62 protein-coding genes, 1 tRNA gene and 1 pseudogene (2 of these 64 only partly in view) are annotated in these 54678 nt (G+C 65.4%); 24 read left to right on the top strand and 40 right to left on the bottom strand.

The window, feature by feature from the left end:
* Together LC452_RS16890 and LC452_RS16885 are read left to right on the top strand one after the other, a co-directional pair.
* Positions 1-853, top strand: the 3' portion of a protein-coding gene (locus tag LC452_RS16890; RefSeq protein ID WP_223627345.1) for a 5-dehydro-4-deoxyglucarate dehydratase. Its footprint begins 65 nt before the window's first position; 853 of the gene's 918 nt are visible here — the last part of the coding sequence; the start codon falls outside the window, past its left edge; it ends in the stop codon at positions 851-853.
* Positions 850-1920 carry a mandelate racemase/muconate lactonizing enzyme family protein gene (locus LC452_RS16885; RefSeq protein WP_223627343.1) on the top strand — a complete coding sequence of 357 codons (1071 nt, stop codon included), beginning with the start codon at positions 850-852 and terminating at the stop codon, positions 1918-1920. Before LC452_RS16890 ends, LC452_RS16885 begins: the two co-directional genes overlap by 4 nt.
* A 167-nt stretch (positions 1921-2087) precedes the next feature.
* Here the strand turns inward: LC452_RS16885 and LC452_RS16880 are convergent, their stop codons facing one another.
* Genes LC452_RS16880 through LC452_RS16860 form a run of 5 tightly spaced genes read right to left on the bottom strand, consistent with a single transcriptional unit; the run spans position 2088 to position 6717 of the window.
* Positions 2088-2942, bottom strand: a complete 855-nt coding sequence (locus LC452_RS16880; RefSeq protein ID WP_223627341.1) for a phosphogluconate dehydrogenase C-terminal domain-containing protein — start codon at positions 2940-2942, stop codon at positions 2088-2090.
* Positions 2939-3736, bottom strand: coding sequence for a sugar phosphate isomerase/epimerase (locus LC452_RS16875; protein WP_223627339.1), 798 nt, complete (start codon positions 3734-3736; stop codon positions 2939-2941). Before LC452_RS16875 ends, LC452_RS16880 begins: the two co-directional genes overlap by 4 nt.
* Complete coding sequence (locus LC452_RS16870; RefSeq protein ID WP_223627337.1) at positions 3733-4515, bottom strand: triose-phosphate isomerase family protein; 783 nt, start codon at positions 4513-4515, stop codon at positions 3733-3735. Before LC452_RS16870 ends, LC452_RS16875 begins: the two co-directional genes overlap by 4 nt.
* The gene (locus tag LC452_RS16865; RefSeq protein ID WP_223627336.1) at positions 4515-4985 is read right to left on the bottom strand and encodes a ribose-5-phosphate isomerase; all 471 of its coding nucleotides are present in this window, start codon (positions 4983-4985) and stop codon (positions 4515-4517) included. Before LC452_RS16865 ends, LC452_RS16870 begins: the two co-directional genes overlap by 1 nt.
* Positions 4978-6717, bottom strand: a complete 1740-nt coding sequence (locus LC452_RS16860; protein ID WP_223627334.1) for a dihydroxyacetone kinase family protein — start codon at positions 6715-6717, stop codon at positions 4978-4980. Before LC452_RS16860 ends, LC452_RS16865 begins: the two co-directional genes overlap by 8 nt.
* 175 nt (positions 6718-6892) lie before the next feature.
* On the opposite strand from LC452_RS16860, the gene LC452_RS16855 reads away from it, so the two are divergent.
* Together LC452_RS16855 and LC452_RS16850 are read left to right on the top strand one after the other, a co-directional pair.
* Positions 6893-7621 (top strand): FadR/GntR family transcriptional regulator, encoded by a 729-nt coding sequence (locus LC452_RS16855; protein WP_223627332.1) that lies wholly within the window; start codon positions 6893-6895, stop codon positions 7619-7621.
* 85 nt (positions 7622-7706) lie between these two features.
* Positions 7707-7795 (top strand) — tRNA-Ser (locus LC452_RS16850).
* A 267-nt stretch (positions 7796-8062) separates the two neighbouring features.
* Here LC452_RS16850 and LC452_RS22140 read toward each other — a convergent pair.
* On the bottom strand, positions 8063-9187 hold the full coding sequence (locus LC452_RS22140; protein ID WP_223627330.1) for a tyrosine-type recombinase/integrase: 1125 nt from the start codon (positions 9185-9187) through the stop codon (positions 8063-8065).
* Complete coding sequence (locus LC452_RS16840) at positions 9184-9384, bottom strand: helix-turn-helix domain-containing protein (RefSeq protein ID WP_223627329.1); 201 nt, start codon at positions 9382-9384, stop codon at positions 9184-9186. The genes LC452_RS22140 and LC452_RS16840 overlap by 4 nt, the downstream gene beginning before the upstream one ends.
* 214 nt (positions 9385-9598) lie before the next feature.
* Between LC452_RS16840 and LC452_RS16835 the strand changes: the two genes are divergently transcribed.
* Together LC452_RS16835 and mobF are read left to right on the top strand one after the other, a co-directional pair.
* Complete coding sequence (locus LC452_RS16835) at positions 9599-9775, top strand: hypothetical protein (protein ID WP_223627327.1); 177 nt, start codon at positions 9599-9601, stop codon at positions 9773-9775.
* A gap of 334 nt (positions 9776-10109) precedes the next feature.
* Entirely contained in the window at positions 10110-13655 is a 3546-nt protein-coding gene (gene mobF, locus LC452_RS16830) for a MobF family relaxase (protein ID WP_223627709.1), read from the top strand.
* A gap of 407 nt (positions 13656-14062) precedes the next feature.
* Here mobF and LC452_RS16825 read toward each other — a convergent pair whose 3' ends face one another.
* From LC452_RS16825 to LC452_RS16800, 6 genes are all read right to left on the bottom strand, one after another.
* Positions 14063-14503, bottom strand: coding sequence for an HIT family protein (locus tag LC452_RS16825; RefSeq protein ID WP_223627325.1), 441 nt, complete (start codon positions 14501-14503; stop codon positions 14063-14065).
* A gap of 326 nt (positions 14504-14829) precedes the next feature.
* Positions 14830-16257 carry a PepSY domain-containing protein gene (locus LC452_RS16820; protein ID WP_223627323.1) on the bottom strand — a complete coding sequence of 476 codons (1428 nt, stop codon included), beginning with the start codon at positions 16255-16257 and terminating at the stop codon, positions 14830-14832.
* A 10-nt stretch (positions 16258-16267) separates the two neighbouring features.
* Positions 16268-17497 (bottom strand): Dyp-type peroxidase, encoded by a 1230-nt coding sequence (locus tag LC452_RS16815; RefSeq protein WP_223627321.1) that lies wholly within the window; start codon positions 17495-17497, stop codon positions 16268-16270.
* On the bottom strand, positions 17497-18027 hold the full coding sequence (locus LC452_RS16810) for a copper chaperone PCu(A)C (protein WP_223627319.1): 531 nt from the start codon (positions 18025-18027) through the stop codon (positions 17497-17499). Before LC452_RS16810 ends, LC452_RS16815 begins: the two co-directional genes overlap by 1 nt.
* Positions 18028-18040: 13 nt before the next feature.
* Complete coding sequence (locus LC452_RS16805; RefSeq protein WP_223627317.1) at positions 18041-18658, bottom strand: copper resistance CopC family protein; 618 nt, start codon at positions 18656-18658, stop codon at positions 18041-18043.
* A 113-nt stretch (positions 18659-18771) separates the two neighbouring features.
* Complete coding sequence (locus LC452_RS16800; protein WP_223627315.1) at positions 18772-19377, bottom strand: hypothetical protein; 606 nt, start codon at positions 19375-19377, stop codon at positions 18772-18774.
* 501 nt (positions 19378-19878) lie between these two features.
* Between LC452_RS16800 and LC452_RS16795 the strand changes: the two genes are divergently transcribed.
* Positions 19879-20088 (top strand): hypothetical protein, encoded by a 210-nt coding sequence (locus LC452_RS16795; RefSeq protein WP_223627314.1) that lies wholly within the window; start codon positions 19879-19881, stop codon positions 20086-20088.
* Between the two features lie 216 nt (positions 20089-20304).
* Here the strand turns inward: LC452_RS16795 and LC452_RS16790 are convergent, their stop codons facing one another.
* From LC452_RS16790 to LC452_RS16780, 3 genes are read right to left on the bottom strand one after another with little or no spacing between them, the layout of a single operon-like run.
* Complete coding sequence (locus LC452_RS16790; RefSeq protein ID WP_223627312.1) at positions 20305-20724, bottom strand: DUF2269 family protein; 420 nt, start codon at positions 20722-20724, stop codon at positions 20305-20307.
* Between the two features lie 29 nt (positions 20725-20753).
* Positions 20754-21446: an ABC transporter ATP-binding protein gene (locus LC452_RS16785; RefSeq protein ID WP_223627310.1), complete on the bottom strand. Its 693-nt coding sequence runs from the start codon at positions 21444-21446 to the stop codon at positions 20754-20756.
* Entirely contained in the window at positions 21443-22513 is a 1071-nt protein-coding gene (locus LC452_RS16780) for an FtsX-like permease family protein (RefSeq protein WP_223627308.1), read from the bottom strand. Before LC452_RS16780 ends, LC452_RS16785 begins: the two co-directional genes overlap by 4 nt.
* Positions 22514-22675: 162 nt before the next feature.
* Between LC452_RS16780 and LC452_RS16775 the strand changes: the two genes are divergently transcribed.
* Both LC452_RS16775 and LC452_RS16770 read left to right on the top strand, forming a co-directional pair.
* Complete coding sequence (locus tag LC452_RS16775; protein WP_223627306.1) at positions 22676-23860, top strand: sensor histidine kinase; 1185 nt, start codon at positions 22676-22678, stop codon at positions 23858-23860.
* Entirely contained in the window at positions 23857-24483 is a 627-nt protein-coding gene (locus LC452_RS16770; protein ID WP_167255854.1) for a response regulator transcription factor, read from the top strand. The genes LC452_RS16775 and LC452_RS16770 overlap by 4 nt, the downstream gene beginning before the upstream one ends.
* A gap of 58 nt (positions 24484-24541) precedes the next feature.
* Here the strand turns inward: LC452_RS16770 and LC452_RS16765 are convergent, their stop codons facing one another.
* The 3 genes from LC452_RS16765 to LC452_RS16755 form a co-directional block, all read right to left on the bottom strand.
* Positions 24542-25615 carry a cation diffusion facilitator family transporter gene (locus LC452_RS16765; protein ID WP_223627304.1) on the bottom strand — a complete coding sequence of 358 codons (1074 nt, stop codon included), beginning with the start codon at positions 25613-25615 and terminating at the stop codon, positions 24542-24544.
* Positions 25612-26151 (bottom strand): transporter substrate-binding domain-containing protein, encoded by a 540-nt coding sequence (locus LC452_RS16760; protein WP_223627302.1) that lies wholly within the window; start codon positions 26149-26151, stop codon positions 25612-25614. Before LC452_RS16760 ends, LC452_RS16765 begins: the two co-directional genes overlap by 4 nt.
* A gap of 201 nt (positions 26152-26352) precedes the next feature.
* Positions 26353-26670 carry a TraR/DksA family transcriptional regulator gene (locus tag LC452_RS16755; protein ID WP_223627300.1) on the bottom strand — a complete coding sequence of 106 codons (318 nt, stop codon included), beginning with the start codon at positions 26668-26670 and terminating at the stop codon, positions 26353-26355.
* Positions 26671-27203: 533 nt separating this feature from the next.
* Here LC452_RS16755 and LC452_RS16750 point away from each other — a divergent pair.
* The 4 genes from LC452_RS16750 (at position 27204) to LC452_RS16735 (ending at position 29158) form a co-directional block, all read left to right on the top strand.
* Positions 27204-27416, top strand: a complete 213-nt coding sequence (locus LC452_RS16750) for a hypothetical protein (protein ID WP_223627299.1) — start codon at positions 27204-27206, stop codon at positions 27414-27416.
* On the top strand, positions 27413-27910 hold the full coding sequence (locus LC452_RS16745) for a hypothetical protein (RefSeq protein WP_223627297.1): 498 nt from the start codon (positions 27413-27415) through the stop codon (positions 27908-27910). Before LC452_RS16750 ends, LC452_RS16745 begins: the two co-directional genes overlap by 4 nt.
* A gap of 326 nt (positions 27911-28236) precedes the next feature.
* Positions 28237-28788 (top strand): DUF488 family protein, encoded by a 552-nt coding sequence (locus LC452_RS16740; protein WP_263294058.1) that lies wholly within the window; start codon positions 28237-28239, stop codon positions 28786-28788.
* A gap of 55 nt (positions 28789-28843) precedes the next feature.
* A complete protein-coding gene (locus tag LC452_RS16735) occupies positions 28844-29158 on the top strand; it encodes a hypothetical protein (RefSeq protein ID WP_223627707.1) in 315 nt (104 codons plus the stop codon).
* 330 nt (positions 29159-29488) lie between these two features.
* Here LC452_RS16735 and LC452_RS16730 read toward each other — a convergent pair whose 3' ends face one another.
* The 8 genes from LC452_RS16730 to LC452_RS16695 form a co-directional block, all read right to left on the bottom strand.
* Positions 29489-30100 (bottom strand): uracil-DNA glycosylase family protein, encoded by a 612-nt coding sequence (locus LC452_RS16730; protein ID WP_223627295.1) that lies wholly within the window; start codon positions 30098-30100, stop codon positions 29489-29491.
* Between the two features lie 19 nt (positions 30101-30119).
* A complete protein-coding gene (locus LC452_RS16725) occupies positions 30120-30452 on the bottom strand; it encodes a cupin domain-containing protein (protein ID WP_223627293.1) in 333 nt (110 codons plus the stop codon).
* Positions 30453-30739: 287 nt separating this feature from the next.
* Entirely contained in the window at positions 30740-30973 is a 234-nt protein-coding gene (locus LC452_RS16720; RefSeq protein WP_223627291.1) for a hypothetical protein, read from the bottom strand.
* Positions 30970-31941 (bottom strand): NAD(P)/FAD-dependent oxidoreductase, encoded by a 972-nt coding sequence (locus tag LC452_RS16715; RefSeq protein WP_223627290.1) that lies wholly within the window; start codon positions 31939-31941, stop codon positions 30970-30972. Before LC452_RS16715 ends, LC452_RS16720 begins: the two co-directional genes overlap by 4 nt.
* Before the next feature lie 172 nt (positions 31942-32113).
* Entirely contained in the window at positions 32114-33406 is a 1293-nt protein-coding gene (locus LC452_RS16710) for an FAD-dependent oxidoreductase (protein ID WP_223627288.1), read from the bottom strand.
* Between the two features lie 128 nt (positions 33407-33534).
* Positions 33535-34725: an alpha/beta hydrolase gene (locus LC452_RS16705; protein WP_223627286.1), complete on the bottom strand. Its 1191-nt coding sequence runs from the start codon at positions 34723-34725 to the stop codon at positions 33535-33537.
* A 227-nt stretch (positions 34726-34952) separates the two neighbouring features.
* On the bottom strand, positions 34953-35246 hold the full coding sequence (locus LC452_RS16700) for a DUF1330 domain-containing protein (protein ID WP_223627284.1): 294 nt from the start codon (positions 35244-35246) through the stop codon (positions 34953-34955).
* Between the two features lie 18 nt (positions 35247-35264).
* Positions 35265-36674, bottom strand: coding sequence for an MFS transporter (locus LC452_RS16695; protein WP_223627282.1), 1410 nt, complete (start codon positions 36672-36674; stop codon positions 35265-35267).
* 204 nt (positions 36675-36878) lie between these two features.
* Here LC452_RS16695 and LC452_RS16690 point away from each other — a divergent pair, with 204 nt between their 5' ends.
* From LC452_RS16690 to LC452_RS16680, 3 genes are all read left to right on the top strand, one after another.
* Positions 36879-37802, top strand: coding sequence for a LysR family transcriptional regulator (locus tag LC452_RS16690; protein WP_223627281.1), 924 nt, complete (start codon positions 36879-36881; stop codon positions 37800-37802).
* A 209-nt stretch (positions 37803-38011) separates the two neighbouring features.
* A complete protein-coding gene (locus tag LC452_RS16685; RefSeq protein ID WP_223627279.1) occupies positions 38012-38854 on the top strand; it encodes an HAD hydrolase family protein in 843 nt (280 codons plus the stop codon).
* Between the two features lie 279 nt (positions 38855-39133).
* Positions 39134-39703 carry a recombinase family protein gene (locus LC452_RS16680; RefSeq protein ID WP_223627277.1) on the top strand — a complete coding sequence of 190 codons (570 nt, stop codon included), beginning with the start codon at positions 39134-39136 and terminating at the stop codon, positions 39701-39703.
* Between the two features lie 97 nt (positions 39704-39800).
* On the opposite strand, the gene LC452_RS16675 is transcribed toward LC452_RS16680, so the two are convergent.
* The gene (locus LC452_RS16675) at positions 39801-40292 is read right to left on the bottom strand and encodes a toll/interleukin-1 receptor domain-containing protein (RefSeq protein ID WP_223627276.1); all 492 of its coding nucleotides are present in this window, start codon (positions 40290-40292) and stop codon (positions 39801-39803) included.
* A gap of 567 nt (positions 40293-40859) precedes the next feature.
* On the opposite strand from LC452_RS16675, the gene LC452_RS16670 reads away from it, so the two are divergent.
* Positions 40860-41108 (top strand): DUF3892 domain-containing protein, encoded by a 249-nt coding sequence (locus tag LC452_RS16670; protein WP_223627274.1) that lies wholly within the window; start codon positions 40860-40862, stop codon positions 41106-41108.
* Between the two features lie 329 nt (positions 41109-41437).
* On the opposite strand, the gene LC452_RS16665 is transcribed toward LC452_RS16670, so the two are convergent.
* On the bottom strand, positions 41438-41959 hold the full coding sequence (locus LC452_RS16665) for a hypothetical protein (protein WP_223627272.1): 522 nt from the start codon (positions 41957-41959) through the stop codon (positions 41438-41440).
* A gap of 760 nt (positions 41960-42719) precedes the next feature.
* Here LC452_RS16665 and LC452_RS16660 point away from each other — a divergent pair.
* Positions 42720-43391, top strand: a complete 672-nt coding sequence (locus tag LC452_RS16660) for a YjfA family protein (RefSeq protein ID WP_223627270.1) — start codon at positions 42720-42722, stop codon at positions 43389-43391.
* A 281-nt stretch (positions 43392-43672) separates the two neighbouring features.
* Positions 43673-43807: a hypothetical protein gene (locus tag LC452_RS21955; RefSeq protein ID WP_263294056.1), complete on the top strand. Its 135-nt coding sequence runs from the start codon at positions 43673-43675 to the stop codon at positions 43805-43807.
* An 88-nt stretch (positions 43808-43895) separates the two neighbouring features.
* Here LC452_RS21955 and LC452_RS16655 read toward each other — a convergent pair whose 3' ends face one another.
* From LC452_RS16655 to LC452_RS16645, 3 genes are all read right to left on the bottom strand, one after another.
* The gene (locus LC452_RS16655) at positions 43896-44120 is read right to left on the bottom strand and encodes a DUF2795 domain-containing protein (RefSeq protein WP_223627268.1); all 225 of its coding nucleotides are present in this window, start codon (positions 44118-44120) and stop codon (positions 43896-43898) included.
* A 105-nt stretch (positions 44121-44225) separates the two neighbouring features.
* Positions 44226-44654 (bottom strand): Hsp20/alpha crystallin family protein, encoded by a 429-nt coding sequence (locus tag LC452_RS16650; protein WP_223627266.1) that lies wholly within the window; start codon positions 44652-44654, stop codon positions 44226-44228.
* Positions 44655-44709: 55 nt separating this feature from the next.
* A complete protein-coding gene (locus LC452_RS16645; protein WP_223627264.1) occupies positions 44710-44991 on the bottom strand; it encodes a hypothetical protein in 282 nt (93 codons plus the stop codon).
* A 147-nt stretch (positions 44992-45138) separates the two neighbouring features.
* On the opposite strand from LC452_RS16645, the gene LC452_RS16640 reads away from it, so the two are divergent.
* Positions 45139-45426 carry a MerR family transcriptional regulator gene (locus LC452_RS16640; RefSeq protein WP_223627262.1) on the top strand — a complete coding sequence of 96 codons (288 nt, stop codon included), beginning with the start codon at positions 45139-45141 and terminating at the stop codon, positions 45424-45426.
* Positions 45427-45442: 16 nt separating this feature from the next.
* On the opposite strand, the gene LC452_RS16635 is transcribed toward LC452_RS16640, so the two are convergent.
* From LC452_RS16635 to LC452_RS16625, 3 genes are all read right to left on the bottom strand, one after another.
* The gene (locus LC452_RS16635) at positions 45443-46303 is read right to left on the bottom strand and encodes an ADP/ATP-dependent (S)-NAD(P)H-hydrate dehydratase (RefSeq protein WP_223627261.1); all 861 of its coding nucleotides are present in this window, start codon (positions 46301-46303) and stop codon (positions 45443-45445) included.
* Positions 46296-47015: a histidine phosphatase family protein gene (locus tag LC452_RS16630; protein ID WP_223627259.1), complete on the bottom strand. Its 720-nt coding sequence runs from the start codon at positions 47013-47015 to the stop codon at positions 46296-46298. The genes LC452_RS16635 and LC452_RS16630 overlap by 8 nt, the downstream gene beginning before the upstream one ends.
* A 95-nt stretch (positions 47016-47110) precedes the next feature.
* A complete protein-coding gene (locus LC452_RS16625; RefSeq protein WP_223627257.1) occupies positions 47111-48013 on the bottom strand; it encodes an NAD(P)-dependent oxidoreductase in 903 nt (300 codons plus the stop codon).
* Positions 48014-48208: 195 nt separating this feature from the next.
* Between LC452_RS16625 and LC452_RS16620 the strand changes: the two genes are divergently transcribed.
* Entirely contained in the window at positions 48209-49159 is a 951-nt protein-coding gene (locus LC452_RS16620) for a manganese catalase family protein (protein WP_223627255.1), read from the top strand.
* Positions 49160-49312: 153 nt separating this feature from the next.
* On the top strand, positions 49313-49828 hold the full coding sequence (locus LC452_RS16615; RefSeq protein WP_223627253.1) for a DUF6328 family protein: 516 nt from the start codon (positions 49313-49315) through the stop codon (positions 49826-49828).
* Here LC452_RS16615 and LC452_RS16610 read toward each other — a convergent pair.
* The 4 genes and pseudogenes from LC452_RS16610 to LC452_RS16600 form a co-directional block, all read right to left on the bottom strand.
* A complete protein-coding gene (locus LC452_RS16610; RefSeq protein ID WP_223627252.1) occupies positions 49825-51156 on the bottom strand; it encodes a cytochrome P450 in 1332 nt (443 codons plus the stop codon). The genes LC452_RS16615 and LC452_RS16610 overlap by 4 nt on opposite strands.
* 129 nt (positions 51157-51285) lie before the next feature.
* Positions 51286-51570 carry a hypothetical protein gene (locus LC452_RS16605; protein WP_223627250.1) on the bottom strand — a complete coding sequence of 95 codons (285 nt, stop codon included), beginning with the start codon at positions 51568-51570 and terminating at the stop codon, positions 51286-51288.
* Positions 51571-51664: 94 nt separating this feature from the next.
* Positions 51665-51811 (bottom strand): annotated as a pseudogene (locus tag LC452_RS22135) (DUF6766 family protein); the annotation flags it as partial.
* Between the two features lie 146 nt (positions 51812-51957).
* Positions 51958-52269, bottom strand: coding sequence for a hypothetical protein (locus LC452_RS16600; protein WP_223627248.1), 312 nt, complete (start codon positions 52267-52269; stop codon positions 51958-51960).
* 136 nt (positions 52270-52405) lie between these two features.
* On the opposite strand from LC452_RS16600, the gene LC452_RS16595 reads away from it, so the two are divergent.
* On the top strand, positions 52406-52723 hold the full coding sequence (locus LC452_RS16595) for an ATP-dependent DNA ligase (RefSeq protein WP_223627246.1): 318 nt from the start codon (positions 52406-52408) through the stop codon (positions 52721-52723).
* A 100-nt stretch (positions 52724-52823) separates the two neighbouring features.
* Here the strand turns inward: LC452_RS16595 and LC452_RS16590 are convergent, their stop codons facing one another.
* Entirely contained in the window at positions 52824-53159 is a 336-nt protein-coding gene (locus LC452_RS16590) for a hypothetical protein (RefSeq protein ID WP_223627244.1), read from the bottom strand.
* Positions 53160-53820: 661 nt separating this feature from the next.
* Here LC452_RS16590 and LC452_RS16580 point away from each other — a divergent pair.
* On the top strand, positions 53821-54678 hold the 5' portion of the coding sequence (locus LC452_RS16580; RefSeq protein WP_223627242.1) for a TIGR03885 family FMN-dependent LLM class oxidoreductase. 108 nt of this gene lie beyond the right edge of the window; only the first 858 of its 966 coding nucleotides appear in the window; its start codon is at positions 53821-53823; the stop codon falls past the right edge of the window.

The raw sequence follows: 54678 nt of genomic DNA, 5'->3' as shown, positions 1-54678 counted from the left end.
GGTCGACCTCGCCACCACGGCGCAGGTGCTCGCCGAAGGGCTCGCGCACGATCCGGGTGGCGTGTTCCCGGCGTGCGGCACCGGAGAGTTCCACGCGCTGTCATCTGCGGAGTCGCTCGCGGTCGCGCGAGTGGCGATCGACACGGTCGCCGGCCGCGTCCCGGTCGTCGCCGGCGTCGGCGGACCCGTCGGCCAGGCGGTGGCCTCCGTGCGGGAGCTGGCGGCGATGGGTGCCGACGGCGTGCTGCTACTGCCGCCGTACCTCGTCGGCAGCACGCAGGAAGGACTGGCGCGGTATGTGAGCGCCGTCGCGGAGGCCTCGACCCTTCCGGTCATCGTCTATCACCGCGGCAGTGCCCGATTCTCCGCGGAGACGTTCGCGCGGCTGCTGGCCGAACAGCCGACGATCATGGGGTTCAAGGACGGCATCGGCGATGTGGCGCTGGCCCAGGAGATCGTCCTGGCCGCGCGCCGGGTGCGCGACGACGTGCAGTTCTTCAACGGGCTGCTCACCGCCGAGGCCAGCCAGGCGGCGTACCGCGCGATCGGGATACCCCTCTACTCCTCCGCGGTGTTCGCCATGGCGCCGCGGATCGCGAACGCCTTCTATCGGGCGTACACCGCCGGCGACGCGGATGCCTGCGACCGTCTGCTCGAAGGCTTCTACCACCCGCTGGTCGCCCTGCGGGACACGACCCCCGGCTACGCGGTCTCGCTGATCAAGGCCGGACTGCGTCTGAGTGGCGCCGCGGTCGGCGGGGTGCGGCCTCCGCTGACCGATCCGGGAGACGCGCACACCGAGAGGCTGCGCCGGATCCTCGACGCCGGAGAACGGATGCTCGCCGGCTCATGAGCGCCATCGCCCGCATCGACGTCCATCGTCTGTCCGCCCGGATGCCGCGGCCCTGGGTGCCGGAGGCACCCGACCTGCATCTGGTGCGCGTCGACGTGGAGGACGGTGACGGCCGCCGGGGGAGCGGGTTCTCGTGGACTCCGACGATCGGAGCGAGCGCGGTGACGGCGCTCCTCGGCGACGACATCCGCCGCTTCGCCCTCGGGCGCGATAGCGATCCGACGGCGCTGTGGCCGCTGCTGTGGGCGCACCTTCACGAAGCGGGCGGAGGGGGCATCACCACGATCGCGATGGCGGGTCTCGACCTGGCCCTGTGGGACCTGCATGCCAGGGCGCGCGGTCTCGGCGTGGCCGACCTGCTCGGCCGCACCCAGGAACGACTCCCCGTCTACGGCTCGGGCGTCAACCTGCATTACTCGGATGCCGAGCTCGCCGCACAGGTCGAGCGCTGGGTCGAGCGCGGTCTCGGCGCCGTGAAGATCAAGGTGGGCCGGTCGGGCCTCGCGGAGGACGTCGCGAGGGTCGCGCTCGTGCGCGGCATCCTCGGGCCGGATCGGCAGCTGATGATCGACGCGAATCAGCGTTGGGATCTCGACGGCGCGACCCGCGCGCTCAGCGAGCTCGCCGCGTTCGACCTCGCCTGGATCGAGGAGCCGCTGCGCTCCGACGACACCGCCGGGTACCGCGAGCTCGCCCGCCGCATCACGACTCCGATCGCACTCGGCGAGAACCTGCACACCGTGCACCGCTTCCGCGAGGCGATCGATGCGGGCTTCGCCGGCGTCCTCCAGCCCAACGTCGTGCGTGTCGGCGGGATCACGCCGTTCCTCGAGATCGCCGCGCTCGCCGCCGAGCGAGGTGTCGCACTCGCGCCGCACCTGCTGCCCGACCTCTCGGCTCAGTTGGCGGTGACGCTCCCGACGGCGACGTGGGTGGAAGACGTCGAGGATGCCGGCTTCGACGCACTCGGCATCCTCGCCGCACCGTCGCCCGTGCGCATCGAGGGCGCCTGGGCGACGGTGAGCTCGGCTCCGGGCCTCGGTCTCGACCTCGTCGCGCCGGCCTGAGCGTCGCCGAGGCGTGTCGCGGTCCTCGGCGCGACGAAGCCGCCCGGGGATCCGGGCGCTTGCCGAGGAGTTGTGCGCTTCCGACGGACGTTTCTGCGGAAATCGTCCGCGGGAAGCGCACAACTCCTTTCGAGGTGCCTGGAGAGGGCGCTCCCGGGCGCGGCAGGTCAGCGCTGGATGGCGTCCAGGTGCAGCATGCGGGCGAGGTTCTTGTCGAGCTCGTCGTCGCGGAAGATCTTCTTCCAGTCGTCCTTGATGATGCTCTCCCGGCCGTAGTCCATCGCGATGAGGCACGCGTCGGAGAACGGATTGTCGCCGCGGAGTCCGTTCGCGAGCGCCACCTGCGTGTGGCCGTAGAGGATGCTGCGCGCCGCAGCCTCGGGGACGCCCATGGTATTGACGGTCTCCTGCAGGGCCTCGTTGAGGAGATCGCCGATCATGCAGGCGACGGTCTCGACGAGGGTGGGCTCGAGCTGGGCGAGCTGCTTGATCGTGACCCAGTGTACATCGATGACGGGGGCGTAGATCGCCCGGACGGTGGCCTCGACGATGGCCTTCTTCGCGTCGTCGTCGCTCTCGATCGCGGCGATCGCGTCTTGCGGGGCGGCGATGCCGCCGAACGTGTCGGCCCACTGCTCGGGCGTCTCGCGCTGCAGGAAGATCGACGGGTGGCACGGGTGCGCCACGGCCTGGATCACGTCGTCGCGGGTCGTGAGAAGACCGGCGTAGGCGGCGGCCGGGTCGAGCGTCAGCACGATCGCTCCGGAGCGCAGCTGCGGCACGAGGTCGGCGGTGACCGGACCGAGGGCGAGGTCGGGCACCGCGAGCACGACGATGTCGGCATCCGCCACCGCGACGGCGGCGTCCGTCAGTTCCCGTCCGGCGTCGATCGTGCGCTGCTGACCGGCGGGCGAGTTCTCGACGTACCAGACGGTGTGGTCGGTCTTCACGAGGTTGTTCGCGACGCGCATGCCCATCTTGCCGCCGGCGCCGATCACGGCGATCTTGTAGCTGGTGCTCATGGTGTGGTGCTCCTCAGATATTCGAGTGCGGTGCGGGTCCATTCCCGCTCCGTGCGGATGGTGGTCTCTGCGTCGTCCTGCCAGGGCAGCCAGTGCTCGACGATCTCGTTGATGCCGCGCTCGCGCGGTCGCACGGTGGCGAGCAGGTGCGCGTAGTCGTGCAGGCCCGAGCCCAGGGCGGCGCCGGAATACGTGAAGCCGACCCAGCCGGGCTGGCGGGCGAACGCGAAATCCTTGACATGGATGTTCTTCGTCAGCGCCGCAGTCTGCTCGACACAGGTCTTCGGGTTCTCCAGCTGCGCGACGACGTTCGCGGGATCGAGGCAGATGCCGAGGTTCGGGCTGCCGACGCGTTCGATCACGGCGATGAGGTCAGCGGTGGGCACCTGCTCGTACGTCTCGAGCGCGAGCGTCACACCCGCCGATTCGTAGGAGCGGATGCTGTCGCGCAGCCAGCGCTCCGCCTCGTCGAGCGGGGGCCGCGAGTCGGGGCCGTAGAGCATGCTGCGCACGACTCGGGCGTCGAAGAACGCGGCGAGCTCGAGGAAACGGGCGAGGTGGGCCGGCTCGATGCCCTTGGTGCCGAGCTCGATCGTGAGGCCGAGGTCGCGGGCAGCCGCGGCGGCGTCGCGCAGCTCGTCGTCGCTCATCTGCTCGAGCGGGGGGTAGTCGCAGATCTGGAACAGTTCGACGCCCTGCGCGCGGGTGTCCTCGAACGCTCCGATGAGGCTGAGAGGCGCGGGTGCGCGGTCGGAGTGCTGCCAGAAGTAGGCGTACGTGCCGAGGCCGATCACGCGGCACCTCCGGTGGAGGCTCGTCGCCGGGCGAGTTCCGCCGCCTCGTCGAGCACCGCGACGAGGGCGTCGGGGTCGTGCGCGAACCGGCCCAGGAAGACACCGTCGACGTCGTCGCCGAGCGCTGTTAGCAATCCCGGCCCGGCCGCCCCGCCGTAGATGACGACCGATCCGGCACGCTCGGCGTCGGCATCGAGCGCGGCGCGCAGTGCCGCGGCGACGACCCGGATGTGGTCGTGCGGCGCCGGCTCCGGCGCGCCGATCGCCCAGACGGGCTCATACGCGACGATCACGGCGCCAGCGGGGGCGCCGGCCAGGGCGGCCTGCAGCTGCGCGACTGCAACGGTGGCGGCATCCGCCGGGTCCTGATGCGTGGTCTCCCCGATGCACAGCAGCGGGGTGAGGCCGGCGCGCAGGGCGGCGGCGGTCTTCGCGGCGACGACTTCGTCGGTCTCGGCGAAGAGACGGCGACGCTCGGCATGGCCGATCTCGGCGATCGAGGCACCCACCTCGGCGAGCTCGGCCGCCGACACCTCGCCGGTGAAGGCGCCGAAGTCGGCGGGGGCGACGTCCTGACCACCGACGCGCACCGGCGTGCCCGCGAAGGCCTGGATCGCCGGGAGCACCTGCAGGAACGAGGGTGTGATGAAGAGGTCCACCGCGCCGGACCGCACGGCGTCATGCGCGCGGATCCGGGTGGCGACCTCGTCGAACCAGGTCGCCGCCTGCCGATGACCGAAGTACATCTTCAGGCTCACGCCGACCGTGACCTTCGCCATCAGCACGACCCGGTGGACTCGTATTCGCCGATGACCGCCACCTTCTCGGCCGAGGCGCTCGCCGGGTCGAAGCGGTACGTCAGCCACTCGCGCACCAGGCGTCGTGCGAGCTCGATGCCGACGACGCGCTGGCCCATGGTGAGAATCTGCGCGTCGTTGGACAGCACGCCCCGCTCGACCGAGAAGGAGTCGTGCGCGGTGACCGCGCGGATGCCGGGCACCTTGTTCGCGGCGATCGCGACGCCGAGACCGGTGCCGCAGATGAGCAGGGCGCGGTCGGCCTCGCCCGCAGCGACCAGTTCCGCGGCGGCGATCGCGACGCGCGGGTAGGCGGTGTGACCGTCGGCATCCACTCCGACATCGACGACCGAGGCGACGCCGGTGCTGCCCTCGAGGTCCTTCTTCAGGATCTCCTTGTAGTCGAAGCCGGCGTCGTCGCTGCCGATCACGAGGCGGAGGGTGTCAGTCATTGCGATTCCTTTCGAGGTCGGCGAAGAGGTCGCCGACGGTGGTCACGATGAGCGCGAGCGAGTGCGCGCCGGGGTCGGGGGTGCCGACGCTGTGCTGCCCGTGGGCGCGGGCACGGCCCATGCGGGGGAGCAGGTCGGCGGTAGCGGCTGCAGCGCCGGTGGCGGCATCTGCCGCGGTCTGCCAGGCGTCGACGAAGGAGGAGCCTCCGTCGATCGCCGAGGTGAGCGTGCTGCTGAAGGGGACGAGCGCGTCGACGAGGGTCTTGTCGCCGACCTCGGCCTTGCCGTAGGTCATGACGCCCTGCAGACCGTCTGCGACGCCGGATGCCACGGCGGCGGCATCCGGTCGTCCCGCGTCGCCCAGGTGTGCGGCGATCGCGTTCAGGATGACGCCCCACAGCGCGCCGGAGGTGCCGCCGGCGCGGTCGGCCCAGGCATCGGCCGCACGGGAGAGGGTCGTGGCGGCACCCGCGCCCGCGTCGGCGGCGGTGACCGCTGCGGCGAGGGCGGCGTGCGAGCCGCGCTGCATGCCGATGCCGTGGTCTCCGTCTCCGGCGATGGCATCCATGTGCCCGAGCTCGTCGACGTGCTCGTCCACCGTGTCGACGATGCGCTGCACGGCGGCGCGCACCACGGCGGCCGCGGCGACCGACGCGTCGTCGCCCTGCTCCACGGCGGCCTCGGCGACGACATCCGCGTTGGCTACCTCGGCGCGCTCGGCCGCGACGACGGAACCGCGCCGGTAGGCGGGGGTGTCGACCGGGGTCTCCCAGAGCTGCTCGAGCTCGTCGTCCAGCCAGAAGAGGGTGAGCGAGGTGCCGGCCATGTCGAAGCTCGTGCAGTATTCGCCCACGTGCGGGTCGACGAGCACGAGGCCGGAATCCGCGAGCAGCTGCGCGATGCGCCGGTAGACGACGAACATCTCCTCGTACTTCAGCGAGCCGAGGCCGTTGAGGATCGGCACGACGCGCGCGCCGGAGATTTCGACGCCCTCAGGCACCTCGTCGAGCAGACGGCTCACGAGGAGCTCGGCCAGGCCGTCGGCCGTCGGGACGTCGGTCTCCTCGATGCCCGGTTCGCCGTGGATGCCGAGGCCGATCGCCATGCGGCCGGCAGGCACCGTGAACAGCGGCTCCGGGGCGCCGGGGAGGGTGCAGCCCGAGAAGGCGACGCCGAACGAGCGCGTGCGCTCATTCGCGAGTGTCGCGATCCGGGTGACTCCGGCGAGGTCGTAGCCCGCCTCGGCGGCGGCCGCAGCGGTGCGGAACACCGTGAGGTCACCCGCGATGCCGCGGCGCTTGTGCTTCTCGTCGGCGGAGGCGCTGAAGATGTCGTCGGTCACGGTGACCGTCTCGCACGCGATGCCCTCGGCGCGCAGCCGCTCCTGCGCGGCGTCGAAGTTCAGCACGTCGCCCGCGTAGTTGCCGTAGCTGAGGAAGACGCCGGCGCCGCGGTCTGCGGCCTTGGCCACGGTGTGCACCTGCTGGGCGGATGGCGAGGCGAAGAGGTTGCCCATGACCGCGCCGTGCGCGAGGCCCTGGCCGACGAGTCCGCCGAACGCGGGGTAGTGGCCGGAGCCGCCGCCGATCACGACGGCGACCTGGCCGTCGGGCACGACGGTGCTGCGCACGACGCCCCCGGGAACGCCGCGCACCGAGCGCTCGTTCGCGGCGAGGAAGCCCGCGATCATCTCGTCCGCGAAGTCGGCGGGGTCGTTCCAGAGGCGGGTCATCGGGATGCCTTCGCGGGCGGGATGAGACCGGATGCTGCAGAAGAGGGGATGCCCACAGTGACTCCTGTGTCGACGGTGATCGCGCCGGATTGGCCCGGCTGCTGCTCCCATACTGTCCAACCGGTTGACCAATTGCAAGCGCGCCGCAACCGGCGGTGCCGGTAAGTTGGCAGCCATGCCCGCTTTTCCCGGAGATGCCGTCGACGACATCTCAGCCGCGCTCGGGGCTTTGCCTTCCGGTACGCCCGTGTCTGAGGTGGCGCGTCGTCTGCTCGATCTCTTCACGGGGGGATCCATCGCGGCAGGCACGCGACTGCCCCCCGAACGACAGCTCGCCGCAACGCTCGGCGTCGGTCGCTCTGCCGTGCGGGAGGCGCTCGCCGCGCTGGAGATCCTGGGGATCGTCGACGTGCGACCCGGGTCGGGCACGTACCTCCGCGGAGCGGCCAGCGAACTGCTGCCGCAGACGCTGCGGTGGGGACTGCTGATCGGCGAGCGCAACACCGCTCAGCTGCTGGAGCTGCGCGAGGGACTCGAGATCTTCGTCGCCCGGCTGGCTGCCGCCCGCGCGGATGCCGCGATCATCGCGCGACTCGAGAAGAGCGTGGAGAAGATGCGCGCCAGCATCGACGACCTCGCCGCGTTCGCCCGCGCCGACCTCGACTTCCACCACGCGCTCGCCGAGGCGGCGGGCAACGAGACCCTGACCGATCACGTGCACGTCGTCCGGTCGTTGCTGCAGGTGTACGCCGACCGTGCCGTGCACGATCGGGTGCACGCCGAACAGGCGGTCGCCGAGCACGGCGCGGTGCTCGATGCCGTGCGCGCCGGCGATCCGGATGCCGCGGCATCCGCCATGGCGATCCACATGGCGACCGCCACCACACGCCTGCTCGACGCCTGACGGGCCGCGAGATCGCTCGGTTCGTACCTGCTCATCCGACCCGTTATGATGGCTAGGTGCATCCGTGCTTTCGGGTCGGATGCCTGGAGACGTCGCATAGTCCGGCCGAGTGCACCACCCTGCTAAGGTGGAGTCCCCTCACGGGGACCAGGGGTTCAAATCCCCTCGTCTCCGCAGTGAAAATCCCCGCTCAGGCGGGGATTTCTTCGTTCCCGGAACACTGCGTCAGTCCAGCGTGATTGCCGCGTTTCGACCGCCAGGTGTCCCCCAGGTGTCCCCCGATCGGGTGACGGGTTCCACGGACTGCCCGACCGCCGCCGTTCGCCGCCCCTCCCTATTTCGCGCACGCCCCTCGTGCGAATAGCCGTTGAGGCCGTCCCGTTCACAGTTAGCGGCGGACCGATGCAATAACTCCGCGTGCGGTTGCCGCGCGGAGGACTGTCAGCTGCCGAGCCCGGGAAGGCGATCGCCAGGTGAGGGTCGAGCGCGGCGCTGTTCGAAGGGATGCTCCTCGGCAGCCGCGAGGCGTCGCAGGTGCGCGCGCCGCTGGTCGTCTCCCAGTACGTGCGCGTATACCGCAAGCACTGTGCGCGGATCGTCGCCGAGGTACTCGGCGACCTCGTTCACAGGTGTTCCCAGCCGTAACCAGGTGGATGCGGCGTAGTGGCGCAGCGCGTGGCGGCGGAAGCCGAGAGGGAACTTGCGGACAACGCCTACGCTCAGCTGCTCGCCGCGGCGGTTGGTGAACAAGTAGGCCTCGGGCGACTTCCCACGGGCTTGGTCGCGGAAGATGGCCACTGCTCGAGGGGAAAGCGGGATCAGACGCGCACCGCGCCATGACTTCGGCTCCTTCTCCTCGTATCGATCGGAGTGTGAGCGCTCGACGATCAACTGCGGGAGTGGAACGTCCGACAGGGAATTCGTGCGGAGAGCGCGAAGCTCACCCCAGCGCAGTCCCGTGAGCGAGAGGAACTCGAAGACGTCAGCGATATCCGAGCGGCGCCCTCGGAGTTCGGTGAGAGCCGATGCAACGACCCGCGACGTAGGGATGGAATGGGGGCTGACGGGACGGAGCGCGGGTGCTGCAAGCTCGGGGATCCGCGCCATCGAGCGCACGGGATGCGGCTGATGCAGAAGGCCTTCGGCAGCGGCGAAGGTGAAGAGGGCGCTCAGCGTGGTCTTTGCCCGGGCGACGGTGGAAGGCTTCTTTCCGACCCGCAGTTGGTCGAGCAGATGGGCGCGGATGTCGCTCGCGTTGATGGATGCGAGTGGGCGTTCGAGCAGGTGCGCTGGTAGCGCATTCAGGTTGTTCACGTCAGTGTCAACACTGTGCGAGTTACCGCCCGCGCGCGCCGTCTTGAACTGGGTCACGAGTTTCCCGAGGGTGAAGGTCCGGGGAGGAGGTAACGGGCGGCCTGTCTCGACGAGATGCTTCTGCGTCCGCTCCCATACTTCGGCGTCTCGCTTGATGTCGAACGCCTTGGATGCCACCAGCCGGCGACCAGACTTGACGCGAACGAAATAGTAAGGCCTTCCGGCTGTAGTCCGGCGCATCTCAATGCTCACTCCGCTACCCCGCCCAACCGTTCGAGATCGCGGAGACGGTAGATTCGCTTGTGCGCCGTGAGACTAACTGGCTCGATGGGGGAGCGGCCAGCTAGGGCCAGCGCACGCAGCGTGGTCCGGTGGATGCCGAGCTGCGCCGCCGCCTCTTCCTCGGAGAGGAATAACCGAGGCTGATCCGCGCTGTGATCCGCGCTCATCGCGTTCTCCTATCTCGTGCGACGCCGTTCGTCGTCGACGTTGCGACTCCCACGGCGGCGAGGCGTGACTATGGCTCCGCGACGGATAGGTGCACGCATAGCTCCCGCGTGTCTAACAGTTGAATCTGACGAGACCGCGTGCCTGATGATGCCGCTATTGACTCCCGGGCGCGGCGGCGTACCTTAGGGGGAAGAGGCCGCTAGCTTTCACGCAATGATCGCGGTGCCGCAAATCTTGCGGCACCGTCGTCGCACGTACACGATCGTTCGCATCGACCGCAAGCTGCCACTGGTATACGTCGGCCTCTTCGAGCGCACCGTCGACGCTCGCGACCTCAGCCACCCCTGCGGTGAGGTTCTAGACGATCACGCGAGCTTCGTCCTCCAGTGACGGCAGTGAAAGCGCGCCGAAAGGGTCTGTTGGAGACGGGCCACCTGGTCCCGGACGATCAGCTCGTCATGTGAAGCACTTCCACGCCCTGATTCGTCGTCGAGCACGGTTGCCGAGGAAATGCTCGTACGCGTGCTCGAGCTCAGTTGGCACCCACCCCGCACGTTCCTCAGAAAGCAGCCCATCTCGGTCAGCGGATGTTGCTGAATCCGCGACCCCCACAGTCGAGCGCACAGCTGCCACGCCTCTTGCAGATCGAGGGTGAGCCCGCTTTCAGCGGGCTTCTGCTCACCTCGTGAGCAGAAGCAGAAGGGTGGCCGGGGTGACGGTGTCGATGCGGGTGATGAGCGCGGGCGACGGGTATAAGTACCTGCTACGCACCGTTGCGGCTGGCGACGGCGACAGGTCGCTCTTTACCCCGTTGATGCGCTATTACAACGCTGAGGGCACTCCGCCGGGTCGCTGGCTAGGGGGCGGGGTGACAGTGCTCGGGGGCGGGAGGATCCGGGTGGGCGATCAGGTCTCCGAGGTTCAGCTTCAGCTCCTGGTCGGTATGGGCCGGGACCCGATCACTGGCGAACCGCTCGGCCGTGCGTATCCCGATTATCGGAGCGTTGCCGAGCGCGTCGAGGCGCGCGCCGCGGCGCTTGGTCCAGCTCGCGGGCCGGCATCACGTGCCGAGGCCGTCGCTGCCATCGAGGCGGAGGAGTCCGAGCGGGGGACGCGGCGGGCGGTGGCGGGGTTCGATTGCACGTTCTCGATCCCGAAGTCGGCGAGCGTGTTGTGGGCGGTTTCGGATGCGAGGACGCAGTCGTTGATTTTGGACGCGCATCATGCGGCGGTTGCGGAGGTGGTTGCTTTCATGGAGCGGGAGGTTGCAGCCACCCGTGCGGGTGCAACCGGTCGCGACGGTGCGGTTGCGCAGGTGGACGTCCGAGGTCTCATTGCCACGGCGTTCGATCACTACGACTCGAGGGCGGGGGATCCGCACCTGCACACGCACGTCGTCATCAGCAACAAGGTGCAGACCGTCCTCGACAGCAAGTGGCGGTCGTTGGACGGGCGGCCTGTGCATGCCGCCGTGGTCGCCCTCTCCGAACTGCACGAGGCGGTCTTCGCTGACCACCTGACCCGGATGCTCGGTGTCTCGTGGGAGGCGCGCGACAGGGGCCGCGATCGAAACCCGGCGTGGGCGATCACCGTGGTGCCGGAGGCGCTCGTCAAAGAGTTCTCCACCCGTGCCGGGCACATCGACGCCGAGACCGATCGCCTCATCGGTCAGTACGTGGAGACGCGCGGGCGGCGGCCGTCACCGGCGACGATTATGAAGCTCCGCGCCCAGGCTACGCTTTCCACCCGGCCCGAGAAGGAGGTGCGGTCGCTGGCCGACCTCACCGCATCCTGGCGGGAACGCGCCAGACAAGTGCTCGGGGCGGATGCAACCGCGTGGGCGCGCACCGTCACGGTGAACGATGAGCCGTTGCTGCTGCACGCCGACGACGTGCCCCTCGATGTGATCGCCTTGCTCGGGCAGGATGTGGTGACCGCGGTCGGTGAGAAGCGCTCCACCTGGCACCGCTGGAACCTCGCCGCCGAGTCGGCGCGACAGACGATGAGCTACCGGTTCGCCACGACCGAAGATCGAGAAGCCGTCATCGGACTGGTCGTCGACGCCGCCGAAGCCGCGTCGCTGCACCTGACCCCGCCCGAGCTCGCGTCCAGCCCGGCAGCGTTCCGTGGGCCGGACGGCACGAGCGTGTTCCGGCCGAAGCACTCGGCCCTGTTCACGTCCGAGGTGCTCCTGGCCGCCGAGGATCGCCTTCTCGAGCGCGCCCGCACCACCACCGCACCGACCGTGCCGCTGACGACCGTCGAACGGACTACCAAGCGCCCCGACAGCAAGGGTCACGTGCTCGGTGACGACCAGGCGGTCGCGTTGGCAAAGATCGCGGTCTCCGGGCGGGTGGTCGACGTGCTGGTCGGCCCGGCCGGTGCGGGGAAGACGACGGCGATGTCGGCGTTGCGGTGGGCGTGGGAGCAGGAACATGGGCGCGGCAGCGTCGTGGGACTCGCGCCGTCGGCGGTCGCCGCCGAGGTCCTGGCCGATGACCTCGGCATCCAGACCGAGAACACGGCCAAGTGGCTCGACACCCACGACCGCACCGGCGAGACCTTTCGCAAGGGCCAGCTCGTCATCGTCGATGAGGCATCGCTGGCAGGCACGCTCTCCCTCGACCGCGTCACCACTCTGGCTTCGGAGGCAGGGGCGAAGGTGCTGTTGGTCGGGGACCACGCCCAACTCCAGTCCGTCACCGCCGGCGGCGCGTTCTTTCTCCTCGTCCACGACCGCGACGACGCGCCGGAACTGATCGACGTGCACCGTTTCGTCACCCCGTGGGAGAAGACCGCATCCCTCGGCCTGCGACACGGCCGCACCGACGCCATCGACACCTACGCTGAGCACCGCCGCGTCATCGGCGGTGAGACCGAGGACATGATCGACGCTGCTTACACCGCCTGGCGAGCCGACACCCGCGCTGGGCGGGCCAGCGTCCTCGTGACCGACTCCAACGAATCCGTCCAAGCCCTCAACAACAGGGCACGGGCCGATCTGATCCTCGACGGCACGGTGAACGCCCGCCGCGAGGTCGAACTTCACGACGGCACCCGCGCCGCAGGCGGCGATACCGTCATCACCCGCCGCAATGACCGCCGCCTACGCGCCGGCCGGTCCTGGGTCCGCAACGGCGACAGATGGACAGTCACCGAGGTGCTTGACGATGGCGCCCTCGCCCTGCGCCGCGCCGGGCGCAGGTGGGGTGGGTCGGTGGTGGTCCCAGCCGGCTACGCTAGCGAACACCTCGACCTCGGGTACGCCGTGTCGTCCTTCCGGGCGCAGGGCATCACCGTGGACTCCTCGCACGTCCTGACGGATGCGTCGATGACCAGGGAGACGTTCTACGTCGCCATGACCCGCGGCCGCGAAGAGAACATCGCCTACGTCGCCGTCGACAAGCCCGACCCCGCCCACGACGGCCCGCACCCCGGCGACGATAACGAGGCAACCGCCCGAAGCGTGTTGTTCGGGGTGCTGCAGCACGTCGGCGCCGAGCTCTCCGCCCACGACTCCCTCGCGGCAGAGCAGGACAACTGGGCCTCGATCGGCCAGCTCGCCGCCGAATACGAGACACTGGCCGCCGCCGCACAACACGACCGCTGGGCCGCACTCATCAGATCCTCAGGTATCAGCGACAACGATGCCGAGGCCGCGATCGCCTCACCCGCATTCGGGGCTCTGACCGCCGAGCTTCGGCGGGCCGAAGCGAACCAGCACGACATCGAGACCCTGCTGCCACGCCTAGTCAGAGCGCGTGGGCTCGGAGACGCCGAAGACATCGCCACCGTCCTGCACGACCGGGTCGCCAAAGCGACATCCCGCCCACCGGGCGCCGGCCGTGCTCGCACGGCGCCGCGCCTGATCGCCGGCCTCATCCCGGAAGCCACAGGCATCATGCCATCCGAGATGCGGCGGGCTCTGACCGACCGGCGCGACCTCATCGAGAACCGCGCCAATGCCCTCCTCAACACCGCACTCACAAACAAACACGAGTGGATCACGAAGCTCGGAACGCAACCGAAGCAGCCACGAGCAGCCCAGGCATGGCGCTACGGTGCCCGCACCATCGCCGCCTACCGAGACCGATACGGAATCACCGGATCGTCACCGCTCGGGGCGCCCGCCGAGACGGAGGCGCAGAAGACCGACGCCACCCGCGCTCGTGCCGCCCTCCACCGGGCACAGAACCTCGCCCAAGCCCACCAGCCCGAGCAGCAACGAACCCGCCGCACCGAAGTACAGCGGGTCGGGCCTTCGCTGTAACTGCTTTCTTAGGACTGGTCGGCTCAATCCGGAGGCTGGATCGTCTGCATATTCGAGACGTCACCCTGATTCACGCAGTCGTAGGCGAGGTCGGGAACATGCCCGCAACAGCTAAGACCGGCCACCTTCGCGCCGGTGCTCTCGATATAGCGGTCGGGACATAGCGCGCGAAAATGTCTGTGGTGGTGTCGCTCGCGACCGCGCCGAAAACGGTGATACCGATGGTCCGGCATGGTTTGGTTCCGGCAGGGGGTTTCGGCGGATCAGCCTTCGGCGTGTTGCACACCTGGTGGCGGTCGGCGATCGATTCACCGTAGACGATGGGTTACGCGACACCTGCCGCTCCGCCGCGCTGTGGAGCGGTGGGTTTCGCGCAACCCATCGTTCACGGCGCCCCAGCCGGCCATCTATAGAACAGCGGAGAGGAGTCGCGCGTACTGTGCTCGCGCATCTGCGTCCGACGGCAAACCCGGCTCGAAGGGCAACTCCATTCGATCCTTGCTCCTGTCTCGGTAGCGCGGGATGACGTGGAGGTGAAAGTGAAAGACAGTCTGCCAACCGGCCGTGCCGCAGCAATTGAGGAGATTGACACCCTCAGCTCCTAGTTGCGCGTACATAGCCTGCGCGATCCGCTGGGCAACCAGTGTGGTTGCCGTCAGATCTTCCGGTGAGACGCTGAGAAGGTCGGCGCTGTGTTGCTTCGGAATAACGAGAAGGTGGCCGTCTGCTCCGGGATCGATGTCCATGAAGGCCAACGTCGTCGCATCCTCGGCGACCTTGTCGCACGGTATCCGCCCGGCGACAATCTCGCAGAACACGCACGTTTCGTTGGCCCCGGTGTCGATCATGACTTCATGATGCCTCACCAGAGGAGCCTGCCGGCTTACCCAAGTTCCATCGACCACCCGGCACTTGTCGTAACGCCCGGCTCTGCCTCTCGCCCGATTCAAGTAACGGGCGTTTCCGGCAGGCTCAGCCCACTACCGGCTCCGGTCTGCCGTAAACGATCGTTTCCGGCGCGCTGCGGTCAAGCTCGTTTCGAGGCCTGCCTAAAACCCATGCCACTCGTTGGTCGGGTTCACGGCGCGAGGAATCGGCAGGGGGTTTCGGCGGGCGCCTACTTTCTCCATCTCCCTGCACCTTGCGAACGTTAGGGGCAGGGAGATGGAGGGTGTCAGCGAGTGCTCGATCGTCGCCGGGCCGTGGTGCTGACTATGGTGTCGAAGACGAGGAAAGCGAGGAGTGTCCATCCGACGAGGGGGAGCCAGAACCCGACCAGCAGTGCGACCGCTCCTACGGTCGCGATGCCCCACCAGGGTGCGTCGCGAAGAGCGCGCCGCGGCGGGCTTCCCACGAGTTTGCTGGTGTCGCGCGCCGGGCGGCGTTTCCACCACATCAGGTAGCCGAGCACGACCATCGCCGCGAGTGCGATGGCGACGAGGAACAGGACGATCTGGTTCGCGAGTCCGAACATGACGCCCATGTGGATGTTGATGCCCCAGCTGGCGAGTTTCGCGGGTAGTGAGAGGTCTGCGAAGTCGATCCGGTCGACGACTTGCATCGTGGTGCCGTCGATCGCGAGTGAGTCGCCTTCGGTGGGGAAGCTGCTCTTGATCTCGCGGATCTTCCAGGCGGTTCCCGGTTCGGCGGGTGGTGAGATCTCGACTTGTCCGGTGTTGACGTTCTCGCGTTGAGCGATGGCGAGGACGGCATCGAAGGTGGCGGGGTTGGCTGCCCCGGTCGGGGCGGTCTCCGCACCGTGGTGGTGTGCGTGATCATCCGCTGCTGCGGTCTCTCCACCGAGGGCGGTGTTGAGGGAGGGAGTGCCCCAATCAAGGGCGGCGCGCAGGTTGCTGACGTTCGTGCCGGCGTGCTGGGACCAGGTGATGCCGGTGGCGGAGAGGAACAGGGCGCCGAGGATCACCCAGATCCCGATGCTGGTGTGCCAGCCGAAGAGTCTTCGGTATCCCTTGTGGGTAGGGTTCGGGCGAACGAAGTCTTTCTTCGCTCGGGCTTTGCGGATTCGGGTGATCCAGAGCGCGAGGCCGGCGATGGCGACGATTCCGAGCCAGGAGGCGGCGAGTTCGCTGTAGAGCCGTCCGGGCTCTCCGAGGTGGAGGTTGCGGTGCAGGTTGCTGATCCAGGTGCGCAGCGGCGTGGAGCCGCTGGTGCCGTACACGACGAGGTCGCCGCGGATCTCGCCGGTGCCGGGGTCGACGGACACGGCCCGGGATTCGCTGGGTCCGAGGCCGTCCTCGGCATACATGATGCGGGTCGTGTCGCCGGGCTCGGGGGCGGGCCGCACTGCAAACAGCCCGGAGGAATCGCCTCGGTAGTTATCGGCAGCCTCGATCTGAGCGGCGAGAGTGAGCGTCGTGTCGGTCTTGGGTGCGTGGAGCTGCTCGGCGTAGACGGCTTGCTCGAGCTGTGGGGTGAGCGCGTAGAGTGCGCCGCTGATGGCGGCGATGAGGATGAACGGGCCGACGAGGATGCCGGCATAGAAGTGCAGTCGGAGAAGGAGCGGCCCCAACCACCCTCGACGACGAGTCGGGGTGAAGGTGGGTGGTGCGTGCGGGGCGGGTTCGGTGGTGGTTGCAGTCATGGTGGTGCTTTCAGGAGAGGAGGGAGTCGCCGATGAAGCCGTCTTCGGCGCATCCGGGCGGGATCGCGAAGACGGCGGAGCCGATGGGCACGGTCCATTCGTTGAGCAGGTCGAGCTCGTCGAGCCGTCGTTGCATCGGGATGAACTGGCGTTCGATGTCGGCCTGGTAGGAGACGAAGATGAGCCCCGACTCGGAGACTTCCGCGCCCAAGGGTCGTTCGTCGTAGTTGTACGCGCGGCGGAAGATGCGTTCGCTGTCATCGCCGCGCGCGCGACGGATGTGGGCGAACTGCGGGATCACCGGGAAACCGATGGCGGTCTTCGCCTCGAAGTCCGGCTCGTCGAACTCCTTGGTTCCCGTCAGCGGCGCCCCGTTGGCGATCCTTCGTCCGACGGACGCGTCGCGTCCGCTCCGGTCGAGGCGGTCCCACTTGTCCAGGTCCATCCGGATGCGGCGGATCACGGCCCCGGTGCCGCCGGCGAGCCAGCCGTCCTCCGCCCAGACAACCTGGTCGAAGTCCTTCGTCCCCGGTTCCGGGTTGGTGGTGCCGTCGACCTGCCCGAAGAGGTTCCGCATCGTCGTGCCGGGCCGCTCGGTGCCATAGGCGCGCCGGAATCCCTGCTGGGTCCAGCGGATCGTCGCGAAGCCGCGTGCATCCTTCAGGAGCATGCGGGCCGCGTGCGCCACCGTGAGCGGATCGTCCCCGTTGACCTGCAGCAGCAGGTCACCGTCGGAGAACTCCGGCTGCAGCCGGTCGATCCCGAACGCCGGGAGCGGGGCGAGCCAACCCGGCCCCGTGCTGTCGGCACGGGCGACGAGCCCGGGGCCGAACCCGAAGGTCACCGTCAGGCGAGCGGGCGACAATGCGAGTTCCGGTTCGGAGTCGGCTAGGGCCGGCGTTCCCTGGGTGAGCCGTGCCGCATCGTCGGTGAGAATCCGCATCAGACGAACCAACGCTGACGCGTCGACACCGTCGTTCAGATCCAGCCCGACGAAGACCCCGTGTGCTTGGGCGGCGGTGTCGATGCCGGCTTGGTGCGCTCCGAAGAAGGGGACCTTCTCATCGCCGTTCATCGGCGTCGAGGGCGCCGTTCTCTCCTCAGTGTTTGAGCGGTTGAGCGCGTAGTCCGCACCGATCGCTGCGGCCGCGCCGATCCCGGCGACAGCCCCTCCGAGGAGGAACTGTCGCCGGGTCGACCGACCGGGACCGGTGGGCGCGCCCTCATCGGGCGCCGGCATCAGTGATCCATGCCTTCGTCGTCGCTCTCCTCGTAGTTCTCGTTCGCACCCGAGTAGTCCTTCACCGGAGCGGTGAATTCATAGGTCGAGTCGTCCGAGAACGTCAGAGTGAAGGTCGCTTCATCACCGGCGACGAGCGGGTTTTCGAGGCCCATCAGCATGATGTGGTTCGCACCCGGCTCAAGCGCCAGCTCACCACCGGCGGGGATCACGAATCCCCCCTCGATCTCGCGCATGACCATCTCGCCGGCTTCGTTCTCCACCGTCTCGTGCAGCTCCATCATCGGGGAGACATCGGATTCCACGGAGACGACCGTCACGTCCGCATCGCCCGTGTTCTCGAGCATCCCGAACGCTGCGGACATGCCGTCCGGGGCGGACTTCACCCACGCGTCCTCGATCGTCACGACATCGCCGGCGGGCTTGGAATCCTCGGATGCCGGAGCAGCTGTTGCGGCGCAGCCGGTCAGTGCGAGAAGCGAGACCGCGAGCAGTGCCGCGGCGCGAGGGAGGGTTGTGGAAGTGTTCATCGTGTAGTGCCTTTCACAGAGTTTCTGCCGCGTCATCGCCGGACTCCGGCGGTGCGGCTGTCGCCTTGGGGCGACGAAGGAATCGATAGAGGGCGAAGCCGGCTGCAGCGATCGCTGCGCCGCTCGCCCCGATGAGCAGCACCCGAACGGGGCTGCTCGAGTCGTCTGCGATCTGATCTTCCGCTGGGGTGACTGCGTCACTATCCGCGGCACCGTCACTGCTCCCGGCCGTGACCATCGAAGCAGCGTCGCCGATCGTAAACGGGATCGACCCGGAGATCGGATGCCCGTCCTCGGAGACGACCTGCCACCGCACCTGATAGCCCGCCACCGGCATGCCAGCCTCGAGCTGCGCGGTGACGGTGTTCCCCTGAACGTCGATCTCTCCCGACGCCCAATCGTGCCCGGATGCATCGACGACCATGACGACGGCGCCTGTCATCGCCTCATCGAGGACGATCAGATCGCCGGAGAACGTCATCACGATCTCTGGCGGGGCGGCCGCCAGAACCTCGCCCTCCTCGGGCGAGCTGGAGGTCAGTTGGTCATGGGCAGACGCCGGTACCGCGGTCGCCAGGACGGCGATCAGGACCAACGCCAGCCCCGCACCGATACGGCGCAGTCCAGACATGAGGAAGCCTCTCGTCAGGCGCCGACAGGCGGCGCCAACGGTCGTTCACAATGCCCGGAGCGCGCAGATGCACCCGAGCGGGAACGCACCGGGAAGAAAAGAGCCGGTGCGGATCAGATCGCGCGGGCCGTAGGCGGAGCCCGGCCCCGGAGCGTCGCCAGCATCCTCGATGCGAGAGGACGGCAGATGTCGACCGTGAATCCGAGGTCTTGAACGAAGAGCAGCGCGGGCGATCCCAGGGCCGCATCCAGCCGGCGACGGACCCAGCGAACGACCTGAATCGCGAGCGCGCGCAGGGCGAGCAACATCCGCTCACCACGATGCGCGACGAGAACAGTGACGATTGCCGCCAGCAAGTGTCCGACCCACATCGTCCCGTCCGCGACGACAGCCTCTGTTACACCGGCACCGCCGGGCAGGACGAGAGGTGCGCCGTGCACGTGACCGACCGCGGTTCCTGAGGGCTCGATCGTGCCGAGAACGAAGAGGACGTGGAACAGAAGCTGACTGATGGTGACGGAGATGCTCAACCGGATCACCGAGAGCTTTCGTCCCGCCAAGAGCACGCAGACCATGAACGAGAAGAGCCAGGGCACCAGGATGCCCAGCGGTCCCGGCATCTGACCGCCACCCGTGACGTGCCCCGCGAGGGCCGCGAACGTCGCCAGCGACGCCGCCGCGAAGCCGCGCACAACGGCAGGCTTCCTCGACGGGGTCATGCCACCATCTTCCCATCCCTCTGAGGCTCCCGATCGTCACAGTGATCGAGGGTGTGCTGCCGCGTCTGGCCACTGCGCTCGACGAGGACGAAGCGGGATTTCACCCCCGGGGTAGCCACGGCACTCGCCGGCACGTAGCGTGGTTCTCACCTCTCCAGTAGGGCGCCCACAGTGACGTGCGTGTCCATCACATTTTGAGCTGAGAGCAGATGCCCGACGATGCGACCACGGTCCTTCCGCCGGGCATCGCCAATGAGACAGGAATACCTCTCTCACCGAGCGCTCACCGGGATGGTTAGTCTCACTCATCGGAGCCGAAGCAGGCGGAGCGTCACAGCTTCGCGATCTCTCCAGTGACCGAACCGGCCCTCGCTGTCGAATTCAGCATCCGCTTCCCCTAATGCATCGCGGGGCGTACGGTTATCCCCACGGGCGCCGGTCTCATTCTCCGACTATCGCCCGGCTGATGAGGGTGGACACTCTCGCGAAAGCCGGCCTCGAATGTCAGACGACACGCTCGCCAAGACCAACGCCGCCCTACTACGGGATACTGCAGCGGACTATCGGAACAAGGCCGCCGCGGGCGCCGAAGCCGCCGACGTCAAGGTGTTCCTCACTATCGCCTACCTCCTTGAGAGGCGCGCGAACCGGATCACTGAGGGCGAGAACGACTTCTCCAAACCCCCTGAAGTGGATGACGAGCAAGGTTGACACGCGAGTTCGTGCCCATCAATCCAGCTGAACACGTCGTGCGAGGCCGGTTCCACAGATGATCGCCGCGGGAGTGAGCCGAGCAGGTAGACAGTGCCACCAGAACGATCGTTTCCGGCGGACTCCGGAATACACGGCCGGCAGGCACGCCAATATCGTTCGTCAGAACCACCTAGCGGCGAGGGTTTTCGGAGCACTCACGGCTGGGTGTAGCGGTCAGGGTTTCCAGACCATGAGGATGACTACGGCGACGAGGCAGAGTGTTGCTAGGCCGGAGCTGATTGCCGCTCGTGCGTAAGCGGGGTTTGCGGTTTGGCGGCCAGGATGTACTAGTGCGGGCACCGTGACGACGAGGGTAGCCAGTACAGCGACGACGTAGAAGACGAGGGATCCGAGAACCCAGGGTGTGGTGATGGTGAGGTCGTACTTCGGGTCGGCCATTCCCATGACGCCGAATCCGGTGACCATGACGATCAGCGATAGGTAGCTGAGGAGACGGACACTCCTCCCCGACTTGATGCTTCGTTCGTTGTCTCCGTGTCGAAGCGATCGCATTGCCGCCATCGGCATGATGGCCATCGGGCCAACGACGAATACTGCTGATGTGACGTGGAGGATGCTGAAGAGAGTGTCCATGATCTTTTCGTTCTTTCTGCGGCTTTGGCTTAGGCGTTGACGGGGGTATCGACGAGGCGACCATCGACGAGGTGCACGACCCCATGCATACGTGGCAGGTGAACGAGGTCGTGCGTAACGAGCAGGGTTGACGTGTTCAGTTCATCGGTGAGGCGCAGGATGAGGTCGATGATGCGTGATCCGCGTTCTTGATCGAGGGCGCTGGTGGGCTCATCGACGAGGAGAACACTGGGGTCGTTCATTAGGGCCCGCGCGATGTTGATGCGTTGACGCTGACCGCCGGAAAGTTGGTGTGGCCGCTTGTCGCCTTGGTTTGCGAGGCCGACCGCGTCCAGGAGCTCGTCGGCGCGGGCGGTCGTCTTTGCGCGGTTGCGTCGGCTGTGGGGTGCGCCGAGCTCGTTCATGACGGCCAGTTGTTCTCGGGCGGTGAGGGAGGGGATGAGGTTCGGCTGTTGGAAGACGATTCCGATGTTGTCGCGGCGCAGGTGTGTTGCGTCGTTGGGGTTGAGGGTGGTGACGTCGACGTCGTCGATGAGGATTGTTCCGGAATCGGGGCGGATGAGGGTGGCTGCGACGGCGAGGAGGCTGGATTTGCCGGAGCCGCTGGGTCCGGTGATGCCGGTGACAGTTCCAGGGTGCGCGGTGAGGGTGACGTTGTCGACAGCGGTCACGCGGGCATCGCCGTCCGGGAAAGTGAGGGTGATGTTGTTCAGGCGGATCATCGGTTGCTCCCGAGGGCGGTAAGGGGGTCGGCGGAGGTGACGGATCGGAGCGCGAATGCGGTCCCGGCGAGACCGAGTGCGATCATGATGCCGCCGGGAAGGAGGGTGGTGATCGGGCTCAGCAGGAACGGGAGCGCAGTGCCGGCGAGGAGGCCGAGCAGGGTGACGATGCCGAGACCGATCCCGATGCCCAGCAGCAGCACGATCAAGGCCTGGCCGAGTGCATCCCGGATGAGGGACCGAGTGCTGGCCCCGAGGGCTTTGAGGACCGCGACATCGCCCTTTCGTTGCATGGTCCACACGGTGAAGAACGCGCCGATGACGAGTCCGGAGATGCCGAACAGCATGGCGACCATGAGCAGTAGAGATCCGATTTCGGACCGGAAAGAGCTCAGCGCTGTCAAGGATCCGAGGGTGGTCTCCGAGATGGTGGTGTTCGCCGTGTCGGCGGTGTCCCAGTCCGGAGCGCCTTTGACGGCGAGGATTGTGGCGAAGGCGTCAGGGTTTCCGGTGGCGGCGGAGTACGCCTGCCAATCGTGGAGTGTCATTTGCACGACGGGTGTGTGGCTGTACCAGCCATCCCCGTCGATCGTTTCGACTGTGTAGGAGACACCGGCGATCTCTACATCCTCGCCGACAGTCACGTCGAGGGCTTCAGCGGCGGGATCGGACAGGCTCAGCTCGCCATCACCGGATGGTGAGGTAGCGGAGAAACCCGGTTCGACGCCGAACACGGCGATCGCGGCGCGGGTGTTTTTGGTCTCGCCACGGGTCTGGCTGATACCGATGGGTTGCACGGCCGTGACACCGTCCGTCGCCGTCCAGTCGGTCGCCTGTTGTTCGGTGATGGTGGAATCCGAGAAGCTGGCTGCGCCGTCTCCGGCTGTGGGGGCGGAGAAGATGATGCGGTCGGCGGGAAGTGCCAGGACGGCAGACACATTCTGTGTGGCAAGACCTCCGGTGAGTCCGCTGAGGAATCCCACGAGAACGGTGATAAGAGCGACGACGGAGCCGATGAGGATGAACCGGCCGCGGGCAAAGCGGAGATCGCGTAGAGCGACGAACATGGGGCTGCCTTTCCTGTCACCGGACGGCGACTACTCCACTCTTGCCTTCCGCACACGGCGGGTCATCGGCCGCCCGAACAGCGTTTCGCGACTGGAATGCGGAGCCGCCAATCGTCCTTTCGGACGATGCTCACACTGCGCGAGCGGCGTAGAGTTCCACGCATGGTGCACACCGCGTTGACCCCCGTTTTCGTGGGTCTGCGGACCGGCCTGCACGTTCTCTTTTTCGCGCTTACTGTGCTCGTGATCGCCCGTGCCGTGCTGGACCCCACCGATTCGAGCGTCGTCGTGATCGTGTTGGCTTTGATCGTCGGTGCGACGTACGCGTTGGGCACATTCCTCCCCAGAGGCACCCAGGCAAGGGGCCTGCTGCCGCTGGGATGGTTGGCGCTTCTCGCTACGGAGTGGCTGGGGTTGCTGTGGTTGATCGCAGATGCCGCGTACCTGGTCTTCCCGCTGTTCTTCCTCTTCCTTCACCTCTTGGGACGATGGTGGGGGTCAGCCGCGATTGCGGTGTCGACGATCCTCGCGATCTGCGCGTTGGGCATCCATAGCGGTTGGAGCGTGGGCGGCGTGGTCGGCCCGTTCGTCGGCGCCGGGGTCGCTCTACTGATCGGGTTGGGCTATCAAGCGCTCGCGCGGGAGGCCCTCCAGCGGGAAGCGCTAGTCCAAGAGCTGCTCGCCACTCGGGGACAGCTTGCCGCGACCGAACATGAATCAGGGGTTCTCGCAGAACGTGCCCGGCTCGCCCGCGAAATCCACGACACTCTTGCGCAAGGACTCTCCAGTATCCAGATGCTGCTGCACGCTACGGAACGTGCCGACCCGGGACGCCCCGGCATCGAACACATTCGCCTCGCCCGCGAAACTGCCGCGGCAAACCTCGCTGAAGCGCGCCGGTTCATTCGCGAGCTCACCCCGCCACAGCTCGACGACCAGACCCTTGGTGGGGCGCTGCGAAGACTCGCCCGCACCCAATGGGCGACACAAGGACTTGACGTGCAGGTGCGTGTCTCCGACACCGTCACCCTTCCCATGCACCTGCAAACCGCTCTGCTACGAATCACGCAAGGCGCCATCGCCAACGTCATCCAGCACGCTCACGCGACGACCGCGACTGTCACCATCGCGGTCGAGAACGACCAACTTCACTTCACGGTCACGGACAACGGAACCGGATTCGACGTTCATCTCCCCGAAAAGGGGAGCGTCGAAAGGACGGATTCGTTCGGGTTGCAGGCGACCGCAGAGCGGGTCGAACAGCTTGGTGGGACGCTCACCATCAACACCGCACCGGGACAGGGGACAACCCTGGCGCTAGACCTCTCTCTGACGGAGTTCGCATGATCCGGCTTGTCATCGCCGACGATCACCCCATCGTCCGTGCCGGCCTGAACGCCCTTTTCAGCCTCGAACCGGACTTCGACGTCGTCGCCGAAGCGGCCACACCAGATGACGCCGTCATGCTGGCGGAACGGGAGAACCCGGACGTTGTTCTGATGGACCTGCAGTTCGGTTCCCAACAATCGGACACGGGTGCGGACGCAACCCGACGTATTCGAGCACTCGACGCGCCCCCTTATGTGCTCGTCCTGACGAACTATGACTCGGATGCGGACATCCTCAGTGCTGTGGAAGCCGGAGCCAGCGGCTACCTCCTGAAAGACGCTCCACCCCACGAACTGACCGCGGCCGTCCGCGCGGCCGCCGCCGGTGAAAGCGCCCTCGCACCCGTCATCGCATCTCGACTCCTCAGCCGCATGCGCGCCCCGCAGGTCGCTCTCAGCAGCCGGGAAATCGAAGTACTTGAACTTGTCGCCTCAGGCCGATCGAACACCGAGGTTGCAGACGAACTCTTTGTCAGCGAAACGACCGTCAAGTCCCATCTCGCCCACATCTTCTCGAAGCTCGATGTCAGCTCCCGCACCGCAGCAGTCTCCGCCGCACGCCAGAAAGGGATCCTGCGGTAACGGTCGGCGCTCTCGTCGACGAGTAGCGATACGCGTTGAGCCCCGCAGTAGCGTCCGGCTATCCGAGCGCCAGCCAGCGAGCCGCAGCCCCCTTGAGGGCACTACCCGACGCTCGAACCGGGCGCTCGGACGTGACCTCGGAACCAGCCTGCCGTTCGTGGTTACCGGCGCTTGTGTTGCTCAGGTGATCCGGCAGCTCCGTGGTGAGGATGAGGACAACGTCGATGAGCTTCCAATCCAGCTCTTCACATCGCTGCTGCGCCGCGCGCAGATCCGCCAACGTGGGCATCGCGGCGTCGACGGGGACAATGAATGCCTCCAGGTGGAAGAACTGGCCCTGGTCCCGCACGCGCACGGCCACCTCGCGAACCCACGGCAGTGTCTCGAGATACTCGAGAACAGCGTCGGACGCGGGATGTGGTTTGTGATCATCGAACGTGGTGGCGCGGGTGTCCATGAGGTCGGTGATCGCAGCGCGGGTGTTGCGCAGTCCGTCCCAGAGGATGCTGCCGGCAATGAACGTTGCTGCGGCCGAGTCGGCCCACCAGTATCCCAAGCCGATGCCTCCGACGCCGACGATGGAGCCGGCCGCGGTCATCCAGTCGGCTTTGTTCATGTCGGCGTCGGCGTAGAGGACCTTGTTGTGGAGGTCTTTCGCCAGGCGCATTTTGACTCGGCCGAAGTAGATCGGCAGTGGGATGGTCAGTGCCATCACGCCCATCATCAACCACCCGGACCAGATCACGGTGCCAAACAGTTGGACGGAACCAATCGGGGGCCGGTCGCCACTAATTAGCCCGGTCACGGAATCAAACAGGAGGAACGCACCCATGGTGCAGAGGGCCACTCCGGCGACGAGGTGCGCGACTCCGACCGAACGGAAGAACCCATAGGGGTACTTGTCGGACGGAGGTTTGGTGATGATGCGGACCGCTATCAGGAAAGCGATTGGGGGTGCCAAAGAAAGCAGGTCTTCGATCCACGCCGCCTTCATAGCCTGCGAGCTGCCCATCACAAGGTTCACTCCGGTGATGGCCACAGCGAGGAAGCCGATCGTGAACCATTCGATTCGGATCGCGCGCCGCAGCGTCTTCTGCTGCGCAGGGGGCAGGGGCGGGTGCGCCGTGCTCATTTGTCGTGTCCGTGTTCGAGAAGGAACGTTTCCAGCGTCGTCAGAAACCGGTTCTCACCGAGGACGGTCAACATCACATGCTTCTTCGTTGCCCCGGCGACCTGTTCGTCTTCATAAGGGGCAGTGATCGCCGCTTTGTCGGTCCATGGAGTGTCATCGGTGAACCCGCCGATGACAAGATCAAGGGAACCAGTGTGGAGCTGGTCGGTGAGGATGGCTTCACTTCCCACTGTCCACACAACGGTCGCGTCGATCGACTCGGCGAACTTTTCGACGAGTCGCACGTCCTCCCCGGATGGTTTGTCCGGGTCAGTGGTGTCTGTCCACGGCGGGTTGTGAGTAATCCCTACGCGCAGGTCGCCGCCCTGAGCATTGCGAAGAGTGCCATCGACGTCGGCGGGTATCCCCGCGCACCCGGAGAGCATCATCGCGGCCCCGACAATCCCCCCGATCGCGGACGCACTCCACCGGCGCTTGATTGACATCTGATTTCCCATCTGGTTGCTGTGGACATGTGCCGGGTGATCGATGCTCACCGCTAGGCGACAAATCAGGCAGCGATTGCCCGGCTGAGGGCGTCATCCCACCTAGGGGATAGCGTCTCGCCAGGCGGCTTCGGGCTACGGACATCTGCCTGCTCCGATGAGGGTGCCGACTGCCGGGGGTCTCGACGAATAACGATCGCCCGGACTCCTCTCGGGTCAGGCGGACATGACGGGATCTCGATCGGTCTACAGCTACGCGGCTTCGGCATGGTTCTGACACTCGATACAGGCGGATGCGTGAGGGACGACTTCGAGACGTTCCGGTGCGATCTGGCCGCCGCATCGTTCGCACTGACCGTAGGTGCCGGCATCGAGCCGGTTCAGAGCCACGCTGATCTGTTGGATCGTGAGACGGTGCGCCGCTGCCGTCTGGTAAGCGACGGGGTCGATGGTCGGCAGGGCGCGGGGCTCGAGGTCCTGCAGAAGGGTCAGGCGCTCCTCGAGTCGTTGCTCGAGCTGCTTCCGGATGTCCGCGGTGTCGGGGGTTTCGGGGAGGGTGTGGGTTGTCATGACTGCTCCTTCTGGGTACAAAAAAAGCGCCGCTGCTGCGACGCGCTGGGTGACCGGGTAGCCCTGAAGACGGGTCTACGGTGAAGCAGCGCGGGAAGGCGACCGGAAGAGCAGATCGTCGCCGCCGCTCCGGCGGGGCGGAAGAACCTCATGTCGCGCGCCCGCGATGTCGACCACGCTCGTCACCACGGACGCGTCAGCAAGACGCCCCGGGTGAATGAGGTCAACGACGGTGGTCATGGCCCTCACCATAGCCTCACCCACAGAAAATGCAAGTCGCTACCACGCACGGGTGAGCCGGTTGCATTAATCCCCGTCGTGGCTATGGTGAGGGCATGGTAGCCCACCTTTTCTGCCGCAATGGTCTCGTTGCGCATTCGGCTGCCCAACTCTCGGTACACGCCGTCTTTCGGTCTGCTGACGTTCCGTGGTTCCTGCGCGTTCGACGCGCTCCGCCGGAAACGAGTAACGCCTCGTAGCCGAGCGCGTCGCACGTCTCGCGATGCGCTCTTCCGCCGCAGCCAAGGAACCTCATGACCACCGAACACAGCCCCGCCATGCTCATCGAACAAGCCACGATCGCACGCATCGCGGCTCTGCAAGATACCCTCCGTCGCTTCCGCCGGGACCACGGGAAAGATCTCGCTCCCTCACGCGCGATGGCACGCCCCGCAGCGACTCAGCCTGTCGAGGCGGATACGCGCCGACGCCTCACTCGCAAAGACCAGACGACGGAATTGACATGAGGGAGAACCTCTCCTCGCGCGTCATCGAGATGACCGGCGACCCGTTGCGATGCCTGAACGCCATTTCGGATGTCGACGAGTCCGCAGACCTTCCCGCAAAGCTGCGGGTCGTCGGGATTGACGGGCACAGCGCACACACCAGATCTGGATTCGCCGCTCTCCTTCGTCGCCAGAAAGGGAAGGTTTCACGGATATCCGGATCGGTTTCGCACATCATCGTTGTCATCGAGCACCCCGACTACAACGACTCGTGGACGATCGGGAAGGTTCACCGGTGGGCCATGTCCATCCATCGGCGCATCCAACGTGCACGCGGCATCGATACGGACGTCACCGCACTCCTCGTGAACCAGGACGTCGACCCACAACTCATCTGCGCACGAGTTGAGGAGCTCGCGCGGCGCCCCCCAGGGGTGAATCCCGCAGCAGTGCACACCATGCACGAGATCCGTGCCCACACGATCGCACAAGCGTCGACGAACGACTTCATCTAAAACGACACCTGCGTCGAAGGGTATTTGCGTACGAATAGGCGCAAAGTTGACTTCCTCTGGAAGACGGCTATGGTCAATGGTTCATGCGCCAGCCACTTAGGGGAAGCGAGTAACGATGTCCGGAAAGTCACCAAGCACACGGGGAGCAAAAAAGGCTCCTCAACTGTCGATCAAGGAAAAACGAGCGGCGAAACGCGAAAAGCGCGAACCGGACGTGTTCCTCAAGCCGCGCAAGGGAGCGAGCCGCTGACCGGCTGTCCCGGGGACTCTTCGGGTGCGCGGAGTTCCCGGGCAGTCAGCCCCTAGTGTCGCAACCGGTTAGGAGCATGATGCAACAGCCGACAGTGTTCACCATCGGACACTCCACGCACCCCATCGACGAGTTCATCGACCTGCTGCGAAACAACGGGGTCCAGCAACTCGTCGATGTGCGAACCGTTCCAGGCTCCCGGCACAACCCGCAGTTCGGAGCCCAAGCCCTCGAACGAAGCTTGACCGAAGCCGGGCTGCTGTATGCGCGGCTGGAGGAACTCGGGGGATTGCGGCACACACCGGCGAGTGTGGAGAGCATCAACGGCGCCTGGCGCAACAAGAGCTTCCGCAGCTACGCCGATTACATGCAGACCGAGCCTTTCGCTCACGGAATCGACACCCTGATCGGCCTCGCCAAAGAGACCACTGTGGCGATCATGTGTGCGGAAGCCGTGCCGTGGCGCTGTCACCGGTCTCTGATCGCCGATGCGCTCCTCGTTCGACAGCTCACCGTGAACGACATCATGAGCGTCACATCCACCAAACCTCACACCCTCACCTCCTTCGCCGCGGTGGACGGCCAACGACTGTGGTACCCGCCGACTACCGTGGAAGAGCAGCCGTGATCAGATGCGCGTTCTCAAATAGCTGATCATCACTTCAAGAATGGATCCGTCCGCGATGGGCACACTTCACTACGGCGGGTCGGAGGCTTCGATCCATATCGAGGAACGCGCCCTCGCGCATCTGAAAGTTGTTGTCGCGACCAAGCTTCGCCGCAACGAATCGTTCACCCTGTCGTGGCGGCACCCCGGAGGCGACGTAGAAGGACGCAGCACCATCTGGCTACACCCATCAATCCCTCTACGATTCACCTTCGACGAGCTCGAGCCCCCGCACCTCAACATGCAATGGATCCACGCGCTCATGCAATCGGCCAACAGTTCCGGAGGCATCACGCTTCTCGATGAAGTGCTCGAAGCTCCGACAGGATGACCGCCGCCGGCATTGGTCGGTGCTCGTAGGCCTGCCGGGAGCGTCGGCATCACGAGGACGGACGGCTCATGCCAGGAGAACCTCGTGAGGCGAGCGAGTAGCCCTCTCAGAACGTCGAGTTCCCCAGAACCGTGGCTCGGAGAGGGCTCGTCACACGGAATGTGACATCGCCTCATTGCGTTTGGCGCAGCGCCCCAGACGCCCCGCGCGTAGCCCCAGCTACCACACAGACATTACCACTGGGTGTCCCCCAAACGGAGGACATCACGGGCCGGCGCGACCCGATGTAGTGCGCGGGCATCAGCGATTGATTCACCCCCAGAAACGGTCTCACCGCAACGCGGTCTCGACGTGCCAACGGAGATCTTCCACGACGTCTGCGGCGAACCACGGGTTCCTCGCGTGCCAACGAAAGTTGAGCGGCGACGGGTGCACTAGAGGGAACAGCTCAGGAAGAAACTGCTGATAATTCCGTACCGTCGCGGTCAGCGTTGCGGTCTTCGCAATCGGCAAGTACGCCTGCTGTGCGTAGCGTCCGATCAACAAAGTCAAACGAATATCAGGCATCAACGCGAAGAGCGGCGGATGCCACCTGGCCGCGAAGCCTCGACGCGGCGGCGCATCTCCCGACCCGCTGCGACCGGGGCCGGGGTAGTAGAAGTCCATCGGCAAGAGAGCGAAATTGTCCGGGTCTCGGAACTGTCCTTCGGTGACACCAAGCCACTGCATGAGGGTGGCACCACTGGCGTCGTCCCACGGCACCCCGCTTGCCTGCGCGCGGCGTCCCGGCGCCTGGCCAATGACCGCCACGCGCGCAGCGGCACCCATCGTGTAAATGGGGTCCATGCCCTGCTCTCGCAGCGCGTTGTTGGTGGAATCGTGTATCAGCTCATCATGGATGAGCGCGAGAGGATCAAGTGCACCGTACTGCGGAGTTCCCACGATCCGTACGCAACCTGCTTCAGTGCTTCTTAACGACGGTCAGGAAGATGACTGAGTCCTCGATGGCGTCGAGTGAGTGGAGCCCGTCCGGGATGATGAGGAGGTCACCGGAAGATCCGTTCCACGACACGTCTCCGAATCTGAGCAGGACGCGGCCCTCGAGGACTTGCAGGGTTGCCTCTCCGGGGCTTTCGTGCTCAGCCAGGCTTTCGCCGGCCTTGAGAGCAATAAGCGTTTGTCGGAGTTGATGCTCGTGTCCTCCGAAGACGGTCTTCGCGCTTCTACCACTGGACGCTTCCTTCGCCTGAGAGAGTTCGTGTCGCGCGAGGGCGATGAGTGAGGTCTTTTGCATAGCATTTCCGATGTTCGAATGTCATCGTGCGTGGGGTTGCTCGGCCTTACGGGAACCAAGCTGGCCGACACAGCTTGGCTCAAGCTCGTACCTATTATCTGTCCCCGTTCGGCTTACTCTCCGAGCCTGCCACTCGTTCAGCACGCTGGTCACCGAAAACGATCGTTTCCGGTGGATCAAGCTCAGGGAGATAATTTTCGAGCCAGAAACGTTTGCCGGATGTGGCTACCGCAGACCTACTCGGTAGGCCGACCCGGGCAACCTGCGCACGCTACCCGAAGTCTTACTCAGCGCCGGCGTACCCCCAACGGTGCGAGCAGGTGATCCGTTGCGTGAGGATCGATCTTGCGGGTCTGCTGCTCCTGGATTGCAACGAGCATCCGCTCCCGCCGGTCCTCTCGACGCTCCGCGCGCCGCATCGCCCAGCGTGTCATTGCGCCGGCGAGGCGGATGGACGCGCGTTCGATCGTGGATGCGCCCCGCGGCACGGTGATCGTGCGAGTGGGGACGACTGCGTTCATGATGCGACCTCCTTCTTGTCGCGAGATTTGGCCTGCGTTCGGAGGCGGGCGATGTCGTCGATAACGAGGTCTTTGTTGATGGCGCCGGCGACGAGCGACCCGAGACCTAGACAGACCGAGACGTTCGCCCGCACGTCAACCACATTTCCGACCGCCCACACTCCGGGGACCGACGTGCGTCCATCGTCGTCGATGACAACCCAAGGCCCGAGCGGGCCATCCTTCGTCGTCGCGCCGAGTGAATGAAGAAGGCCGTCCTGTGGGCGCGGAATGGTTCCGGTGAAGACGACTCCGACGGGAATCAGACGTCCTGCGACATCCACCCCAACTATGCGCTTTTCTTTGATTCGCAGTCCAGTGACGATGCCCAATTCGACCTGGATGCCTCGGAGAGCGAGTGCATCAGCCGCTTCGCCTGGCGGCTCTCCGATCGCGTTCGGAAAGTAGATGACGCGATCCGACCACTGGCGCATGGTTTGGGCCTGTTCGACGCTCTCGGGTGAGGTGGCGACAACGCCGATCACGTCGTTCCGGTGCTCCCAACCATCGCAATACGGGCACATGACGACGCCGTTCCCCCACTGCTGCTGCATACCCGGAATGTTCGCCAACTCGTCGACGAGACCGGTCGCGACCAGGAGCCGCCTGGTACGGATGGTCCCGTCGGCAGTGTCGACTTCGATCACTGCGTCGCGCACGCGCACCGCGGAAGCGGTCTCGGAGATGATTCGAACCCCGTAGCGCGCGATCTCATCCCGTCCGAGCTCGAGGAGCCGTGAAGGCGAAAGTCCATCATGCCCGAGCACTCCGTGCATATGGGCTGCGGGCGCGTTCCTAGGCTTTCCGGCATCCACGACGATCACACGGCGTCGCGCGCGGCCCAGTGAGAGGGCAGCACTCAATCCGGCAGGTCCCCCGCCAATGATCACCACATCGATGTCGTGTAGCGAGTTGTCCTTTTTGCTCATAGCCTCTTCGATTTCGGGGTATCGATCTGCGCATGTCGCGCTTGTATGTTCAGTACTCACAACAACGCCCGGCCTAGACCATCGATGGGTTCACCGCGGCCGCATGCGCGAAGCGTTCCGCAAGGCGTTGCGTGCGGGGTCTCGTGCAAAGGCGTGGACGTGCTCATGGCGATTAGTTCTTTCGCTGTGTGCGTTCGGTCCGTGAACTCGATCGTGCCCAGCGCGGCGCTCGCTCGGGGCGCGGTCCGACGCCGATGATCGCCGCGGGGAGAGCGGTGAGCCAGGGCAGACGCCGGAGGATGTCGACGAGTCCTTGCGGAAGCTGAATTGTCTTGCCGTTCAGGGCGGGATCAATGATCTTGGCATGCATGATGCGTTGCAGGCTTTGGATGAGGAGCGTGAGTAGCGCGCGTCGGCGCTGCACTCGGGCGAGGATGCGGCCGGAACGTGGCCCTGCGAGCTCGCCGGCCTGGAGGGGGCCAGCGAGAAGTCTGGCTGCGGCGACGGCGTCCTGCACGGCGAGGTTGATGCCGACACCTCCAACCGGAGACATCGCATGCGCGGCGTCTCCGATGCAGAGCACGCCGTTGGCGTGCCAGCGGCGCAGTCGGTCGAGGCGGACGTCGAGGTGTTTCACGTCGTCCATCGAGGCGATGGTGTCCACGTCATCGGCGAGGCTGGGGAGCAGCTCAGCGGTCTGTGCCCGGAAGGCTTCGATGCCGCGTGCGCGGACTTCGCTGTCGGTGCCCTTTTTCCCTAGGGCTGCGACCTGGACATACCCTTCGCGGGGAATCGCGATTGCCGCTCTGCCGTCTTTCATTCTCGGCAGCAGGGACTCTCCGAGGTGGTGATGCGTGGTGACGCTATACCACCAGACGTCGAAGTCGACGGGATATTCCTGGGTGGGAAACCCGACCGCGCGGCGCACGGCGGACCAGCGGCCGTCGCACGCCACGGTGAGGTCAGCGTAGAGCCGTCCTGGACCGTCTGGCGTCGTGTATTCGACGCCATTCACTCGCCCGTTGCCGCGGATGACCCTGTTGACTTCGTGCTCGCGGAGAAGGGTGAAGTGCGGTTCTGTCGCGGCCGCGTCGGCGAGTAGGTCGAGGAGGTCCCATTGGGGGACCATCGCGACATACGGGTGCCGGAGCGGGAGACGGGTGAAGTCTGCCATTCGCACATCTTCTCCGTCGGGGCCGGGGAGTGCGACCTGGCTGATTCTGGACTGCGGCAGCTGGTCGAACCGGTCGAAGAGGCCAAGGTCGTCCAGTAGACCGAGGGTAGTGGGGTGCACCGTGTCGCCGCGGAAGTCGCGGAGGAAGTCGACGTGCTTTTCCAGCACGGTCACGGCGACCCCGGCTCGTGCGAGCAGAAGGCCGAGTACGAGTCCCGCGGGGCCGCCGCCCACGACCGCGCACGTGGTTCGATCGTCGGATGTTGAGGTGTCATTCTGCGGTGCGGGCATGGGCGGTGTCCCCTCTATCGGTGTGACGCGAGTTCTATCGGATGTGGTGGGAGCGTAAGGGACAGGGGCAGGTGCGGGGTCCGGCAAGCTGACTCACGACGGACCGACGCCCGGGCGTCTTCGATCTTTTATGGGGCTGAGCCTGGCGTGAACGCGAACTGCGGGGTTGCAAGGACCCAGGCTGAAAAAGCCTCGACCCCGTCCACGACCGCCTCGAACCGAGCCGAGTGAAAGACGTCGAACGAGTGTTGACCGCCGGGGAGCTCGGCGTAGACAACTGTGTTGTCTGCGGCACGGCGGAGGCGGCGGGCGAAGTTTCTAGCGCCCTCGACTGTGCCCCACCCGTCTTTGGTGCCGTGGGCGATGTAAATGGGCGGCGCTTCGGCGTGGACGTAATCCTGTGGCTGGAGGTCAGAGGGCGAAGCATCGGGTTCCTCACCGAAGTAGTGGCCGTAGTAGCCGTAGAGGAGGATCGCGCCAGTGACCGTCGTGTCGACCATTTCGAATCCGGGCTGGAACATCGGGTCGTTCGGGGTGAGAGCGCACAGACCCGCGATATTGGCGCCGGCGGAACTGCCCGCCACGAATAGTCTCGATGGGTCCGCACCGTACTCCTGGCCGTGTTCGCGGCCCCAAGCGATGACCTTCTTGGCATCGATCTGGTGATCGGGAAAGGTAACCTGGGGTCGCAAGCGGTAATTGGCGCTGATGCAGATCCACCCTTGGCTCGCGAGCCGGGTCAGCAACGGCCGCGCCTCGCGGCTCTTCTTCCCAGTGGTGTAGCCGCCGCCGTGGAAGTAGACCAGTACGGGGGCGTTCTGGGGCGCGTCGCGGCGGCGATATACGTCGAGAAGGTTGCGTCGTCCGGCGTCGCCGTAACTAATGTCGTTGATCCGCTCCACCTCGCGCCGCGACCTGACGAACGGAATCAATAGGATCCGAGCCCAGGGCCGGTGTCGACGAAGCCCAACATCCACACGGTCTCGCCAGTCGTCCCCGAGTCCCTTTCCAAGCGCTTGTCCGACCACGCGATCACTCCGCACCCCCTGCCAGCCGGCGATGACAAGGCCCGCGATGACCACGGCTGCCGCTCCGGCAGTAATCTTGCCGCCCGGGGAGTCCAGATCTCCCTCGGCGGCGGCCAAGGCAGAGGACGCCACAAGAAAGAGGATGCCCAGGAACGGAACCTCGTTGATCACCTGACCGAACCACCAGCTCATCATTGCCAGCTGGCGTGGCCGCCGCGGCGCGACAACCGCGAAAAAGGTACACCACGCGACGAGCACTACCGCCACGACATAACCAATCGGCCAGTTCATCGTCGTCCCTCCTTTGGCGCGATACGTGTCGCTCGATCTGAATGCTGGCCGAGCCGAGTCGGTTCCGCTAGATGTCGGTTCCCGCTAGGTGATGCGTCGGCGCGGCGCATGAGGCGGAGTGTTGTACGGGGCGTGCCCCTCTCGGGTTGCGTGCCTGCCCCCGGGTTAGGCCGTATCTCTGCGTCGCAGTGCTGGACGGAGCGAAACGACGAGCAGGTCGCCGACTGTCAGTCGAGTCCCTCGACGATACGGAAGTCGCGCTCGACGCCGTCGGAGAGCGCCGTTAGCGCCTCCTGATAGGCCTCGCTCTCGCGTGCCGCGAGGGCCTGTTCGTAGCTGTCGAACTCGATCAGGATGGTACGTTCGACGATTCCTTCTTCGTATGCGGCGACCCGACCGTCACGAGCGAGGAGTCGCCCACCCGCGAGCTTGACCGCCGGACGGGCTAGCTTGTCGTAGGCAGCGAGCTTTTCCGGGTTTGAGATTGTTAGGTAGACGCTGACCCAATATGCCTTGGGCATGGGACCTCCAGTGGTCGTTTAGTGAGATTGGCGAATGCCACGGCCTCGGCTCCGGTTGACTTTCCGGGCCAACGCCGTCGCACGAGGCGAGAGCAGGATGATGACGGCAGCAAGTCCGAGCAGTGGCACAACATAAATCGCTGCAGCGGCGTATCCATGCTTGTCGGGGAACAGAGCGCCGCTCGGGGTGGCAGTGGCGAGCAGGAGGCCAGCGAGGGCGCTCCCGATGCTGAACCCGATCATGCGGACGATCTGGTTGATGGACAGAACGCTAGAAGTCTCCGTTTGGGGCACACCGTTGAGCACGAGCGTGGGCATGACCGCCGTGAGACCACCGACACCGAAGCCGAGCACGGTTATCGATGTGAGCATTGCGGCGATGGAATCGGGCGCGATCGCGAATAGCCCTGCGGCGACCATGACGAAGCCAGCGTAAATTGCGAAGACCCACCGCGTAGACATGCGAGCGGTCAGCCACGGGGTGAGCCGGCCGGCGACGAAGCCGAATACCGAGAACGGAATGAGTGCAGCTCCTGCCAGGACACCGGAGAATCCAAATCCATACCCGGCTTCAGCGGGAGCCTGGACGAACCGGGTCAGCAGCGAAAACAACAAGTAAACGCCGATGCCCGCGGCAAACATGGCCGCGTTGGCGCGCAATACGCCGCCGGTCGCGAGCAGTCTGAGATCGACCAAGGGTGACGGCGTTCGCAACTCCAGCCAGGTCCAGGCGCCGAGTACGGCGACGGCGAAGGCAAGAATCGAGGATCCGACCCAGACCAGGTCCCACACCGATGGCTGCGCGACCACCAAGAGCACACCGAACATGCCCAAGCCCAGAAGCACCGCGCCGGGGATGTCGATTCGTGGTGCAGAACCAGGGGTGTCGTTCGGGATGGCGCGCCAAGCGATGAGGACGGCGGTCACGGAGAGCAGAAAGCCGACTCCGTATGCGGCGCGGAGGCCGACCAACTGATTGACGAGGCCCATGAGGGGGTACGAGACGCCGAGACCGACGGTGCCCGCGACAGCGATGGTTGCGATCGTCGATCGCGCGCGTTCGGCGGGCAGATGGTCGCGAGCCACACTCATCAACGGGGCGACTGCCGCGACGCCGAGTCCCTGGAAGGCGCGTCCGGCCAGCAACGCCCAGAACGGCAGCGGAATCGTCGTGAGCAGCCCGCCGAAGGCGACAAGCGCGAGAGCGACCATTAGGGACGTGCGACGACGGGGGCCTGCGCCGAGCCGGCCCAGCACAGGGGCGAAGATCGCGCCCGCGAACAACGTAATCGTCAGGGTCCACTGGGCCCCATCCAACGCCACGCCGAGTTCGAGAGAGACCGAGGTGATGAGGGGCGCGCCGACACCGCCCATCACCGCTCCGAGGAGCGCAACAGTCACAAGTGCAGAACTGAGGCCGCGCTTCACGGGCGCGTCACTTGTCGCCGTCATTTACTCGTCGCACCGTACGGCGGCCTTGATCCGCATCGGTTCATCCGCAGAGCTGCCGGAATGCCGGTCGCCTGGGTGCCAGTCGAGATCGGTGAGCGCCATGTGTGCATATACCCATGGTCGAAGGTGGGGGAGAAGAAGTCCAAGACCTAGTTGATCTACAAACTAGAATTGTTGGTTATGGAAATGCGTCACCTCCGCTACCTGATCGCCGTGGCAGAAGAGCAGAGCTTCACCCGTGCCGCCGAAAGGTTGCACGTCTCCCAGCCCGGGGTCAGCGCTCAAGTCCGCCAACTCGAACGCGAACTCGGTCAACAGCTTCTGGACCGTACCGGCCGCACCGTCGTCCTCACCGCCGCTGGCGAGACGTTCCTGCCCTATGCCCGCGCCGCTCTAGATGCGGCCGCATCGGGAGCCGCCAGCGTTGATGCGCTCACCGGCCTGATCCGAGGCCATCTCCGCCTCGGGATTGGGACGATCAATTCCACGGCGTTCGACCTCCCGCGTCTTCTCGCCGTCTTCCATGACGAACACCCCGGCATCGACATCACCCTTCATGAGGACGCGACCTCGAACCTCGTCTCCGCCCTGCACGAGGGGCACGTCGACGCGGCGTTCCTTGGACTCGTGCAGCTTCCCATCGGTGAAGACATCCGCGTCATTGAGCTCGTCCGCGACCCCCTCGTCGCCGTTCTCACCATAGAAGCTGCGCAAGGCTACTCGCGGATACCGATCGCCGCACTGGCCGACACACCACTGATCGCGCCCCGCTCCGGCTCTGCCGTTCGCGAACTCCTTGGAACCGCATTCATCGCCGCAGGGATACAGCCACGGATCGTGTTTGAATCCGGTGACCCGAACATGCTCGTCCGCCTCTCGCACGCCGGCCTCGGCACCGCCATCGTCCCCGCCTCCGTCCTCGCCAGATACGCGGACCCTCGCTTCACCGGACTTCCGCTCGACCCTCACCTCGACGCCCGAATCGGTCTCGCCTGGCGCGGCCGTGGTCCCCAAAGCCCTGCCACAGGCGCCTTCATCCACCACCTGAGTACAGACCCGCAGATTGACCCGCTCAGAGAGACGAACAATGAGCGCACCGGCTGAGGGTTCCACTCCAAGCAGCCCAGGCCCGCGTCATCAAAACTGATCACCCGGCCATACCTCTAGGCGGGCTTGGGCAGAACAGAGGGACATTCACCGGTCCGTTGCAGGTGGGCGTCCTCGATTCTTGTCGGACGCCTGTAGAGGCTCCGAGAACCCACAACATGAACCATGATCGCGCAACGCAAGGTGGGCGGTGGGATACTGCGGTCATGACCGTGACCAGACGATCACGCACTCTCTATGTATCGGATCTCGACCAGACGTTGCTCAGATCTGACGGATCGGTCAGTGCTGAGTCAGCGCGGCTGCTCAATGCCGCGATCGAGGCAGGCTCTCTCTTCACATACGCCACTGCGAGGCCGTTTATGCGCTCCAGGAATGCCACTGAAGTCCTGCGCCTCAATCTGCCGGTGATCATCTACGGCGGGACCATCACGGCGGACCCGGACACCGGAGACCACTCGGATCTGCGTTTGCTAGACCAACGCGTGGTCGAGGCGACACTTAGCCACTGCGCCCAGCATTCGTCGGCCGAGCCGATCCTGCTTACCTTCGAGGACGGCAGGGACTGGGTGCGCTGGCAACCCGGGCGGATGACCGCAGGCGTACAAGCCTTCCTGAATGCGCGGCCCGGTGACCCACGCTTACGACCAATCACGAGAGATGACCCGGTGAACACTACCGCCGTGTTCTACGTCGCGATCCTCGCAGATAACCAGACACTGACCACTCTGCGAACTGCTCTCCGACCGTGGCTTATGGGTGCCGCGCACTTCCTCAGCATCGATCCAGGCACCCCAGGTCTGGATTGGTTCGAGTTCCACAACTCAGAAGGAACGAAGGCCAAAGCGATCCAGCGGCTCATGACCCAAGTCGGCGCCGAGCGCCTGGTCGTCTTTGGTGACAACCACAATGACCTACCCATGTTCGAGATCGCCGATGAGGCCTACGCCGTCCGAAACGCTGTCCCCGCGGTGAAAGACGCCGCGACAAGCGTGATCGGTAGGAACGACGATGACGCCGTGGCCCGCTGGATCGCCGACGACCGGTAAGCGATCTGACACCCGCCCCCCGCTATTCGGATCGCCCTCACGCCCGATAACGGATCGAGTTGCGTGCAGCGAGTGCGGTACTTTGCGCTGCAGAAACGCGCCATCTGTCGATGCGACTTACAGGCCTGGTCAACGGCGTCAGCGCACCTGCCGCAAACGATCGTTTACCGTGGACTGCTGAGCGTCGACGACTAGCTGCGTGACACGCCGACGACTGATCTGCCGAAACCCCCTGCCGCAACTGAAACGCGCCGGAACTGTAGCGGTACCGTTTTCGGCATGGCACACGAAGTCGGATACGCCCGCGTCTCGAAGCGGGACCAGAACCCCGAGGCGCAAGAGGCCGAGCTGCGCGCTGCCGGCTGCGAACGAGTGTTCGTTGACCACGGCGAGTCAAGCCGCGTCACCGACCGGCCGCAGTGGCTTGCATGCCTCGGCTACCTCCGACCCGGGGACACCCTCAAAGTCCGCCGCCTCGACCGCCTCGCAGGCAGTGAGCGCATCCTGATCGAAACGCTCCAGGACCTCGACACACGCCAGGTCAACATCGTCAGCCTCACCGAACCCATGATCGACACGACAACCCCGATGGGACGAGCCCTCTACGGCATCGTCGCCGTGTTCGCGCAACTCCGCGTCGACACCATCCGAGACAACACCCAACGCGGCCTCGACTACGCCCGCAGTCAAGGCCGGGTCGGCGGCCGCCCGAGCGTCATGACCCCCGAGCGCATCACGACCGCTGAGCGGATGCGCGCTGAGCGCCAAAGTTGGGAGAGCATTGGGCGAGTGCTCGGAGTCGGTGCATCCAGCGTAAGGCGGGCCCTGAGCCCCTACCCCCTCGCGTGAGATCGCCCAGTCTCCCGGATGCGCGCAAAGCTAGGGCTTTGAGGAAGGCTGAATGCGATGCCAGGAGGTGCCGTCCCGGTCTCGGCCGGTGCTTTCCTCACCCAACGTGAGCGGTCAGATCCTCTTCTACGGAGACAAGTTCTGCGATCTTCACGGCGACTTCCTCTAGAGAGTCCTCTTCCGTGCTCAGCCCGTTGCGCGATCCGAGAAGGGGGCTGACCTTGCGGAGGTCGTCATAGGTCGTGTCGTGCACGACGGGGATCAGCAAATCGCGGGCCAGCAGTTCTGAGAGTTCTTTGTCGGAGACTCCGCGAGCATCCACGCGCTTCAGGAGCGCCGGGGTTACAAGCACGAGGCCGGTACGAGACTTTGCCAGCCCCCTGTCGATCTCACGTAGGAACGGTTGGCCGAGCACAATGTCCTTTTCGCTGAACCAGACGGAGACACCTTGAGCCTCCAGCAAACCGTGCAAATCCGTTGCGACGCCTCGTCGGTCGTCCCACGCGTGGCAGAGGAAGACGTCACGGAGGTCAGGCTGTTGGCGCGCTCGCTCCTCTACCGTGCGACGCACACGGGTCAGGGCTCGCACTTCTTCAGGCGTATAGGAGGCGGTCGAGCCGCTGGGTGACCAGGACGGGCGAGCGGTTCGACTCGGGCCTCCGCCCGAGCTGCCGCTTTGCGGCGTGTATGAGGGGTACGATGCCCGCGGCGTATAGGACGGTCGGTACGAATAGTCACGTCCACGGCCGCCGCATGCGGGACATGCCGCTCGAGCGGAAGATGTCCGATGTCCTTGAACAGGAGCTGTGCAGAGAGCCATGGCCGGAGCGTACCAGGAGCTTCCGACACTGCCCGGGCGGATCTGTGTGTCTCCGCCCGGCGCGGCAAGCAACCGAAAGTACTGTCCCCCTAGCCTCAGAGTGGCCACCGTGCGACGTTCGGTTGTCGGAGGATCAGAAATGGGACATTTCGCTTGGGTCGTGTCGTTGGTGAGTCCGAACGATTCCCAGTGGCCTCGAATGTGACGATTGAACTGTCAATCGAATCCCCGACCCTCTGACCCCGCACTAGTAGGAGACGATGACACAGACGCGCGTTCGGTCTGCCCCGTTGACTCGGCGGGTTGCTGTCTCGCGAGAGAGCAAGGGAGTTCACCATGTCACTACAGGTCACCACGAGCAGCAAGAACCGAGACGGCGACATCACGGGGGTGTGCGGCAGCGGGTGGAATCACGACAAGGCTACGGCGATAGCCAACGTCCGCCGCAGCGCATCGGCCTACTACGTTTCAGTAAACGGCCGCACTGTCCATGTCCGGATCGGTTCGCGTAACGGTCGCGACTACTTGACGACGGCACCGGACAACTACGGGGCCAACAACCTGGACAATCTTCCGGACTGTTGAACTGCTCTGCTCTCATCCAAAGCGGAGCGATGCATCCGGGATGATGATGCGCGACGCCCATGCTTCCCGCCGCGGCAGCAGGAGCGTCTTCCATGGCGTTGAAAAGTCACTACTGGAGCCAAAGGTTCAATTTAACGCACGCGTAGTTGAGATAGGTCAACGATTCGTTGACCTATCTCAGTAGCTCTCTTCTCGGGCCAACTCGTCGGCAAAGACTCGCGCGATCGTGGCCTCATCGGGGAGCGGATGCTGGGGACTAGCCCTTGCCTAGGGCGCTGAAACTGCTAGGTCGCTGTCACCTCGCCAGGGCGTGGCGCCGCCCCCTTCATTCAGCGAGCGTCACGAAGCGCGACGAACGCAGCGTGAAAGGCGTTGTCTTGCAGAGCAGGCCACGTCTGGCGATACGCACTGGTGCCGCCGAGCGTCACCTGCTCACCCCCAACGGTGAAACGTACCTTCATGCCACGCGATCGGGGATAGGTGTCTGTGCCATCGAAGTAGTTGTGGCGAGCCTCGATCGTGAGTTCAGTGGCATCGGCAAGCGGCCACAGACCCATCTCGAAACTACCCTCAGCCACCTTCAACTGATTCCCAACAATCCGGAGGATCAAGTTCGGGTACACAAGTACGAGGTGACCGGTGCCGTCATCATCGAGTCCACCGCTGATCGCGATGGGTTCGAGATCCTCCCCAGCAGCGAGCAGTATCGACGTGATGATTCGACCGGCATGATTTCGGCTTTGACTGTTCCCACGAAACGAGTCCGTGGCCAACTCCAGGACCTCGTACCATCCCTTCAAGTCCTTGATTGAGTAGAAGAGTCGATCGCTTGGCTTGAGGTCTTCAGTCATAGACGTCACGTTAGGGGACAGCAGGCCGTCATCGCCGGAAACGGTCGTTTTTCAGCGAGGTCCAGGCGTTCGGCCGAACGGTTAGTTCCGCGGTCGCAGGCCGGGCACGTCGGTGCGCGTCCCGCGGATGGATGCGCACTGATACTGCCGGACGGAGCTGAAACCGGCGTGTTCGATCACCTGGCTGGGTGTCAGGGTCTGTGCAGTGAGTCGTTCGACTTCGCCGAGACGGCGGCGTTCTATCCCTCGGCGTGGTGTTGTGCCGAACGCGCGGAAGATGGCGTGGAGCCGGCGTGTGCCGGCGTGGAGTTCACGCCCGAGCCTCGCGACGTCGAACGCGGGATTGAGAAGGTGCGACTCGATGGCTACTGGGCCGAGGTGAAGAGCCCGTCCCGTGCATCGCTGCCGTTTCGTCCGGGAGGATGCCGCGCTCGTCGAGGGTGCCCGCGATGAGGTGCTCCAGCACCATTCCAAGGTGGGACTGGGCTGCAGCCTTGGTGGGAGACCCGGCGTTCAGCGTTGAGTTCGTTAGCGACATGAGCGTTCGCATATTCGAGTTTCCGACTGAGATCGGCTCATGAAACTTGAATCGGGCAGTCCGGGGCTGAGGAAAGTGGGGTCAGGTTCCAAGCTTCCGGTGAGGTCCGACCGAGATCCATGGCGTGTCGGCACAGTCGGACCATATTCTGGGCTGGCCGACCGCTCGCAGCTACGGTGAAGAAATCGGCACAACCCCGTCCGCTGCTCGAAGGGAACCTCGATGGCCAACCCGAAGCGAAGGGGGAGGGCGTTACTCGCAGTGGTCTGTGCGGTCACTGCGGCGTATGCCGGATTCGTTGCCTTCATGATCACAATCCCGGGCGGGTGGTGGGCGGTAGCCCTAGTACCCCTGTTGATGCTTCTGCTGTGGCTGAACCAGGTTCTTTATTCGGCTGGGAAGAAGCTCGCACCGCGAACGTTCCGTGCGGCGATGATTGGGCTCACCGTCCTCTTGGCGTTGTCCTTCTCAGTCCCACTCCTGGTCGAGCCGCGGTGGAAGCCTGCGATCGCGTACGACGCGACCGATCCACAGCGCGCCGGTTGTGCCGACGTTGGCGAAACGCTCAACTCTGCTCAATGGCCGATAATCGACGCTGAGACGGGGGACCCGTTGGCAACAGCGTTGCTGAAATACTCCACAGCCTGTGACACCACCTGGGTCAAACTCGAAGGCATAACCCCTGGAACTCGCACAATTGCACAGGTCACGCGACCTGCGGGCGACTGGCTGCTTCCCGCATCGCCGGAGCCAGAAAGAGATGCTCCAAGCGAGGGGATCGCGTACAGCAAGCAGCTCCGCTTCAACGGGTGCACGTACGTGAACGTGACTCTACTGAACAGCGGTGGCGACGTTATCGCACAACTAGAAGAGTCCAGCGGCTGCGAGGAGTGAGTGCCTCGGTGCGGCTGTCCAGGGCGTGTTCATCGGGAAAAGTCCGCCAGCCGGCGGGAGGTTGTCCGCGTCGGGAGGTCGGGATTCACCGATACGTCGGACCCTCACAGTCCGGGGTCGGCACCTTGCCGCAACCCGTACAAGTGAAAGCGTTACGAGAGCGCAAACTGACATAAGTACTACCATCGGGGGTGCCATCGACGGCGGCGGGGGAGCGATACGGATAGTTTGTCCAACGGTCCGTTGGACTCTTGGCGCTCACCGCTACGTGGGGCAAGTTGATGAGTTATGTGCTGCCCGACGGCTACGCTGCCACGCTCGACGATCTCAAGAAGCACGTGCACGCCGCGCGCCTGGAGGAGACGCTGAGGGCGCTGCCGGACGAAGAGATCAAGCACTCGGGCGTTCCAGGATGAGCACACTCTCGAGACCGCCGACGACGATGAGTAGCACGTGGATCCATCGGGACTAATAGTTCCAATGAGGTCGGCGCGCGTGGTGCGCTCAGGCGTTCGCGAATGAGGGCGCCAGGGAGTCGGACAGGCTCAGTGAAGCGAGTTTGAGGCGGAGGTGCCAGGCGGCGCTGTAGTTCTGTTCCGGGAGATCTTGCAGGAGCGCACGATCGTCTGCGGGGAGACCGTCACGAGTGGCTTCGCGCAGGAGATCGTCGCGCGTTGCGGGGTATTCCATCTCGGCGAGGAACCGGTCGAGAGAAGCGGGGAGGGCCATGGGACATCCTTTCTGGGGATATGCGTATCGGGGCGAGCGTGGGTGGCCGCGAAGGTGTGTTGCGACCACCCACGCTGAGGCCCCTATATGGGGCGTCAGATGAGGTCAGGCGGTCACGGCTCTGGTGTCGTGAGAGCCCATCGATTCGATCTGGATCTTGCGGGGCTTGGCGCGTTCAGCGATTGGGATGATCACGCTGAGCACACCGTTGTTGTAGGTGGCACTGATGCCCTGCGCGTCCACGTCGTCACCGATGGTGAATCGGCGGACGTACGACCCGAACGGGCGCTCTTGAGCGAGCCAGCGGGAGTTGTCGCGGCTCGCCTCCGTCCGCTCGGCGCGGATCGTGAGCAGGTGGCCGTCAACGTCCACATCGACCGACCCAGGGTCAACCCCCGGGAGGTCGGCGTTAAGGACGTATCGGTCGCCTTCGCGGAACAGATCCACGGGCATCAGGCGAGGTTGCCTGCTGGTGTCGAACCCGCTTTGCGCGAGACGGTCCAGCTGGCTGAAAGGATCAAATGACATCGACATGGTGAAAGATTCTCCTTCCATGAGCGACGGCGTGACGCCGTCTAACGAGTGATGATCAGCAGTGGCGGCCGGGTGCGGCCGACTCGTGCGGGGGTGCCCGGACTCTCTCGACGGGCGCCTCGGTCCCGCGGTGCCCGACACCGTCGACCGGGGAGACCAGGCAGTCGAACCCGCGACCGGGCCGGTCGGGCAGGTGCGGGAGGACGTCTGTCGCCGTGGACACGGTCACAAGGCTGGACACGATCTGCTCGAACTCCGTGCGGACCCATTCCGCATCCGCGCAGACGATGTCTGCGAACGTCGTCCTCGTGTCATCGACCGGGCTGAGTGCTGCCACGGGAGATCACCTCCATATCTGTCGTCGGTAACTGCCGCGGGTGCCGGAGAGTCCGCTCCGCGACCTTGAGAGATGTGGATCACTTGATGCATATTTTGTACACCCAGACATTGACGAAATGCAAGTGCTCGGAGCAGAATCTTCGACATGAACTTGTCTCCTCGCGCGCGTCCGGTCTACACGATGAGCATCGCTGCGGAACTGCTCGGCCTGCCTCCGGCGACGTTGCGGCTGTATGAGCGCAAGGGCCTCGTCGTTCCCGCGCGCACGGACGGGGGGACTCGTCGCTACAGCGAGCAAGACATCGACCGAATGCGGCGGATCGCTGACCTCCACACGGACGGCGTCAACCTGGCCGGTGTCGGCCGGGTCATAGGCCTCCAGGATGAGAACGCCGAGCTTCGAGCTTCTCTCGACCGCAAGGATCTCGGATAGTCCGCGCGCGACGAGGTCAGGTCCCGGATCGTCGGTCGCCGTCGACTTCGTAGAGGGCAGCGGGGAGCTCGTGCGTGAGCTCGCGGGCCAGGAACCCCAGGCCCATGCGCTCGGTGAGACGGTCGCCCGCACGGGCATGGCACCATGATCCCCACACGGCAGCGTGCTCGGGGCTCAGCCCGCGAGCGGCGAAGCCGGTGATGGCGCCGGCCACCACGTCGCCAGAGCCTGCCGTTCCCAGCCCGGCGCCGCCGGCGTTCATCGTCCAGACGGCACCGGACGGCGAGGCGGTGGTCGAGTAGCAGTGCACCACGGCGTCGAGTTCCTGAGCGATCTGTGGAAGGTCGGTGACGAGGTCGTCGATCTGTCGTCCGAGCAGGAGGGCTACCTCATCGAGGTTGGCGTTTACGATGAGTGACCGAGGGAGTTCGGGTCGTGGCACGTCACGGAGCACGCCCACCGCGAAGGCGTCGATCACCAGGCAGGTGATCTCACGTTTCGCCAGACGCTTCAGCCACTCCCGGGCCTGCTGAGGGTCATCGAACCCCGGCCCGACGAGCACGGCGTCCGAGTCGTCGCAGGCGGCGCTCCAGGAGTCGTCCACCGGTTCGCTCACGCTCGGCGATTCGTACACGCCGGCCTCCGGAAAGGCGACCCGCGCGACATCGGCGACCGCGGCGTCCGTGGTCACCCCGACCTTTCCCGCCCCGACACGCAACACCGCCTCGCCGGCCAGGACCACCGCGCCGACCGACAGGCGTGAACCGCCGATGATCATCGCCGTGCCGCGCGAGTTCTTAGAGTCTCCCGGGTCGGGTAGCCCCCACCCCCTGAGCAGGTCGGCTGTGACCGTGGTCACCTCCTGCCGGTCAGGCATCGGGACTTCCCGGGTGCACCGTGACCTCCGCGCCGAGCTGTTCGAGGTGCCGCACGTCGGAGAAGTCGACGAGTTCCCACTGCGCCCCGTCGTGACGAAGCCGCGTCACGGATGCGTTGAGGACGGTGTTCGCGGCGGCGAACCGCATGAGACGGGGCTCGTCCATTCCGGTCAGCAGAGAGATCAGCAGCATGACGACGGCGTCGTGCGCCACGATCAATCCGCGGCGTGCGTCCGCATCCAGGGCGTCGCGGAGAAACGACCTCAGACGGAGCGCCACATCCGCCCAGGACTCGCCGCCCGGTGGGCGGTGATAGTACTTGCCCAGCCGCGCGCGCCGCTTCGCCTCTTCCGGGTGCCGGGCCGCGACGCCCCGCCAGGTCAGAAGGTCGAGGATGCCGAGCTCCCTGTCCCGCAGTCGCTCGTCAGTGAGAACCCGCCCGATGACGGCGCCGGATTCCATGCTCAGGGAGAAGGTCTGCTGAGCCCGGAGGTACGGCGACAACCAGGCGATCTCCGGCACTCCATCCACCCCAGCCAGGGGAACCGCGAGCGCCCTCGCCTGCTCGACACCCGTTTCCGACAGAGGAACGTCAGCATCACGAAGGGTGAGTTCGATCGCCTCGGCGCCTGCGGTTTCCGCTCCGGTCGCGGCGATGTTGCCGACGCTCTCGCCATGACGGACCAGCCAGAGCTCCTGCAACGTCACCATGCGAGACTCCCTCCGTTCGAACTCTTCGAGAGTCGTACGCCGTGGCTGGGCCGAGACACGGGGTTGACCCTGTGCTCACCAGCAGGTATCCGCGTTCATTGGTGTGGATCCCCGCGTTGAGCGGGATCACGGCGCAGCTGTTGCCCGGCCGACGCCTCCAGCAGCCTGACGGTGAGGAGTTCGCCGAGAACGGGTCCGAACCGGTCGAGCGCTTGGTGATGAAGTGCCGCGGAGGCATCGAGCATCGGCGTCGCGACCCCGGCGGATGCACTCATGGCGGCGATAGTGTCGAGTTCCTCGACGACGCGGTCGATGCCGAAGGTCGCGAAGTAGTCGCCCTCGAGAAGCTTGTCGAGGTGGTCGTCGAGGAATCGGCTGCCTCCGGCGCTGTCGCGCAGCAGGGCGTGCAGTTCGGACGAGGGGATTCCCAAGCTCTGCCCGATGAGCATCGCCTCTGCGGCAGCGACCGCGTTGGCGAACCAGAGACCATTGGCGAGCAGCTTCACGATCTGGCCGTCTTCCGCTCGTGCACCGGTCCGTCGGATGCCGTCACGGCGGGACAGCCGCCGGAGGATGGGGATCGCTTTCGCGACGGCGCTGTCCTGCCCGCTGACGAAGAAGACGAGGCCGCCGGCTTTCACTTCTCCGACCGATCCGCCCATCGGCGCCGACACGACGTCGATATCGAGGCGTCGGCTCCGCTCGGCGAGGTCGCGCGTCACAACGGGATCGCCGGAAGTCAGATCGATCCACAGCGAACCCGGGCTGAGCGCCGGCAGCGCGTCGGCCATGCATGCACTCAGCTCGCGCGGGCCGGGCAGCACGGTGATCAAGACATCGACCGCTTCCGCAAGCGCCGGAAGCGTGGGGAACCACCGTGCGCCGGGCACCGCTCCTCTACGGTCGAGATCCGCATCGAAGACCCCGACAGGCAAGTCTCGACGGAGCGCCTCCGTGATCGGGGTGCCCATTCGCCCCAGGCCAACGACACCGATCATGAGACGACCGTGCACGGCATTCATCGGCCCCATCTGTCTTTGCGACTATCGCTCGCAGTACGGTCACCGGATGCGGCGGCTTACACCGTAAGCGGAGACATACTACGAGGCTTTCGCTGACGCGTCGAGGGGGCCACAGGATCCCCGCGCCCGGCGCACTATGGGCACAAATCGGATTCAGGCGAAGGAGCCCCCATGTACTTCCACGTTCAAGAGTTCATCAATGAGATCGCACAGGACGAGCCGGATCCCGCCGCAGCGAACGCCCTGCAGGAAGGTCTCGGCGGACAGTTCGGCGAGATGCGCACGATGATGCAGTACCTGTTCCAGAGCATCAACTTCCGCGGCCCGGACGGCAAGCCGTACAAGGACCTCATCCAGGGCATCGGCACCGAGGAGATCAGCCACGTCGAGCTGATCGGCACGACCATCTCGCGACTGCTCGACGGATCGCCGCAGTATCAGGGCAAGCCGACCGATCCCGTGGACAAGCCCGGAGCGGGCGGCGCGACCCCTCTGAGCATCGCCGTCGACACGAGCAACATCCACCACTACCTCGTGGGCGCGCAGGGTGCTCTGCCGGTCGACGCGGTCGGAAACCCCTGGTCGGGCAGCTACGTCTACAACTCCGGCAACCTCGTGCTCGACCTGCTCTACAACCTCATGCTCGAATCGACGGGCCGTCTGCAAAAGTGTCGGCTGTACGAGATGACGGACAACAAGATGGCCCGCAGCACCATCTCGTACCTGATCGTGCGAGACCAGGCCCATGAGAACGCCTACGCCAAGGCACTCGAGACCCTCGGTGTGAACTGGCGCACATCGCTGCCGATCCCAAAGACGAACGCCGAGCAGTTCCCCGAAGTGAAGAAGCTCCTCGATCTGGGCCTGCAGAGCAAGCAATACTCGTTCGACCTGACCGCGCAATCCGAAGCGGGCAAGATCTTCCAGGGTGCCTCACCATCAAACGACGGCACCGAACTCGACGCCAGCGAGCAGGCGCCGGTCGGCGCTCCGATGACGATCTCGCCGGAACGTCCCGAGGAGTTCTCACCCGGCGCGGACAACGAACTGCGCGCGCTCATCGAAGCGACAGCGGCCATGGAGATGGCCGACATCGACGCCACCTTCGGCCGCATGAAGTAGCCCAGAAGCCACATCCAGCGGACACGGTTGTCGAGGGGCGGCGAAGTCGGGGCCTGGGATCGGAGTCGACCTCCATCCAAGATCCCCTGTATGCCGCGATGCTCTCGTAACTGAGCGTTGTCGTTCCCAGGCGACCGGCACGATAGTTGATTTATGACAACCGGAAGTTTGCCCGACGGGACCGGTCGCGACGACCGGCACGACGGTCGAGACGAAACCCGCAACGAGCGCGCGGACCGCAACTGGGAAGAGCTGCTGCAGGAGTTGCGCGTCATGCAAACTGGCACGCAGATCCTTACCGGCTTCCTGCTCACTGTCGCGTTCCAGCCCCGTTTCGAGGACATGGACGAGCTGCAGCGCATCACCTATATTGTGCTGGTCATGCTCGCCGCACTCGCGACGATCCTCGCCGTCGCTCCCGTGGTGATGCACCGGTCGCTGTTCGGACGTCGCCGTAAGCCAGAACTCGTGCGCGTTGCCGCTCGGATCGTCAGACTCGATCTTTACGTCATCGCAGCGCTCACGATCGGTGTCACGACGCTTATCATCGACTTCACCGTGAACAGGACCGCCGGTGTCGTCGCCCTGATCGCGTCGATGCTCGCAGTGACACTGCTCTGGCTAGCGTTGCCCCATTTCATTCGACGCAACTTCCAGCGCGACGCCTAGTGGAAGGGGCACTGGCGCGGCGCCTCGGCTGAGCGCACGCGGCCGCCGGAACGGGGCTTGGTGGGCAGCCGGCGGCGGTTGACCTCGAGCCCGGTGTCGAGGATGCGCAGGCGTGGATCGCTCAACACGGCGATGCCGGCGGTGAGGTCGGCGACGGCGAGTTTCTCGCCCGGGCACCGGTGGCCCGTCGCGACGTCGGCGCCGCCGTGCAGGATGAACGCTGCGAGGGTTTCGAAGTCCTCGACGCCGAGGAAGCGCTCGGGCGCGAAGCGTTCCGGGTGCGCCCACGAGTTCTCGTCGGTGTTCGTGCCGAGGATGTCGAGCACCACACGGCCTCCGGCGGCGACGTGCTGGCCGTCGATGTCGATGTCGACGGTCGCGCGCCCGGGGAGCATCGGCACGAAGGGCGCCGTGCGGCGAATCTCCTGCACGAACAACGTGGCCAATTCACCGCCGACGAGTCGCCCGTTCGTCGCGGTCTCGGTCGCGATGCGGGTGCGCCATTCGGGCCGATCGTGCAGTTCTTTCGCCGCAAACGCGACGAAGCGGGCGACGGCGATCATCGGGCGGATGCTGTTCTGCAACTCGACGCCCGCAGTTCGCGCGGAAAGCAGTTCGCCGGACTGATCGCGATGGTGGGCCCAGGTGAACAGCGCGGTGCCGGGTTCGGGTTTCAGTCTCCCCGCCCGTACCGCTTCGATGAGGCGTGTTGCATGTCGGTCGGACCCCAGTCGATTGAGTACGGCGACACCGTAAGCGGGCGAGTAGGGAGCACCGAACCCGTCGACGATCTGCGCCAACCGTGCCGACCAGCGCGTTTTCGCGGCAGGTGTTCCTGGCAGTCCGGCCCAGCCCATCACCGCACGGCCGAGGGCGCCCGTCGCAGCCTGATAGGCACTGCGGCTGCCGCCATCTCGCCAGGCTGCCCGTTCCGCTTCCCACTCGCGCTCCAGCCAGGGTGTCAGTCGTGCCACTTGGATGTCCTCGTAGGCGACGTCGACGAATGCCGCCTTGCGGTGCCGGTGCTCTTCTCCGTCGAGGCCGTGCACGGAACCGTGGCCGAAGAGCGTCTCCTGCACGAGCGCGGGCATCGCACCATGGCGGGCGATGCGCGACTCGTCGTAGAAGACATCGATGCCCTCCACACCTCGCACGAAGACCGCGTCGTGGCCCAGCAGGCGCATCGGCGCCGAGCGGGCACCGCCCTGTACTCGACGCCACACGCTCGCTCCGAAACCGTAGCCCCGGATGAGGATGAACGGAGCGTCGTCGACAGCAAGGGAGCGCGCCGCCTGCACCGCTCGGGAGGGAAGAGTCCTGATTTCCATGCGCCGACAGTCTCAGACTCGGGGCACGGGAACCAGGGGGAAGCGCAGTCGAGGGCGCCGTGCTATAGGAGGTTTGCGCTCATGCCGAATGGGCACGGTTGTACCGCGAGGTCAGTTAGTCCCCGAGCGTCACGTGGCGAGGAGAGGAGGCAGGTGCGGGATCACGATCGGTCGATTGGATCGCGACCGATCGTGCAGCCGCTGCACGTCCTCAAGGACCTCGACAGGGGACATATAACGTGTCGCCGCCGCTATATCCTTCATCCACATGACTTCGACCTCGTACTCGTCGACCTGGTAGATCCGGCCGACGGATCGATGGGGGTCGCTCGCGTCGTGTCGGTGATCAAGAATCAGCCACTCGCGCTCAGCAACTTTGCGGAGCTCGAACCGGGGATCAGGGAGTCCGGTCATCTCACCCTCCAATCGGACAGACCTACTGTCGGTCAGACTGGGTGTCCCCTGGAAGTCACTTGACAGGAAGGACTCAGAAAGCTAAATGGGTCTCTTATTCAGATTCGGTGCTACTCGTCGCGTGAGGTGTGCCGACCGGCTTCGATTCACTGGACCCGCGCTGTCGCAAGTAGATGCTGAAGACGACCATGGCCCCGACGGCGAGGAACTCTGATTGCCAGTTCTGCAAACGTCCGGTCCACGAACCTGTCCCTCCACCGTCGTCTCCCGAACCGCATTGCGGGTCGAGCTGATGAACTAGGACACCAACGTACGACGCTGCGGTGAGCGGGAAAAGGGGTTGCTTGCGGGCAGACCGGAGGCTATCCGCAGCACCGCGGCGCTCGCTCAGGCAACTGACTCCTCGACGACTTCGTCGACAAGTTGGATTCCCCCGGAGGAGTTCGCGGAGTGCATGAGATCTTCGATCCACTTCTGGTTCAGCGGCGGCGGCTCCGCTTCGTCGAACGTGAAACGAAGCGGTATGGACGGGTGGAGCCAGATCGTGGATCGCCCGCCCGGCTCGTCGTCAAGATGCCGCCAGGAGAGAGTAAAGCTCTCGTTGCGACGAAGCTTCGTCGCAATCACGACTTTGAGGTGGGCCAATGCGCGATCCTCGATGTGAAGAACTCCTGTGCTGTCGTAGGTGATGTAGCCCATGACGCGCAGATTAGACCGAAATCGTTGCCTATGCCAGGGGGGGCGCGCGCGTGGCGCGAGAGGGCATGATGGCGGCATCGTGAACTCCCTAAAAGTGTCTGATGCGAGGCAGCAACGAGGAGATCGGGGCTCGACCGTGGGAAAGATCATCTACGAGAGCAGTATGAAGGCCGAGATTCCGGACCGCGCTCTTGCCCACCTCCAACTTGCCATCACCACGAAGCTGAGGCGCGCCGAACCGTTCGCTTTTTCGTGGAAAGAGGATGTCAGCACGGGCGGCGGACGCACGACCGTCTGGATTCACCCGGGTAGCTCGCTCGTCTTCAAATGGGACGGCAACAAGCCGGCGAGCATGAATCGCGACTGGGTTGAAGCGCTCGTTCTGACAGCGAGCTCGCCGTCGGGCCTTTACGTCATCCCGGAGCCCCCAGAGGAATCGCTCGCAGCCGAGTAGAGCCACCACCGGGGCGGACGTCGTTGTGTCGTGGCCTAGCCGTCTTTCGCTTCGCGGACCGGGCAGCGACGGTCGAATTCACGCCGCCGATTGACGAGATCTAGTGGCTTTCGTCGATCTCGAAGTCCGACACATCCTCGGCGGCCAGGGGCGAACTCCTGGGGCTTTCGACCGCGCCTGTCAGATGGCGCAACCGCGCCACCAGTTCGGCGTCAACGACTTCGGGCCCAGGCGCATCAACGGACTCCGTCACGATTTGACTAGCGGGCCCAATCAGGAATTTCGCTGATACAACTTCGCCGTCCCCGTTGCGAACAGGAATCTCGATGATCTCGGCTCGGTCGTCATCACCGAGCGCTCGGCTATATTCAAGCAGCGCGTCAGCAATGTCGTCACCCGTCAGATACGAGTCCCCCGCGTAAATGATGATTCGCATACGGAATTTCTACGCTCGGCCGTGGGGAAGGTGATACCCCTTGTCAGCGGCCGTTGGCGGGTGGTAGTCGGCCTCAAGACTGATCGCAACCACTCATCGCGACGGGTGTATCAGCCTGGCCGGCGAGACCGATACTGGCCGACCCTGAACGGCCCCGCCGCTCAGAGACACCCCGGTCAATTGCAGAACAGCACCCGCCCGATAATCGCCGTTGCTCGCGTCGTTGCGTTCGCGGCGACAGAACTTCACGATCGGCCCGAATGGCGCACACGCATCGCGACCGAGACGGCGATCGCGACGGGCGGGCGGCTCGTCGGCCGTGAACTCGCCACGTTGTTCGCCCAGAAGATGCGCCGCACGGCCCCGCTCCGGAGGCCACTTACGATCAGACGAGGCGCTACGGAAGTGCCCGTTCGCCTGATGCTATCTCTGCTCTGCAATGGCCGGCGCCCTTATCGAATGCGCCCAAGGTGGCGTCGATGTCTGCCATATGCGGCCATCGCCTCGATCACTTCGCGCAGCTAGTCATTGGACTCCGGGGAGAGCTCTTCGAGTCGCTCGGGGGCGATCGTCATCGAAGCGGCAAGTCCGGCATTTTTGCAGGCAGCGCGCGACGTGTCCACCACTACCGAAGATCGCCATCGGTTGGAAGACTCGGCGCATGGTGTTCATCGGTTTCCATGCGTCGCACGAGCAGGTCGCGCCGAGCGCCCTCCTGGATGCGGTAGTCGGCGCTGAGCGCGCTGGTTTCGATGGAGCGATGTGCTCCGATCACCTCGCGCCGTGGTCCCGCGCGCAAGGTCATTCCGGTTTCGCGTTGAGTTGGGTCGCGGCCGCGCTCGCGCGCACCGGCTTCTCGATCGGCATGGTGAACGCGCCAGGGCAGCGGTATCACCCAGTGGTGATCGCGCAGGCGTTCGCGACGCTGGCTGAGATGTTCCCGGGACGTTTCTGGGCTGCGATGGGGAGCGGCGAAGCGCTCAACGAGCATGTGACGGGCGATGGCTGGCCCGCCAAGCACATTCGCAACGAACGGCTGTGGGAGAGCGTGGATGTGATCCACCGCCTTCTGGCGGGTGAGGAGGTCGACCATGACGGCCTGGTCCGGGTCCACCGCGCCAGAGTATGGAGCCTGCCGGCAGAGCCGCCCCCGCTGTTCGCGACCGCGGTGAGCGCCGAGACTGCGGCGTGGGCCGCGTCGTGGGCGCAGGGTCTGGCGACGGTCGCGCAAGAGCCGGAGTCGTTGCGACGCGTCGTCGATGCGTACCGGTCGGAGGGAGGCGCGGGCCCATGCATCCTGCAGGTGCATCTCAGCCTGGCGAAGACCGACGATGAGGCGTTCGCGATCGCCCGCGAGCAGTGGAAGAACGGTCTGCTGTCACCGCCCGTCACCTGGGATCTCGAGCAGCCGGAGGACTTCGACGCTGCCGTGGCCGGGCTCGACGAGCAGGATCTTCGAAGAAGCGTCCTGGTGGATGACGATGCCTCCTCGCTCGCTGACCGCATCGCGGACCTGGTG

It is taken from the genome of Microbacterium sp. EST19A, assembly GCF_019969685.1.
Classification (GTDB): domain Bacteria; phylum Actinomycetota; class Actinomycetes; order Actinomycetales; family Microbacteriaceae; genus Microbacterium.
Note: the sequence above shows the minus strand (reverse complement) of the source record. Positions and strands in the feature narration are given on the sequence as shown.

Coding starts and splice junctions, on each gene's coding strand:
- LC452_RS16885 (WP_223627343.1), top strand. CDS start 850: ATGAGCGCCATCGCCCGCATCGACGTCCATCGTCTGTCCGCCCGGATG.
- LC452_RS16880 (WP_223627341.1), bottom strand. CDS start 2,942: ATGAGCACCAGCTACAAGATCGCCGTGATCGGCGCCGGCGGCAAGATG.
- LC452_RS16870 (WP_223627337.1), bottom strand. CDS start 4,515: ATGGCGAAGGTCACGGTCGGCGTGAGCCTGAAGATGTACTTCGGTCAT.
- LC452_RS16865 (WP_223627336.1), bottom strand. CDS start 4,985: ATGACTGACACCCTCCGCCTCGTGATCGGCAGCGACGACGCCGGCTTC.
- LC452_RS16860 (WP_223627334.1), bottom strand. CDS start 6,717: ATGACCCGCCTCTGGAACGACCCCGCCGACTTCGCGGACGAGATGATC.
- LC452_RS16855 (WP_223627332.1), top strand. CDS start 6,893: ATGCCCGCTTTTCCCGGAGATGCCGTCGACGACATCTCAGCCGCGCTC.
- LC452_RS16840 (WP_223627329.1), bottom strand. CDS start 9,384: ATGAGCGCGGATCACAGCGCGGATCAGCCTCGGTTATTCCTCTCCGAG.
- LC452_RS16835 (WP_223627327.1), top strand. CDS start 9,599: ATGATCGCGGTGCCGCAAATCTTGCGGCACCGTCGTCGCACGTACACG.
- mobF (WP_223627709.1), top strand. CDS start 10,110: ATGCGGGTGATGAGCGCGGGCGACGGGTATAAGTACCTGCTACGCACC.
- LC452_RS16825 (WP_223627325.1), bottom strand. CDS start 14,503: ATGATCGACACCGGGGCCAACGAAACGTGCGTGTTCTGCGAGATTGTC.
- LC452_RS16820 (WP_223627323.1), bottom strand. CDS start 16,257: ATGACTGCAACCACCACCGAACCCGCCCCGCACGCACCACCCACCTTC.
- LC452_RS16815 (WP_223627321.1), bottom strand. CDS start 17,497: ATGCCGGCGCCCGATGAGGGCGCGCCCACCGGTCCCGGTCGGTCGACC.
- LC452_RS16810 (WP_223627319.1), bottom strand. CDS start 18,027: ATGAACACTTCCACAACCCTCCCTCGCGCCGCGGCACTGCTCGCGGTC.
- LC452_RS16805 (WP_223627317.1), bottom strand. CDS start 18,658: ATGTCTGGACTGCGCCGTATCGGTGCGGGGCTGGCGTTGGTCCTGATC.
- LC452_RS16800 (WP_223627315.1), bottom strand. CDS start 19,377: ATGACCCCGTCGAGGAAGCCTGCCGTTGTGCGCGGCTTCGCGGCGGCG.
- LC452_RS16795 (WP_223627314.1), top strand. CDS start 19,879: ATGTCAGACGACACGCTCGCCAAGACCAACGCCGCCCTACTACGGGAT.
- LC452_RS16790 (WP_223627312.1), bottom strand. CDS start 20,724: ATGGACACTCTCTTCAGCATCCTCCACGTCACATCAGCAGTATTCGTC.
- LC452_RS16785 (WP_223627310.1), bottom strand. CDS start 21,446: ATGATCCGCCTGAACAACATCACCCTCACTTTCCCGGACGGCGATGCC.
- LC452_RS16780 (WP_223627308.1), bottom strand. CDS start 22,513: ATGTTCGTCGCTCTACGCGATCTCCGCTTTGCCCGCGGCCGGTTCATC.
- LC452_RS16775 (WP_223627306.1), top strand. CDS start 22,676: ATGGTGCACACCGCGTTGACCCCCGTTTTCGTGGGTCTGCGGACCGGC.
- LC452_RS16770 (WP_167255854.1), top strand. CDS start 23,857: ATGATCCGGCTTGTCATCGCCGACGATCACCCCATCGTCCGTGCCGGC.
- LC452_RS16765 (WP_223627304.1), bottom strand. CDS start 25,615: ATGAGCACGGCGCACCCGCCCCTGCCCCCTGCGCAGCAGAAGACGCTG.
- LC452_RS16755 (WP_223627300.1), bottom strand. CDS start 26,670: ATGACAACCCACACCCTCCCCGAAACCCCCGACACCGCGGACATCCGG.
- LC452_RS16750 (WP_223627299.1), top strand. CDS start 27,204: ATGACCACCGAACACAGCCCCGCCATGCTCATCGAACAAGCCACGATC.
- LC452_RS16745 (WP_223627297.1), top strand. CDS start 27,413: ATGAGGGAGAACCTCTCCTCGCGCGTCATCGAGATGACCGGCGACCCG.
- LC452_RS16740 (WP_263294058.1), top strand. CDS start 28,237: ATGATGCAACAGCCGACAGTGTTCACCATCGGACACTCCACGCACCCC.
- LC452_RS16735 (WP_223627707.1), top strand. CDS start 28,844: ATGGGCACACTTCACTACGGCGGGTCGGAGGCTTCGATCCATATCGAG.
- LC452_RS16725 (WP_223627293.1), bottom strand. CDS start 30,452: ATGCAAAAGACCTCACTCATCGCCCTCGCGCGACACGAACTCTCTCAG.
- LC452_RS16720 (WP_223627291.1), bottom strand. CDS start 30,973: ATGAACGCAGTCGTCCCCACTCGCACGATCACCGTGCCGCGGGGCGCA.
- LC452_RS16715 (WP_223627290.1), bottom strand. CDS start 31,941: ATGAGCAAAAAGGACAACTCGCTACACGACATCGATGTGGTGATCATT.
- LC452_RS16710 (WP_223627288.1), bottom strand. CDS start 33,406: ATGCCCGCACCGCAGAATGACACCTCAACATCCGACGATCGAACCACG.
- LC452_RS16705 (WP_223627286.1), bottom strand. CDS start 34,725: ATGAACTGGCCGATTGGTTATGTCGTGGCGGTAGTGCTCGTCGCGTGG.
- LC452_RS16700 (WP_223627284.1), bottom strand. CDS start 35,246: ATGCCCAAGGCATATTGGGTCAGCGTCTACCTAACAATCTCAAACCCG.
- LC452_RS16690 (WP_223627281.1), top strand. CDS start 36,879: ATGGAAATGCGTCACCTCCGCTACCTGATCGCCGTGGCAGAAGAGCAG.
- LC452_RS16685 (WP_223627279.1), top strand. CDS start 38,012: ATGACCGTGACCAGACGATCACGCACTCTCTATGTATCGGATCTCGAC.
- LC452_RS16680 (WP_223627277.1), top strand. CDS start 39,134: ATGGCACACGAAGTCGGATACGCCCGCGTCTCGAAGCGGGACCAGAAC.
- LC452_RS16670 (WP_223627274.1), top strand. CDS start 40,860: ATGTCACTACAGGTCACCACGAGCAGCAAGAACCGAGACGGCGACATC.
- LC452_RS16665 (WP_223627272.1), bottom strand. CDS start 41,959: ATGACTGAAGACCTCAAGCCAAGCGATCGACTCTTCTACTCAATCAAG.
- LC452_RS16660 (WP_223627270.1), top strand. CDS start 42,720: ATGGCCAACCCGAAGCGAAGGGGGAGGGCGTTACTCGCAGTGGTCTGT.
- LC452_RS21955 (WP_263294056.1), top strand. CDS start 43,673: ATGAGTTATGTGCTGCCCGACGGCTACGCTGCCACGCTCGACGATCTC.
- LC452_RS16655 (WP_223627268.1), bottom strand. CDS start 44,120: ATGGCCCTCCCCGCTTCTCTCGACCGGTTCCTCGCCGAGATGGAATAC.
- LC452_RS16650 (WP_223627266.1), bottom strand. CDS start 44,654: ATGTCGATGTCATTTGATCCTTTCAGCCAGCTGGACCGTCTCGCGCAA.
- LC452_RS16640 (WP_223627262.1), top strand. CDS start 45,139: ATGAACTTGTCTCCTCGCGCGCGTCCGGTCTACACGATGAGCATCGCT.
- LC452_RS16635 (WP_223627261.1), bottom strand. CDS start 46,303: ATGCCTGACCGGCAGGAGGTGACCACGGTCACAGCCGACCTGCTCAGG.
- LC452_RS16630 (WP_223627259.1), bottom strand. CDS start 47,015: ATGGTGACGTTGCAGGAGCTCTGGCTGGTCCGTCATGGCGAGAGCGTC.
- LC452_RS16625 (WP_223627257.1), bottom strand. CDS start 48,013: ATGATCGGTGTCGTTGGCCTGGGGCGAATGGGCACCCCGATCACGGAG.
- LC452_RS16620 (WP_223627255.1), top strand. CDS start 48,209: ATGTACTTCCACGTTCAAGAGTTCATCAATGAGATCGCACAGGACGAG.
- LC452_RS16615 (WP_223627253.1), top strand. CDS start 49,313: ATGACAACCGGAAGTTTGCCCGACGGGACCGGTCGCGACGACCGGCAC.
- LC452_RS16610 (WP_223627252.1), bottom strand. CDS start 51,156: ATGGAAATCAGGACTCTTCCCTCCCGAGCGGTGCAGGCGGCGCGCTCC.
- LC452_RS16605 (WP_223627250.1), bottom strand. CDS start 51,570: ATGACCGGACTCCCTGATCCCCGGTTCGAGCTCCGCAAAGTTGCTGAG.
- LC452_RS16600 (WP_223627248.1), bottom strand. CDS start 52,269: ATGGGCTACATCACCTACGACAGCACAGGAGTTCTTCACATCGAGGAT.
- LC452_RS16590 (WP_223627244.1), bottom strand. CDS start 53,159: ATGCGAATCATCATTTACGCGGGGGACTCGTATCTGACGGGTGACGAC.